Raw genomic sequence first — 56,209 nt, 5'->3', positions numbered from 1 at the left:
AAAATGAGAATATTAGAAGAAGTAGACATCGGATAAATACTTAAAGCTAGGCTGCAAACTTATTATAAGGGGTGTAAATTATGCGTGCAAAATTTGTAAGAGGTATGACCGCTGGAGCAGTTCTTGGTGTGACTGCAGGTATGTTATTGGTACCTCAGATGAATAGAGGTACAAGGAAGAGATTAAGAAGAAATGGAAGAAATATGATTCATACAGTTGAAGGAATGTACGACACTATTATGGATTGGGCAAGATAGTACAAAAAGAAATTCAAGATTGTTGAATATCTTGAATTTCTTTCTTTTTTTAAAATTATTATGGAAAATATGGCGATTTTTTTGCAGAATATAACTGTATTATGATATAATAAAATAAGATTTACTAAATTATTAAATGGTATTAAATAGTATTAACTAGTATTAACTAGATTCAGGCAAAGGAAGATGTATTTATGGAAATATTGTCTTTAGGAGAAAAAATTAAGAGAAGAAGAAAAGAATTAAATATGACATTGAAGGATCTAGCTGGTGATAGAATAACTCCGGGACAAATAAGTCTTGTTGAATCAGGTAAGTCTAATCCTAGTATGGATCTATTAGAATATTTGGCAAATGCCCTTAATATTTCTGTAGAATATTTAATGGAATCAGAGGAAACTCAAGCTGAGAAGATAGCCATTTATTTTGAAAATATCGCTCAGTCTCATATTTTAAATGATGAGTTAAATTTGGGAGAACAGTATATAGAAAGTGCTTTATACTATGCAGAAAAATATAATTTAGAACATAGAAAAGCTAAGATACTGTATTTAAGGGGAGATATGTGTTCATTAAGGGGAAATATTGGACTCGCTCAGCAGTACTATTTGTCAGCCAATGTAATATTTATAAAAAAGAATAAATTTGAGGATATAATTAATACCTTTTTAAAACTTGGAATTATAACACTAGATACTCAGGCTTATCATGCTGCGTGTAGTTATTTTCAACAAGCAGAAAAAGTATATATTGATAATGATTTGCAAAATGAATTACTAATAGGGCAAATTTACTATTATATAGCAAATACTTATTTTAAATTGGATGATATTGAAAAAGCTATAAGTTATTCATATTTAGCTAATGAAACCTTCAAAAAAATTGATAATAAAGAAGAATATGCAAAGTCCCTTTTATTACTTTCAGAACAGTATAGCAAAAAAGGTGATGTTGATAATGCAATAAAATATTCAAATAAGACATTAGAGTTGTACAAGCAAATAAATGATTCTAAATATATTGCTCAAATTGAGAATAATTTAGGAAAATTATTTTATGAATTCGATAATTTAGAAGAATCTTTTGTACATTACAATAAAGCTAAAAAAATGAGGGAAAAATATAAGGATTCAAAGTATGTTGAAACATTAATAAATATCTGTGAAAATTATATTAAGTTGAAAGATATACAGAATTCTAGAAAAATTTTGTCAGACATAATGGACAATATTGAATGTGGAGGAAGACAAGCACTTTTAAATTATTATTTATTGAAACATAGGATAGACATAATCGAAGGAAATTTAATAGAAGCTGAGAATACTTTAGTTCTTGCCCTAGAATATGCTAAAACTATGGAACTTACAGATGAATATGCAGAAATTGCAGTATTAATTGGTAAATTTTACATAGATAATGGAAAAGATAAAGAAGCGGCAAAATATTTAAGTGAAGGTGTGGAAGCCTTTAAAAAATTAGGAGTTTTGAAATAGGGTAATGATGGATAGGTGATTGGAATGGAAGTATTATCTGTTGGTGAAAAGATAAAAAGAGCAAGAATATATAAGGGGTATACACTCAAAGATGTCTGCGGAGAAGAAATTTCTGTATCTAAGCTAAGCTGTATCGAAAACGGAAAAGTAGAAGCAGAGTGTTGGATTTTGGAATATATAGCACAAAAGCTGGAAATGGATTTTGAGTATTTAAAGCAGAGTGTAGACGAACAAATAAATATTAATATAAAAAAAATATTGGAAAGTATGAACAAAGGAAGCTATAATGACGATCTTCAATATAATTTAGACTTAGCCGAAAGATATGGTTATTATGATATCGGGTTAGAAATTATGCATATGATATTTGAGCATAATTTGGAAAAGCATAAGTTAAAAGAGGCACAAAGACTTATAGGAAGATATTATGATTTGAGTAATAAAGCTTCTTTTAAGTATAGAAAAAATATGTATTATATGGATGTAGGAAAGTACTTTTATAAAAATAAAGAATATTATCAATCTATTAATTATTTCAAGAACGTTACAAAAAATGTAACGTGTAATAAAAGTGAAGATCATAACTTTATACTGGATGCTATGTATTTTGAAGCATCAGCTTATTTAAAGATAGGTAAGTATGAAGAGGCTTATCAAATTTCATTAAAATTAAATGAATTGCTTAATCATATAGACGAAAGCTTAAAAAAAGCAAATGTTTATCATATGATGGCTATTATATACTTAAAATTAGATAAAAGCCAATTTAAAAAGTATGAAACTAAGGCATATGAAATGTATGGAGATGATATAGAAAATAAAGCTATGGCTATGTATAGTTTTGCATCAGTTATGTTTGAAGCGGATTTAAGAGACATGGCTCAAGAATATATAAAAAAAGCTATAGATCTATATCCAAGAGAAAACGATGAGAAGCTAGTAGATTTTATACTTAAATGTACCGAAGAATTAGTGAATAACAAAGATATGGACTTTGTTTCTGAACTTAGTGATGAAGCTTTAAATCTTTCTATTAAAATAGATAATGTGAGATTTGTTGAAAAAGCTTATTATTTAAAAGCAAAGGTGTTAATAGAGCAAAATAGTTTAATAACAGCAGAAATGTATATGAGTCTTTCTCTTGATGCGCTCAATAAATTTGGAACCAAAAAACAAATTTGTGAAAGATATATGGAAATGGGAAAAATGTATTATGATATGAAGTATACTAGTGATTCAATAAGATATTTTTCACTAGCTATGGCAATGCAAAAGAAACTTTAATAGGGACGGTTCTCGAAAATCCAATTTTAAGGATTTTTGGGGACGGTTCTATTTTTGTGACTAAAAAATAAAAATTAATCAAATTAGTTATGAATTAAAGAAATTTCATAAAAAATAATAGGAGCGGTTGTTAAATTTAAAAACTAAATATGATTTATATTTAATAAAATGGGGGATAGTTCTATAAATTACATCCCAGATATTTATTATTATATAATGGAAGGTTATAATAATGTTAATAATATTAATAGATAACATTACAGTATAAAGAAAGGGTGATAGCTGTGAATATAGAAAAAATGACTACGAAAGTTCAACAAGCGTTGAATGATTCTCAATTAATAGCTGTCAAATATAATCATCAACAAATAGACGTTATACATTTATTTATGGCATTAATATCTCAAGAGGATGGATTGATTCCTAATATATTTGGCAAAATGGGAGTTGATATAAAGAAACTTAAAGATTCAGTTCATACTGAGCTAGATAAAATGCCAAAGGTATTAGGTGAGGGGGCACAAAGTGCTGGGATATATGCAGTAAGAAGGCTTGAAGAAGTTTTTTTACAAGGAGAAAAGTATGCTGAAAAATTTAAAGATTTATATATAAGTGTTGAACATATTATGCTTTCAATTATGGATGTGGAGTCCAAGGGTGTTGTAGGAAAGATATTAAGAACATTTAACATAGATAAGAATAGTTTTTTATCTGTTCTTTCTCAAGTAAGGGGTAATCAAAGAGTTGAGACCCAAGATCCGGAAGGAACTTATGATGCTTTAAAAAGATATGGACGAAATTTAGTCGAGGAAGCTCAAAGGCATAAGTTAGATCCAGTAATAGGAAGAGATGAAGAGATAAGAAGAGTTGTTAGAATACTTTCAAGAAGAACTAAAAATAATCCTGTGTTAATAGGAGAACCTGGTGTTGGTAAAACTGCTATTGTAGAGGGACTTGCTGAGAGAATAGTTAGAGGAGATGTACCAGATGGTATTAAGGATAAAGTGATTTTTTCTTTAGATATGGGATCTTTAATTGCAGGAGCTAAATATAGAGGGGAATTTGAAGAAAGGTTAAAGGCAGTATTAAAAGAAGTAGAAAAAAGTGAGGGGAAGATTGTATTATTCATTGATGAAATACACACTATTGTGGGAGCAGGAAAGACAGAGGGAGCTATGGATGCAGGTAATATAATAAAGCCTATGCTAGCAAGAGGAGAACTTCATTGCATAGGTGCCACGACTTTTGATGAATATAGAAAGTATATTGAAAAAGATAAGGCACTTGAAAGACGATTTCAACCTGTTATTGTAAATGAGCCTACAGTAGAAGATAGCATCTCTATATTAAGGGGATTAAAGGAAAGGTTTGAAATACATCATGGTGTTAGAATTCACGATTCAGCTATAGTGGCTGCTGCTAAACTATCAGATAGATATATAACTGATAGATTTCTTCCTGATAAGGCTATAGACCTAATTGATGAGGCTGGCTCAATGATAAGAACGGAGATAGATAGCTTACCATTTGAATTAGATGAAGTTAAAAGAAGAGTTTTTCAATTAGAGATAGAGAAAGAGGCATTGTCAAAGGAAAAGGACAAGGCTTCTAAAGAAAGATTACTTAACTTAGAAAAGGAGTTAGGAAATTTAAAAGAGAATGAAAAAGAAATGACAGCTAAATATGAGCGGGAAAAGTCAGAGATTACTGGAGTGAGAGATTTAAAAGAAAGGCTTGATAATGCAAGAGGAAAATTAGAAAAGGCAGAAAGAGAATATGATTTAAATAAGGTTGCAGAATTAAAGTATGGAATTATTCCCGAAATAGAGAAAAAAATTAAGGAGAATGAAAATAAGCTAAGGGAAAATGGAGATGGAGCTTTATTAAAAGAAGAAGTTACAGAAGATGAAATATCTGAAATAGTTTCAAAATGGACAGGAATACCAGTTTCAAGGCTTGTAGAAGCTGAGAGAGAAAAACTTTTAAGACTTGAAGATGAGTTACACAAAAGAGTAATTGGTCAAGAAGAAGCTGTTACAGCTACTGCAGATGCAGTTATAAGGGCAAGAGCGGGTTTGAAAGCTATTAATAGGCCTATTGGTTCATTTATATTCTTAGGACCAACAGGGGTGGGTAAAACAGAACTGGCAAAAACTCTTGCTAGAGTTTTATTTGATAGCGAAGAAAATATAATAAGAATTGATATGTCAGAGTATATGGAGAAATATTCCGTATCTAGATTGATAGGCGCTCCTCCAGGATATATAGGATATGATGAAGGGGGACAATTAACTGAAGCTGTTAGAAGAAATCCGTATAGTGTTATTTTATTTGATGAAATAGAAAAAGCTCATGATGATGTGTTTAATATTTTTCTTCAAATTTTAGATGATGGAAGATTAACAGATAATAAAGGAAAGACTGTAGATTTTAAAAATTGTATAATAATCATGACTTCTAATATAGGAAGTAGTTATCTTTTGGATAATAATAAGTCTTCATATATAGATGAAAGTATTAGAAAAAAGGTTATGGAATCATTAAAAAGAAGGTTTAAACCAGAATTTTTGAATAGACTAGATGATATTATAATGTTTAAACCACTTACAGAGGATGAGATAGAAAAAATAATAGATATATTTGTAGAAGAAATTAGAGAAAGATTAAGTGATAAGAATATAGGATTAAAAATTAGTAAAGAAGCTAAAGAAGTTTTGGCTAAGGAAGGATATGATCCAATCTATGGAGCAAGACCTTTAAAAAGGTATATAGCTAGAACGTTAGAAACAAAGATAGCTAAGTGTATAATTAAAGGTGAGGTTCATGATGGGTCAATGGTTGATGTGATTTTAGAGGATGGAGACTTAAAATTAGAAGTAAAATAGAATGGGAACGGTTCTAGATTTTAAAATTTAGAACCGTTCCTATAAATTTGACCTAAACTATATGAAACCAACTTATTCTAAAATGTAATGAAAAACAACCAAGTAATTAGAATAAGAAAAATAACTCTAATTACGGTGTATTATACTATTGTACCATTTCCCTTTTAATTATGAATTGTTTTGCTTTTAATTCATAGGTATCATCTAAATTCGGAAGTATAAAGTCACCATATTTATTTTCAAGTGCGGATAAAAGTAATCTATCTGCTAATTCGGGATTTTTGGATAATAAGGAACCATGAAAATATGTACAATATGTATTTTTATAAATACATCCTTCATATCCATCCTCTCCATTGTTTCCGTAACCTGTTAAAACAGTGCCTAAAGGATTTAAATCCCCTATATATGTTTTACCTGAATGGTTTTCAAAACCTACATAGATTTCATTATAATCTTTATTAAAAATTACAGTATTTCCGATAAACCTTTTATTGCCAGGCTCTGTATATATATTTAGAGCACTTAGTCCCTCGAGCTCTTCTCCAGAAGGAGTTACGTAGTATTTCCCAAGAAGCTGATATCCTCCACAAATTGATAAAAATACTTTGTTGCTTTCAATATATTTTATTATCTCATTTTTCTTATTTTGTTTTAAATCCTTTGATACAATAGATTGTTCATAATCTTGACCACCACCAAAGAATACAATATCATATTTTGAAGAATCAAAAGTATCATCTATAGACACATTAAATACATTAGTTTTAATACCACGTTGTTCAGCCCTATATTTTAATATTAAAATATTGCCTATATCTCCATAAACATTCAAAAGATCAGGATACATGTGACATATATTAAGCTCCATAGTATCACCCCTATATTAATAATAGTTAATATAAATTGTAGTATGAGTTACCACAATTTTTTTATATAGCCCTTATTGTTTAAAAATTTTCTAAAGCCTGTCATGGCTGTATATGTGGCCAGAAGGTATATCATAGAGTCATGAGAATTCTCTATTTGTCTTAAAAGAGTTTCATAATTTTCACACAGTGAAAATAGATTTTCATTTATCCCAGCTACTTTTAGACGTATTCCCATATCATAAAGACGAATCCCTGATACAATAATGCTATCTATTTGCATTTGGTTTAGAGTTTCAAAGTTTACGTCCCATATCCAAGAGACATCTTTTCCATCTGCATAGTTATCATTTAATAGTAATGCTATACTTTTATTTTTATCATCTAAATTTATAGAATTTAAAGCTTCATCAAACCCAGCAGGATTTTTCACTAAAATTATTTTTAAATTTTTATCTCTTATTTTTACTACTTCTTGACGTCCAAAGCTACAGTTAATATTTTTTAGACAATCATATACTATAGATTCACAAATATTTAAAGTCATTGCTGTGCTGTATGCACATAAAGCATTATATATATTATAAGTACCAGCTTGATTTATGTTGTAGACTTTATTGTTTATTTCTACAACAGAATAATTAGAATTTAGATTAATTATTTTATTTATAAAAAATTTAAGCTTAGGTCTTTTATATCCACAATTTTTACAATAGTAATCACCAAGATGATTATATGTTATAAAATTATAATCATAGGGATGTTTACATAATTTGCAAAATTTTGCATCTGCATTTGTAGAAAGTTTAGTATTTTCATTAATAGGAACGCTAAAACCATAATAAATTATATTGTTTTTTAGATTGAGATTTCCCAATAGAGATTCGTCTCCATTTAAAATTAAAGTAGAATCAGGTGATTTTTCGATACCTTCTAAAATTTTATCAAGTGTAGAGTAAACTTCACCAAATCTGTCTAATTGATCTCTAAATAAGTTAGTTATTATAATTATCTTAGGTTTTATATATTCTGTAACATATTTTACATTAGCTTCGTCAACTTCAATTACTGCATATTTCTTTGGGTGTTTTAATTTAAACTTATAGTATTTAACAAAACATGATACTACACCTGTAAACATATTAGCACCAGTTTCATTAGTTATTACATCATTACCATTGTTATTTAGTATACTATATATCATATTAGTAGTTGTTGTTTTACCATTTGTTCCAGTAACTAATATAACATCATAATTTTTAGCTATCTTATTTAAAATATTTTTATCAAATTTTAAAGCTACTTTTCCAGGGAAATTTGTTCCACCTTTAAATGTTATTTTTGATATATAAATTATAAGTTTTGAGATAAATATGCCTAATAAGGATTTTATATTAATCTTTAAGCACCTCCATCCTATAAAGTAATTATGTACTAATTTTACGAAATTTATACTAATGGCATAATATGATTTTATCATGCATCCACTTAAATGGAAATATTTTACTATAAATTAATATTGTACATTTTTACTTATTTTTTATCATTATTTATTTAAAAAAAACAAAAAAGCCATAGATTCTTTAAAAAGTTCCTTAAACAATGATTAGAATCTTGACTTTTTATATATTTATTTGACGTTAAGTTTTTTGAATAAAATAAATTAATATGAATATAATAATTTATTTTATTTAATTACTCGAGATTTTTAAATTGATGTAATAGTTGCTTATAACAAATTATAAGCAACTATTACATTTTAAAATTTATGTTTTGAAATTCACCATCTATTTTGAAATCTAAGTTATAAGATATTTTATTAAGTTTTCTTAGTAAAGAATTTTTTTTGTCACCTCTTAAGGGAGTTGGACAGTAATCATTAGTGTAATCTACAGAAGAAATGCTGCAAGGTATTATTTTAAAATCATAAGATAATAGTTGAGCGTTAGAAAAATTAAATTTAGTTTGTACTATCATAGTATTTTTGTCAGAGGGATTTTTATTTCCACCAAATGAAAAATTGCCTAAACTGTAGCAAATAATTTTATTTTTATATTTCTCAATACCTTGAACAACATGAGGATGATGTCCTATAATCAAATCTGCACCATTATCAATTGCATGATGAGCTATCTTTTTTTGAGACTCTACTGGATAGTATGAGCCTTCTTGACCCCAATGAAAATTGATAATTATAGTATAGTTATCTTTTTTTAAATTCTTTATGTCTTCAGAGACTTTATTTAAAAAAGCAGCATTACTATAGAATCCTCTGTATCCCAAAAAGGCTAACTTGATACCTTTCTTTTCTGTTTTCCATACAGTACCTTCTCCAAAGAAAGGTATATTAGCATCGTTTAAAGCTTTTTTAGTATCTTCAAAACCTTTTTCAAGGTAATCGTATATGTGATTATTTGATATATTTACACCTTCAATGCTTCCTTTAGTCAATATATTAGTATATTCTTTAGGGGCTTTAAAAGTAAATGACTTAGTAGCTTTTTGATTTGAATTTGTAAAAGTACCCTCTAAGTTAGCAGTAGTTATGTCATCATTTTTAAATATATTATATACGTTTTTAAAGAAATAAGAATAATCATTATTATTTTTCTTTAGTATATGTGGAAGAGAACCTTCGTAAGAGTATTTATCATCTCTACCTAAAGTACAGTCACCAACGGAAGTTAATAAAATAGAAGTATTGGTGCTTTGTGCAGACTTATTTTCTAGTTTTTCTGAACTTGCTTTAGAAGAAGGTGGAGTGTTAGAAATAGGGGACTTTACATTTTCAGACTTAGTTATCTTTGTGCTAGAAGGATATTCTTTATTTTTGAAGTTGAAATTGTTTATACCTAATAAACATATAATTACTATTAAAATTAAAGAAAGTATAGAGATAAAGCGATGTTTGTCTTTGATTTTTATTTTTTTCTTTTTATGTTTACTACTCAAATTTTCCTCACCCTTTTTAGTTTTCTATATAATTAATTTTGACAATGATAAGCCATTGAAAATTTATTTATAAAATAGTGGATAAATATCCTAAGTTAAGATGAATATCCTATTTATTAAATTATAATATATGTAATATAAAAAATGTTAACAAGAAGGTTAAATTTATAAGCTAGTAGCGTTAATATGAAAAATTTGGTAAAATAGTAAATAAAACTTATTTAAAGGTGGAGTGAATAAGTATGAAAATTGATAATAAAGTTATGGGGACGGTTTTAATTTTTCTTTGTGGAGTTGTTATTTTTTTGTTCCTTTTAAATAGTAAAAAAATTATTTTAAATAAGAATTTAAAAATAGATGCTAAGGGACAATCTTATCTTTATTTAGGCGAATATGATAAAGCAATAGAGGAGTATAAAAAAATAAGAACAAGCAATTTGAGAGATGATAATAAAGCATTAGCACTTAAAAATTTAAAGTTAGCAGAAAGTTATTCTTTAAAAGGGGATGTTGAAAATTCACAAAAATATATAGAGTATGCCAAGGATACTAAAAATAGAGATATAGAAGTTTTAAATGCTATAATATTTAATCAATTTATGAATGGAAAATTCGAAGAAGCATTAACTTTTGGGGAGACAGCTTTAAAAGATAGTAAATATAATAAAGAATTAATAAAAAATATGATAATTATTTATATGGCTAATAACAAGAAAGATGAAGCTATAAAAATTATAGGGCTATATAAAGTAGATAAATCATCTTCATATGATATGGCTCAATATGCGGGTATGCTTATAACTATAGGAAAAATAGATGAAGCTATGTCGTATCTTGGGGAAGCATGGGATTTAGATAAAGATGAATATAAAATTTATGATGTTTTGGCTCAAGCTTCAATATATGATAATGAAGTTATTATAAATAGTATAAAAAAATTTCAAAAAAACAATCTCACTAATATAGCACCTATGATGTGGATGGCTAAAATATATTCTTTAAATGAAGAAAGTTGTAAAAAAGCTGAAGAATTAATTAGGAAATTAAAAAATGAAGATGTTGGTAACATACAATTGAATTTAATACAAGCCATGACTCTCCAAAAGCTAAATAATCAAAATGAAGCTGAATATATTATTAATGAAATGGTAAGAAATAATGAGAATGATTATAGAGTTTTACACACTGCAGGATGGTTTTATTTATACAAAAATCAATTAGATGAAGCTGAAAGATATTGTATAAGTTCTATAAATAAAAATAAAAAATATGTTGATAACTACGCATTTCTAATGCCTGAAATTTTAAAGAAAAAAGATAAAACTATTGGATTACCTGCATATTATAGAAAAGCTCTTTCGAAAGAATCATATAATATTAGTATTATAAACAACATGTCAAATTATTATTTGAATATTGCTTCAAAGCCTAAAGATGCTTTGAAATTTTTAAAGATATCATCCATAATTAAACCTTTAGATTCTGAAATAAAATATAATATGGCATTAATTTATTTTAATTCAGAAAAAAGTAAGGAAGCAGAAAATATACTAAAAGAATGTATTGAATTAGATGGTAATTCAGTTAAGTATCATAGAACATTAGGAGCTGTTTATTTATCGTCGGGGAAACAAAATGAAGCTATAATTGAAATGGGAAAAGCTTCTAAATTAGATAAAGATGATATTTTAAATTTAAATAATACTGCTTGTTATTATATTATGTACACGAATGATTTTAATAAGGGATACTATGATTTAAAACAAGCACTAGCAGGTGTTAATTCAAATACTAGTGAATATACAAAAAAGGTAATTAAAGATAATTTAGAAAACATTAAATCCATAATTAAAAAAATTGAAGAAGGTAAAGTCAATGAATCTATAAAAATTTCTGGCTTTAAACTTTTATATTAGGTATATTAGAAACGGTTATAATGGCAGTATTTCCGACAGCTGTAGGACCTGATGGTTAAAAAACACTATAATTAAACACTATATAAAAAAATCCACTTAATAGTGTTTAATTATAGTGGACTTTATACATTCTTGTAATAACTTACTTATTATCCTATGAAATATTTATAAAAACCATTAATTTGAGTATATTTAACGCTTTTGTAAGAGTTAGCAAAGCATATGATTAAAGTTAGTATTTAGCACATCTTAAGTTTAAAATATTGTTGTATGTACTATTTTTATATATAAGAGCATATCACTTTTTACTTTCTTATGTAAATGTAAATTCCCAAACTAGAGTAATTGTAGTTTTTATTGTAGATATTTGTCCTATCTATATTATTTTAAATTAATTGCCAGTGAAGATATAAAATTAAAAAATGGAGAAAAATATAAAAATATAAGGTATAGTTCTATAAAATTTGATATAATAGCAAATCATTGATAAAGAATGTTACCAAATTGATACATTTCTTTTTTGAATTAATAATAAAATATAAATTGTATATTTATAGGAGGAACTGTTTATGAAATTGTTTAAGAATAAAAGTTTACAAATGCTAGGAGTATTATGTGTTATATATTATATTTCTTTAATTTTATATGGTGGACAAGTTAGTTTTTCTAAGTTTTGGTTGCTTATTGGAGGAAGTTTAATTTTTTATGGCTTAGTTAAGTCTAAATATAATTATAAAATGCCAAAATTAAACAATTTAATGAAAGGTATTTTATATGTAATTGCTTTTATGTGGTTGATATCTTTTATGGTTATAGAAGGATTAATTATAAAACATGGAATTAATCAGGAAATGAGGGAAACTAAATATCTACTAGTTTTAGGAGCTGGTGTAAAAGGGGAAAGAATGTCTCAAACCTTGAGAGATAGAATGTATAAAAGTTTAGAATATATAAGAAAATATCCAAATGTAAAAATTATAGTTTCTGGAGGAAAAGGGAATGGGGAAAGTATTAGCGAAGCTGAGGCTATGAAAAGATTTTTAGTAGTTAATGGTGTTGATGAAAAAAATATTATAAAAGAAGATAAATCTACAAATACATATGAGAACTTAAAATATACCAAAGAAATGTTTAATAAGTTTAGTGATCAATCTAATTTAAATATATCTATGGTTACCACGAATTTTCATATGTATAGAGCTCAATTTTTAGCTAAAAAGGCAGGAATTGAAAGTTATGCAGTTCCAGCAAAAATGAATTTTATTTTAATTCCAAATTATTATGTAAGAGAATATTTTGCAGTAATTAATTCCTGTATTTTAAATCAATTGCTATAAAATCAATAGGGATGGTACTAAAGCATAAACCCAAAACCATCCCTAGTTTTGTTTTTATATCGAAAAAGATTTTTGTTTAAAATTGCCTTGAATATCATTAACAGAAGATACGGCAACAAACGCAGTTGGATCAATATCATTAATTATATTTTTTAAAGTAGTTAATTGAAATTTTTGAATTACTACATATATAAATTTTTTATTAGTGTGAGAATAACAGCCTTCTGCATTTAATAAAGTTACGCCTCTGCCAAGTTGTAGTTTTATAGCGTTAATTATAAGATCAGGATTTTGACATATTATTATACATTGCCTTGAAGATGCAAATCCTTCTTGAACAGCATCTATGGTTTTAGATCTAATGAAACTCATAATAAGAGCATACATAACCGAACGAGGACCTAAAGTTAAAGATAAAAAAAGGTAGACAACAAAATCTTGAACAAGTAAAATTTTGGAGAGTGATAAATTAGGATTTTTATTTTTGATGATTTTTCCTGATATGTCTAGACCGCCAGTTGATGCTCCAGCCATAAACAATAAAGCCATAGCTATACCAGAAAGTACTCCACAAAATATAGTAGCCGTTAATACATCGCCTAAAGGAGTAAAAGAGAGATGTGAATTTAAAAAATCTATAATAAAAGATGATATAATGACTATTAAACCACTTTTAAATGCAAATTTTTTTCCTAGAAGATTATATCCAAAAATAAAAAGAGGTATATTTAATATTATGGTAGAAAAACCTACTGGGATTTTAAACAAATAGTTTAAGCCTAATGCAATTCCTGTTAAGCCTCCCGTGCCAATATTATTCGGAATTAAGAACATACAAATATAAAGAGAAAAAAGTAAACAACCTATCGATAAAAATAAAATTTCTTTAATTGATTTTTTCATGATATTCTCCTCATTGAAACATATTAGAATACTAAATTTAAAATATACTGAATTTGCCTTTATAGTATCATAAATAATATGAACACTCAAAGTTGGATTTTCTATGTTTAGTTAAGTTTTAAGGCGGTAGTAGTCAACAGATAAGGTTAGTGTTAAATAAGGATATATTCATTTGAAATGCTCGTTAATTATGCATGCTTGAAATGTAATGTAAGAATAAATTCATTTTAAAGACAATTCGGAAATAAAAAGCCTTGATATAAGCTACAACTAATAAAAAATTAAAGTGTTTGTGAACAATCCTAAGAACCGTCCCTTAAAATAAATTAATTTAATGATTAAATTATAGCTAAAGTCTAAATGCAATAAATTATATTTTTAATACTTAACCAATTATATACTAGGACTATCCCCTATATGTTTTGTATATATGCGATAATTCTGATAAATTTTAAAATTGTGTTAATTTATGATTTCATAAAGGAATATGTTATTATACAATAGGTGAAATGTTTTAATACAATTTAAAGAATATGCTATTGAACAAAAACATACAATATAGGTATATTTATTGATATGATGTAGTACAATAAATAAAGACTTTATAGAAAAATAATAGCGATATATGTAAAATAATTTAAAAAAATGTTCAAAAATATCATTTAATCGCTAAATAATTACACACAAATGTAACTTCTTGTGATATTATAGTATTGATATTTAATATAAACTTTCAATTGTATGGTATTGTAATTGTATACAAAAGTATTATAATGATAAGGTAGAGGGAATGTATCATTTAAGTGTATCAAACAGAGGAAATATTTTACATTTTTATATTAAAACATGTAACTTTACACAATATAAATCTTGCATATTATATATTTTACTATAAAATTTATAATGTACAATTTCCTACGCATTTTATTTTCTGTGCGTAATTATAGTTGCGCGCATATTTAACATTTAAGGATAGGAGGATAAACATGGAAACTTTAACATTTAAAAGAGGCGTACATCCACCTCATGGCAAATACCTTACTGAAAAGAAGCCAATAGAGGATTTACAGCCAAAAGATCTTTTAGTATTTCCTATGTCCCAACATATAGGAGCCCCTGCTGAGTGTCTTGTAAAAAAAGGCGACAGGGTATTAGTTGGACAAAAAATAGGTCAAGCTAGTGGGTTCATTTCTGCAAATATCCACAGTAGTGTTTCAGGTACTGTTAAAGATGTTAAACCAGTATTAACAGCCGGTGGAACAAAGTCATTAGCAGTAATAGTTGAAAATGATGGGCAATATGAAGAAATTGAATTTACTAAGCCAAAAAATTACAATGAAATGTCAAAAGAAGAAATTGCAGAAATTATCAAAGAGGCTGGAGTAGTTGGTATGGGGGGAGCATGTTTCCCAACTAATGTAAAACTTATTCCACCACCAGATAAGAACATTGATTCTATTGTTATTAATGGTGCAGAGTGTGAACCTTATTTAACATGTGACCACAGATTAATGCTAGAAGAAACTGAAAAGATCGTTGAAGGTCTTAAAATTATACTTCACATGCACCCACAAGCAAAAGGATATATAGGAATAGAAGATAACAAACCAGATGCTATACAAGCAATGGAAAAGGCAGTTAAAGATATTCCTAATATATCAGTTAAAGCTCTTAAAACTAAATATCCACAAGGAGCTGAAAAACAATTAATTTATGCTATAACTAACAGAGAAGTTCCATCAGGAAAACTTCCAGCAGATGCAGGATGTATAGTTCAAAACATTACAACTCTTCATGAAATTTATCAGGCAGTGGTACTTGGAAGACCATCTATGACAAGAGTTGTTACAATTACTGGTGAAGCTGTTAATGATCCAAAGAATTTAAGGGTTAGAAATGGTATGTCATTTAAAGAATTAGTAGAAGCTTGTGGAGGATTTAAAGAAGATCCTATTAAAGTAATTTCAGGAGGCCCAATGATGGGTATGGCTATATCTTCTTTAGATGTACCAGTTATGAAAGGATCGTCAGGAATTCTTTGCTTAACTTCAAAACAAGCTGTATTACCACAAGAGTCAAGTTGTATTAGATGTGGAAGATGTGTTCAAGCATGTCCAATGTTCTTAATACCTTCAGCACTTGATTCAGTAGGAAGAAGAAAAGACTACGAAGCTTTTGAAGAAGGCAATGGATTAGATTGTATAGAATGTGGTTCTTGTACATTCGTATGTCCAGCAAAACGTCACTTAATTCAATCAATCCGTACTTCAAAAAGAACAGTATTAGCAAATAAGAGAAAAAAATAGGTAAGGAGGAATCATAATGGCTGAGACAATGTTTACAGTGTCTTCATCTCCTCATATTCGTGATAATAGTTCAGTGCAATCTATTATGAGAGATGTTATTATTGCATTACTTCCAGCTACAATAGCAGGAATATACTTTTTTAAATTAAAAGCAGTATTAGTAATATTAGCAGCAGTTATATCATGTGTTCTTTCAGAAATGGTATGGTGTAAGCTTACAAAACAACAAGATACATCAAAAGATTTAAGTGCGGTTGTAACAGGTCTGTTACTTGCATTTAACGTTCCACCATCACTTCCAATATGGATGGTTGTTATTGGTTCAATATTTACTGTTATAATTGTTAAATGTTTATTTGGTGGAATTGGACAAAATATAGTTAACCCAGCACTTGCAGGACGTGCATTTTTACTTGCTTCTTATCCAGTTGCTATGACAACCTGGACAAACCCTGTAGATGGAGCAACAGGTGCAACTCCACTTGCAATTTTAAAAGGAGTGGAAGCTGGTGGCGGACAATTACCTAGCTTGGCTCAAGCTTTCATAGGACAAGTTGGAGGATGTATAGGAGAAACTTCAGCTCTTGCGTTGCTTATAGGGTTTGCTTATCTTCTATACAGAAGAGTAATAACATGGCATATTCCAGTATTTTATCTTGGAACAATAGCAGTACTTGGTACAATTTTCGGAAGAGGAAATTTAGGAGCGAGTGCTGGTATTTATGAAATCATGGTTGGTGGTGTAATGCTAGGTGGTATTTTTATGGCTACTGATTATACTACATCTCCAATGACTAAAAAGGGACAAATTATTTATGCAGTTTTAGCAGGATTTTTAGCTATGATTATTCGTAGATTTGGTGGATATCCAGAAGGATGTTCTTATTCAATTCTTATAATGAACTTATTTGTACCTCTTATAGATAAATACGTGAAACCAAGAGTATTTGGAACTGGGGAGGTGAAGTAAAATGGATAAAAGTACAAAAGAGATAATAAGCTTAGGTATAATATTATTCATAATTACAGCCGTTGCAGGACTTATATTAGGTGGAGCACATAAAATTACTGCAGAACCTATCGCTATACAACAAAAGAAAGAAAATGATGCAGCTATGAAGGAAGTTTTACCAAAGGCTGAGTCTTTTGAAAAGCAGGATGTTAAACTTGAGGAAACAAATCCTGTTAAAGAAGTTAATTCAGGAAAAACAGGTAGTGATGTATCAGGATATGCTATAAAAGTTGCACCAAAAGGTTATGGTGGATTAATTGAAATGATGGTTGGTATTTCAAATGAAGGTAAAGTTGAAGGAATAAAGATACTTACTCATGCTGAAACACCAGGCCTTGGAGCTAAAGCACCAGAGCCAGAATTTTCAGGCCAATACAAAGGAAAACCAACTGATAAACCACTTGATGTAGTTAAAGCTGAACCATCAAAGGATAATGAAATAAAAGCTATAACAGGAGCTACTATTACATCAAAAGCTGTAACTACAGGAGTTAATGCAGCAATAGATTTTTATAATAAGGAATTGAAAGGAGGACAAAAATAATGGGTGTTGCTTGGGAAAGAATAAAAAATGGTATATTTAACGAAAATGTAACATTCGTACAAGTTTTAGCAATGTGTCCTACTTTGGCAGTAACTTCAAGTGCCCAAAATGGTTTTGGTATGGGACTCTCCACTACAGTAGTTCTTATAGGTGCTAACTTTGTAGTATCTTTATTAAGAAATTTTATACCAGACAAAGTTCGTATTCCAGCGTTTATAGTTGTTATTGCATCAATGGTTACATTGCTTCAATTTTTATTGGCAGCATATGTACCAGCATTAAATAAATCATTAGGTATATTTATACCACTTATAGTTGTTAACTGTTTAATCCTTGGACGTGCAGAATCATATGCTTCAAAAAATGGTCCAATAAGTTCTATTTTTGATGCTATAGGACAAGGATTAGGATTTACATTATCATTGTCAGTTATAGGAATGATAAGAGAAGTGTTAGGAACTGGTAAATTTATACAATGGCAAGTATTACCTAAAGAGTTCCCAGCTCTAATATTTATACTTGCACCAGGAGCATTTATAACTCTTGGTATATTAATGGGTATAATCAATAATAGAAAATTAAAGAAAGCAAGAAATGCAAACTAACAATACCTATAAGGAAGGTTGGGTGAATGATGAAGATATTTGTTTTGATAATTTCTGCATTGTTAGTTAATAACATGATACTATCTAGATTTTTAGGTATCTGTCCTTTCCTTGGAGTTTCAAAGAAAATAGAGACTGCAAAAGGAATGGGTGCAGCAGTTACTTTCGTTATGGGACTAGCAGCAGTTATTTCATATATGGTTTATCAATTTATACTTGTACCATTAGGAATAGAGTATTTATATACAATAGCATTCATACTAGTTATTGCATCATTAGTTCAATTTGTTGAAACAGTTATGAAGAAGACTATGCCAGAGCTATATAAAGCATTGGGTATATATTTACCACTTATTACAACTAACTGTGCAATTCTTGGTGCAGTTATAATAAACATGAACGAAAAATTTAATTTATTAGAAACATTAATATTTAGTGTTGCTTCAGGTCTTGGATTTATGTTAAGTATAATGTTACTTGCAGGTTTGAGAGAAAGAATGGAAGCATGCGATAAAATGCCAGAAGCATTGCAAGGAACTCCAATTGCCTTAATCACAGCTGGATTAATGGCTATAGCATTCCTTGGATTCACTGGTTTAGTGTAAGGGAGGGGAAAGCATGAATGAATTATTATTTCCTGTACTTGCCTTAGGTGGATTAGCATTATTATTTGGATTAGTTTTAGGATATTCATCTAAGAAATTTGCTGTAGAAGTTGATCCAAAGATACCACAAGTTAGAGAATGTCTTCCAGGAGCAAATTGTGGTGGATGTGGATTTGCAGGATGTGACGCTTATGCAGAAGCAGTTGTTACTTCTGGTGCTGCTCCAAATGCTTGTCCTATTGGAGGAGCCGCAGCATCTCAAAAAATAGCAGGAATAATGGGATTAGAAGCAGGAGATTCCGAACCACAAATAGCTTATGTAAAATGTCAAGGTACTTGTGGTGTGGCTAAAGAAAAGTATCAATATTATGGATTAAAAGATTGTCAAGAAGCTGTAAATGTTCCAGGAGCTGGATCTAAAGCTTGTGACTTTGGATGTTTAGGATTAGGAAGCTGTGTAAAGGCATGTGCGTTTGATGCTTTATCTATAGAAGATGGAGTAGCAAAAGTAAACAAGGATAATTGTGTAGCTTGTGGAGCATGTGTAAAAGCTTGTCCTAAAGATATAATAGAATTAGTACCACAAAAACAATTAGTTTTTGTTTCATGTAATTCAAAAGACAGAGGATTAGACGTTAAAAATGCTTGCTCTGTTGGATGTATCGGATGCGGACTTTGTGCAAAAGCATGTCCTAAAGATGCTATCACAATGGTAAACAATTTATCAGTAATTGACTATAGTAAATGTGTGAATTGTGGACTTTGTGCTCAAAAATGTCCAACTAAAGCTATATTAAATTTCCGTAAAAAACCAGAACCAAAAGCATAAAGCATAAGGGACGGTTCTCCAATTTTTATTTTATAAAAATTGGAGAACCGTCCCTAAATTTTTTGAGATTAATAGTATATATACCTTTAAGATTTAGAAAAGCTATGTTTATTTAAAATATAGCTTCTTCTGTCTCTTTGTTAAATATGTGTATTTTATCTGTTTTAAAACCAATATTTATACTTTTGCCTATTTCAGTTTCAATATTAGGATCAACTCTAGCTATTAAATTTTTATCATACATTTCTAAATATAAATATGTTTCTGAGCCAAGCATTTCTTTCACTTGAACCATTGTTTCAATAACATTTTCTTTACTTTCAGGAATTTCAGGCTGGACAAATATATTTTCAGGTCTTATACCTAATATAACCTCTTCATTAATATATTCCAGATCTCTTAGAATTTTTGAATGTTTGTCCGAAAATTTTACTAAATTTCCTTTGAATTCAGCATATAAATCATTCTCATTTTCTTTTATAGTACATTCAATAAAATTCATTTGAGGGGAACCTATAAAGGAAGCAACGAATATGTTATTAGGATGCTTATATATACTTTGAGGATCTGATACTTGTTGGATAATGCCATCTTTCATTACTACAATTCTTGTACCCATTGTCATAGCTTCTGTTTGATCATGAGTGACATAAATAAAAGTTGTTTTTAGTTGCTGATGTAGTTTACTTATCTCAGCTCTCATTTGAACTCTTAGTTTGGCATCTAAGTTTGATAAAGGTTCGTCCATTAAAAATACTTTAGGATTTCTTACAATAGAACGTCCAAGAGCAACTCTTTGTCTTTGCCCTCCTGAAAGCTGCTTTGGTTTTCTATTAAGCAAGTCTTCTATACCAAGTATTTTAGCAGCTTCAGTAACCTTTTTTTTAATTTCTTCTTTTGGAAGCTTTCTAAGTTTTAGACCAAAAGCCATATTATCGTATACAGTCATATGAGGATATAAAGCATAGTTTTGAAATACCATAGCTATATCTCTATCTTTAGGTGCTACGTCATTTACAAGATTTTCTCCTATATATAATTCACCAGAAGATATTTCTTCAAGTCCAGCTATCATTCTTAAAGTAGTAGACTTCCCACATCCAGAAGGACCAACAAATACTATAAATTCTTTATCTTCAATAGTAAGGGTGAAATCATGAACAGCATGGAAGCCATTTGGATATACTTTTTCGATATTTTTTAAAATCAATCCAGCCATTAAATACACTCCTTATAAAATATTATTTAATAATATTATGACACTAGTATAATATAGATTATATTCAAAAAACATACAATAAATTATTAGTTAGAGATAAACAAAAATGTATTTATAGATACATGAACTTTTATTGACAATATCAGAAAAAGGAGATATACTTAAATAAACATATGAACAAATATTCATATATAACATATATTAATTAGGGGAGGGATGTTTATGAGTAAAAAAATGATAAACAAGTTTAAAATAAATAACTTTAAAAGGGATGGACACAATCATATTCATGTGAACAGTGATAATCATTGTAGTTGCGGTTGTCATGATCATCACGAAAAAAACACTATATGTACTTGTCAAGAAGACAAGCAATTTGATAACAATAATAATTATGTTGAAAACACAGAATGTAATTGTCATGAACATGAGGAAGGTAATTGCCAAGGCCATAAAGAATGCGGGGAAGATAATGATGACGAAGTAGAGCATACCCATCTTCATAAACATGATGCAGAATGCTGTTGTTGTGTTGATGAGGAAGAAAAATATACAAAAGATGAAGAGCATGTACAAGAAATTAGAAACAGGTATGAAAAAGATGATGATACTGTTAAGGAATATTTTCTGAAAGGGCTTGGATGTGCAGGGTGTGCAGCAAAGATAGAAGATAGAGTAAGAAAACTATCTGAAGTAGAAAATGCTGATCTTGCTTTTGCAACAAGCACTTTAAAGGTGAAACCTTTATCTGGTAATATAGAAGATGAGTTGTTTGAGAAGATAAATTATATAGTAACAGCTTTAGAACCTGATGTTAGAGTTATAGATAAAGATACAATGGAAGATTGCGATGAAGTAATAGAAAGTAATCATGTAAGTCATGGGAATCATAATCACGGTTCTGAAAAAATAGATGTGAAAAAAGTATTTAAAATGGGAATTGGAGTTCTTTTATTTATTGTAGCATTTATATGCAAATCATCGTTAAAAGGACAAGTTTACAGCACCCCATTATTTATAGCAAGTTATATAGTTATAGGTACAGATATAATTTTAAAATCTATAAGAAATATATTGAGAAGAGAAATTTTTGATGAGAATTTTTTGATGACACTAGCAACTGTGGCAGCATTGTTAGTGGGGGAGTATCCTGAAGCTGTTATGGTAGTTCTTTTATACGAAATAGGAGAATATTTTCAAGGGAAAGCTGTAGAAGCTTCTAGAAAATCTATTTCTGATTTAATGGATATTAGACCTGATTATGCAAATATAAAAGATGGAAAAGATATAAAAAGAGTATCACCAAAGCAAATTAAAGTTGGAGATGTAATTGTAGTAAAACCAGGAGAAAAAGTGCCTTTAGATGGAGTAGTAATTGAGGGGAATTCTTCTGTTGATACTTCTGCTCTTACTGGAGAATCTGTACCACGAGATGTAGGAGAAGGGCAAGATATAACAAGTGGTTTTATTAATATAACTGGATTATTAACAATTAGGGTTTCTAAGTCATTTAAAGACTCTGCAGTTTCAAAAATTCTTGATTTAGTTCAAAATGCTAGTTCAAAAAAGGCAAAGGCAGAGATGAGAATAACTAAATTCGCTAGATACTATACGCCAACAGTAGTTTTATTAGCATTATTGACTGCTCTGCTGCCTCCTATATTTATGGAAAATCAAAGTTTTCATACTTGGATATATAGAGCAGCTTCATTTTTAGTTATTTCTTGCCCATGTGCTTTAGTAATATCAGTTCCAATGGCATATTTTGCAGGGCTTGGAGCTTCATCAAGAAATGGTATATTAATTAAGGGGGGAAATTATCTAGAAGCTTTAACTAATATAGACAAGGTTGTTTTTGATAAAACAGGAACACTCACAAAAGGTGAATTTAAAGTTGATTTAATAGAAGCAGAAAATGGGATAAGCAAAGAGGAACTTTTAAAATATGCAGCTTATGTAGAAAGTTTTTCTAATCATCCGATAGCACTGTCAATAGTAAATGAATATAGCTTTGAAGTTAATAAGGCGGATATAAAGGAATTTAGAGAGATAGCAGGTAAAGGTGCTGAGGCATTGATTGATGAAAAAAATATATGTGTTGGAAATAAAAATATTATGGAAGACAAAAGTATAAAATTTAGAACTGTACCTTATGCTGGCACTGTGGTTTATGTTGCTATAAATAATAAATATGCTGGATGTATTGTAATAAAAGACCAGATAAAACAAGATTCTAAAGAAGCTATTAAAAAGTTAAAAGGGTTTGGTATAAGTGAAGTAGTTATGCTTACAGGAGATAGAAAAATTACAGCAGAATCTGTAGGAAAGGAATTAAATATAGATAATGTTTATTCAGAGTTACTTCCTCATGAAAAAGTAGAAAAAGTTGAAGAAATGTATAATAATAAAGATAATGGCAAAGGTTTAGTATTTGTTGGAGATGGTATAAATGATGCACCTGTACTTGCAAGAGCAGATGTAGGAGTAGCTATGGGGGGGGTAGGTTCAGATGCTGCAATAGAAGCGGCAGATGTAGTTATAATGAATGATGAACCATCCAAGCTAGCTCATGCTATAAAAATAGCTAAAGCAACTAAAAAAATAGTAGATTTAAATATAATATTTGCTTTAGGAACTAAATTCATTATATTAATTCTTGCTGTTTTAGGTATAGCTTCAATGTGGTTAGCTGTATTTGCAGATGTTGGAGTTGCTTTGCTTGCAGTTATGAATTCTATGAGAGTATTGAGAGTAAAGTAGTAAGATTAAGTTAAGAGCAAGGACTGAATCCAATAAAAACTTTAAGTAAAGTTAGAACTGTTCCTAAAAGTTACCCCTTAATTTATAACTAATTTGACAAAGTGAAAAAAAAGTTATATATTAGTTACTGAAAAATACAACGTAATAAAAACAATATAGTGTAGTATTGGTTGAAATTTTGTATACTAATGTTTCTATATTAATGGGTGATAACACGAAGCCAAATTCGTCCCTTAGATAAAAATTAAATTTATCTAAGGGATTTTTATATTTAGATGGATTTTTTGTAAAAGCTTTAGAACATGTTGAATCTAGTAAGGCAAGTATAGTATGTAGTGTAGAGCCAATAGTTGCAGCATTTTTAGGCTACATTATTTATAAAGAGTCTTTAGAGGTTCCACAGCTTATAGGTATGTTAGTTGTATTAATTTCAGTAGCCGTAATTCAAATTAAGGATAAAGATAGTTCACAAGAAGGAGTTAATAAAAAAATAGCTTAATTTATAAGTGATTACTTAAATGAGTAAATAAAAATTATAAAAAATAGGACGGTACATAATATTTCTCTAAAATTTTATAGTTTCAATTATAGAAATTCATACTTTTAAAACTTTAATAATATAATGTATTAATATTATTATAAAAAAGAGGGTATTATGAATACAGATATTAATTCTTACATTCAATTAGATAGAAAAGTTGAAAAACTTCTTTGGAAATCTGAACTTTTAGGAAGTGGTCATAATGGAGTGGTATATTTACTTCCTAACAATAAAGCAATTAAAATTTTTAAAGATAAAAATGTGTGTGAAAAAGAATATAATATTTTAAAGAGAACAAATAAAAGTAGATATTTCCCTAGAACATATAATAGAGGAGAATATTATATTATTAGGGATTATGTAAGAGGAGAACGACTAGATGAATATATAAAAAATAAAAAATTGAATAAGGCAATATGTCATAATCTTATCAAACTTATCAAAGAATTTAAAAAACTCCGCTTTAAAAAATTAGATATAAGATGTAAAGATATCTATGTTGGGAAGAAGAATTCTTTAATGGTAATAGATCCTAAAAATAACTATTCTAAAGAAGTTTTATATCCTAGACATTTAATGAAAGGATTAAATAAACTAGGAGTATTGGAGCAATTTTTGGCTGTAGTAAAAGAAGAGTCTCCTGAGAACTATAAATTGTGGAATTTTAGGATTAAACAGTATTTAGAAAAAGGAATTAAGTAATGAAGATTAATATTTATTTTAAGCACAATCAAAATAAAAAGTACCTATCATTTTTGATGGTACTTTAATTTATATTATAAAACTGTCATGGTGGCTTAACACTAAAATATAGCATAATTTTACAATATCCTCATAGTAGCTAAAACAATTAAAATTACTCCTGAGAGCCAAGACAAATTAAGTTTTGATTTTTCAACGAATTTTTTACCTATCAGCATTCCACCATATATGGCAACCATATTCATAACTAAAGATAATAATATTATTTGTATATAATTTATATTACCTAAACTACTTCCAAAGCCTACTGCCAAAGAGTCCAAAGAAAGAGCAATTGCAAGATACAGAGCTTCTTTGGGATTAAGATTTTTCGAATGATCGATATCTGCTTTGGTTTCATCAATATATATGTCTATTATAAAATTCAAATCACAAAATTTAAGTTTTACTTTCTTTGAATTAGAATGTTTGCTTACGTAAGTTTTAATAATACTTTCAGCTAAGTAGTATATCCCAAATAAAAGTAATACTATAAAGCTTATTATTGAAGTAATATTAAGAGGAACCACTTTTTTAATTACAGAACCTAAAGCAAGAGATAGGGCAAGAAAAGATGAAGAAATAATATTAATTATGGTTGCAGAAATAAAAGGAATTTTTATTTTGTTTGTCCCATAAGCAACACTAGCTACAAATGCATCCAAGGACAATACTGATACTAATAATAAGGATTCTAACATTATACCACTCCTTACCTAGGTAATATCTAATATAGAAATGTAATACACTTATTTATAATTGTTTGTAGCATATGAGGTGTGAAATTTCACCTGTATTATTTAAACTAGATTTAGAATTGTTTTTAAAAATATAGTGTACAAACAATTTTTTAAAACATCGTCATATATAAATTTAACTATTAATATGTTATTCTTTTAATTATAAATGGTTACAAAATATACTTTATTGTTAGTTGGTAATCATAAATAAAATAAATATCACATGATTCTAAGTCTAAGAAGGAATTAAAATCCAATTAGGGCTTAGAATTTTTTATTTAATAATACTTATAGGAAATTTATAGTTTAGGATTATTAAGTTATTAAATTAAGTAATTTAAAATGCAATAAATAATTAGAAAGGTTTTTATAAATTTATATATTTTAGTAATAAAAATACAAAAAAGTAAAATTAATATGGAGAAAATATTGAATATTAATACAAATCAAGCTATAATTGTATATAATTACTATTTGAATAATGTAATAGGAGGTGTTTTATAGAGAATAAGACATAAATAGTGATTAATTTAATGGAAAAGAGGTGATTAATACAAAAAATATTTAATACCAAAGAGGTAGCTCACTAAAATGTAAACGTTTTTCTCAATGACAAACATCAATAGTTATTAAGAAATAGATATATTTTTGTTGAATATTTAATTACATAATGTAAGGGGGATAAATATGAACAAGTCTTTAAAGAAAATAGTAAGTTCTGTAGCACTAGCTGTTTTTATATCTTTAGCAAGTTTTCCAACAAGCGTTAAAGCAATTGACCGAGGAACACAAACACCTAAAACTGTAGAGACAGGAAAAATTAATAGTAAAATATACTTAGGTGAGAATGAAATTACAGAAGAGGATAATGTTAACGAAAAAGTTGACTTAAAATTTCCACAACTTAATACTAGGAGTATAATAAAAAATAATGATTATCCAATTGTCCTAGTGCATGGCTTTATGGGATTTGGAAGAGATGAGTTATTAGGATATAAATATTGGGGTGGTTTAGTAGATGTTCAAGAAACATTAAATAAATTAGGGTATAAAACGTATACAGCAACAGTAGGACCAGTATCTAGTAATTGGGACAGAGCGTGTGAACTTTATGCTTATATAGTAGGTGGAACAGTAGATTATGGTGAAGCTCATGCTAAAAAGTTTGGACATAATAGATATGGTAGAACATATCCAGGATTATACAAAAAGGTAAGTGATAAAAATAAAATACATTTAATAGGTCACAGTATGGGTGGACAAACTATACGTACACTTACACAATTGTTAAGTGAAGGTAGTGAAGATGAAAAAAATTGTAAACAAAAAAATTTATCACCATTATTTGAAGGTGGAAAGCACTGGATACATAGTGTGACTACAATATCAACACCTAATAATGGTACAACTTTATCAGACTCTATTCCAGCAGGAGAATTTTTGAGTTCAGCATTTGGATTAGTAGGAAAAATAACAGGTCAAAGTGGACTTTTAAGTTCATTTTATGATTTTAAATTAGATCAATGGGGACTTAAAAAGGAAAAAGGAGAATCTCAATTCCAATATAATAAAAGAGTTTTACAAAGTAATATTTGGAATAGAACAAAAGACATATCAAGTTATGACTTGTCAACACAAGGTGCCAAGGAACTCAATCAATGGGTAAAAGCTCAACCGGATGTTTATTATTTTTCTTGGATAACTCAAGCAACTAGGGAATCCTTAATTAGTGATCATTCTTTACCACAAATTGGTCCAATGAATCCTTTATTCTATGGAACAGCAAGGAAAATGGGTAAATATACACGTAATGATAAAAACCTTCCTATTATTGATAAAAAATGGTTCCCAAATGATGGCGTTGTAAATTCTTATAGTCAAAATGGACCTAAATTAGGTTCAAATGATATTATAGAACAATACAATGGACAAGCTAAGATTGGACAATGGAATGTGATGCCTATAATAATCAATACAGATCATATGGATGTAATAGGTACATTTGGCAATGTTAAAGATTGGTATATTGATTATGGAAAATTCTTAAGTAATTTACAAAAATAAAGTATAAATTTTAAGAAGATGATATGTAAATGATAAATCTAGATTAATCCCTTTATTATCAAAAATATCTAATTAATAATGTGTTATATGATAATTACATTATATTATATGTTGAATCAATATAAGGTATAGGGGGATTAATCATTCAAAAAATATATTATTTATTCAAGGTTATTTTTGAATTTTTACAATTTATATACTAGCTTAAATTTTGTATAAGTATAGGTAATTATTTGTACTCATGAGGGGCTTTTTTATTATACTTAATTAAAAATTAATTGTCCAAATATTTTAGGAGTTAAGAAAATTAGGCTATTTCTTTCATGGCTTTAGATTGAATTTTTCTTACTATATTTGCTAATAAACTTCTTGGAATTATTTTAGACATAAATACTAAGAATTTATTTAAAGTTCCAGGTATAATGATTCTTTTATTCTTCATAAGACCTTCATAAGCTATTTCTGCAACTTTTTTAGCACTCATAGCATTTTTTAAGGTTCCTTTACCAGCATTTTGTGAGAACTCAGTACTTGTAGTTCCAGGACAAAGTACTGATACAGTTATATTATGTGGCTTAAGCTCATTATAAAGTGCTTCAGAAAAAGAAACTACATATGCTTTTGTTGCATAATACACTGAAATTAAAGGGCCTGGCTGATAAGCTCCTGTAGAAGCTACATTTAATATTTTACCATTTCTTTTTTTAAACATATTATTTACTACATATTTTGTACATTTAGTTAATGTGCTTATGTTGAGTTCTATTGTATCTAGATCTTTTTTTAAATCAGTTTCATTAAAAAAACCACAAGTTCCAACACCTGCATTATTGACTAAAATGTCTATATTAATATTCCAATTTTTAATTTGCTCAAATACTTCTTCTACTGCATTAGGTTTTGTTAAATCTAACCCTATTATATTTACCTTTATAGCATGTTTTTTGCATAAAATTTCTTTTAACTTTTCTAATCTACTTAGTCTCCTAGCTACAAGTATTAGATTATAGTTGTTTTTAGCAAATACTTTAGCAAGTTCATATCCTATTCCAGAAGATGCTCCTGTTATTAATACATTTTTTCCTTTATTATGAATCAAATTATCACATCCATACTTTTATAGTATAATAAATATTTATAGGCCTATTTTAATATAATGATTAAAATTTTGTTTACATATAGTATAATCCATAAGGGTATACTTTAAATATGGTTCTTTCAATAACTTTTCCTAAAAATGAATTTACAAACAATATATTAATAGCCTATATTTAAAATACAATATATAAAATATTGATATAAGTTTTTAATATATCCATGATATTCCAAAACTTTTTTCGCCAGTATGTACACTTATTACAGGAGATAGTTCTTCAATGTTGATTATATGTTCAGGATAAACTTCTAATACCCTTTCTTTTAATTTTAAAGCATAATCGTAAGCATTTGCATGCGCTATAATGATTTTGGAATCTTTAGATAGCTTTTCATTTGTAATCAGTTCAACTAAATTATTATATATTTTATTCATAGTTCTTACTTTATTTTTGGCTAATATTTTACCTTTTTCAAAAGATAAAATTGGTTTTATATTCATTAAATTTCCAAAAGATGAGGCACATAAGGATATTCTTCCTGTACGGTGTAGGTGCTTTAAATCATCTACAACTAAATATATTTTTGAATTTGATCTTATATATTCAAGATTTTTAATAATATTTTCAATAGAACTTCCAATTTTTATTAATTCCAAACTTTTAATTGCCATCTGTTTTTGAATAGTAGATGTAAAAGTGGAATCAAACACAATTATTCTATCTTTTGAAAGTTCATTTCTAACTAACATTCCTGTTTGAAATGTACCACTTAATCCAGAGCTGATTGTAATATATATAATGTAATCATATTGCTTTAATAGTTCTTCAAAAAGTTTAAGAACATCTCCAACAGGTGGTTGAGAAGTAGTTGGAAGATGCAAAGATTCATTCATTTTAAAACAAAATTCACTTGGAGTTATATCTAATCCATCTCTAAAAGATTTTCCATCGATTATTAGATGTAGTGGTAGAGAATATAAATTGGTATTATTTTCAAATGATTTGGTGTCAATTACAGCAGTACTATCAACAACAACAGCTATTTTATCCATCTAGTTCACCTCGTAAAATGTAATTTGTCCAATGTCTAACCCTTCTAATATTCCCATCTTTTTTGGTGGAAATAAAGAATGGTACAACCTTGGATAACGGTCTCTAACTTTTAGATGGAATAAAAACTCCACCTGAAACAAAGAACCTTGTTTATGTTATAAATGATACACTTGTAACATTTATATGTTTATCATATAATACTGTAAAGTATGAAGTCAATGAAATAAAATAAATGATACAAATAAGGAGAAAAGTTACAAATGAGTCAAAGCGAAAAAAAAGTTAATCCCATAACTTTAAGGTCGAAAAGTTGGATTGCAAAATCATTAATTCAATTAATGGATAAAAAACCTTATAGTAAGATTACATTAAAAGAAATTTCAGAAAATGCAGATTTAACTAGGCAGACGCTCTATAGAAATTTTTCTACAAAGGAAGCCATTTTAGAATATTATGTAGATGGATTTTACAATGATTTTATAAAAATAATTTCAGCTAAAAGTAATATAACATTATATGATTTGCTTATTACATATTTTGAATATTGGTACAAAAATAGAGAATTTGTGAAAAAATTGATAGATAATAATGTATATTTAACATTACTCGACTTACATTTAAAATATATAAATTCTATGGCAACAAATAAAAAATTTGAAAAATTAACTTTTATATCAAATAATAAGTATTTTAATAATTTTTCAGCTGGGGGACTATGGTTTGCATTAAAGAGGTGGATCGAAGATGGTACGGAAAAAACTCCAGAAGAAATGACAAATATAATTTTGAATTTTTACCAAACGAAAGCTTTAAATTTAAGAAATATAATGAGTGAATTTAAAAACATATAAATATCTTGTTTTATTATATTTATGTATAAGGTTAGGCGTTAAAGTAAAACCTAATTTTATCAAAATACGAAAGATGGTGATTTTATGCACGAGAGTGATATAGCTAATAAAAAAACTAATAAACTTATAAATGAAAAATCTCCATATTTACTTCAACATGCACATAATCCGGTAGATTGGTATCCTTGGGGTGAAGAAGCATTTCAAAAAGCAGGATCTGAAAATAAACCTATATTTTTAAGTATAGGTTATTCTACATGCCATTGGTGTCATGTTATGGAAAGAGAGTCTTTTGAAGATGAAGAAATAGCAAATATATTAAATAATAATTTTATTGCCATAAAGGTAGACAGGGAGGAAAGACCAGATGTAGACAGTGTTTATATGAATGTATGCCAGGCATTAACGGGCTCAGGAGGGTGGCCTCTTACTATATTTATGACTGGAGATAAAAAGCCATTTTTTGCTGGAACTTACTTTCCTAAAGAAAGCAATTATGGAATTAGCGGGTTTAAAGATATACTAAATCATATAATTAGAGTTTGGAAAGACAATAGAGATGAGATTGACAAACATAGTGAGGAAATAATAAATCATATAAAAAGTATGAATGTAAATAGTCCTGAAATTGTAGATAGGAGAAGTGTAGATAGAGCCTTTAAAGAATTAAGTTATAGCTATGAATCATATTATGGAGGTTTTAGTGAAAGGCCTAAATTTCCTTCACCATCTAATTTATTTTTTCTTTTAAGATATTATAAACTTGCAAATTCACAAAATGCATTAACTATGGTAACTAAAACTTTGGATTCTATGTATAAGGGTGGAATTTTTGATCATATTGGATATGGATTTTCAAGATATTCCACAGATAATAAATGGCTTGTACCTCACTTTGAAAAAATGCTTTATGATAATGCACTTTTAGCTATTGCTTATTCAGAGGCTTATTTAGTTACAGGTAAAAAACTGTATAAGGAAGTTACAGAAAAAATATTTGCATACATACTTAGAGATATGATGCATAATGAAGGTGGATTTTATAGTGCAGAGGATGCGGATTCAGAAGGAGAAGAGGGAAAATTTTATGTATGGAACTATGATGAAATAGTAGATATACTAGGAGAAAAGGATAGTGAGTTATTTTGTAAATATTATGGGATAACTAAAAATGGAAACTTTGAGGGTAATAATATTCCTAATTTAATTGAAACCAATATAGAAAATTTATACGAAGATAAAGAAATAAAAGATAGAATAAAAGAAATGACTGAAAAACTTTTTGTGGTAAGAGAAAAAAGAGTTCATCCACATAAAGATGATAAAGTACTTACTTCATGGAATGGACTTATGATAGCAGCACTTTCTTATTGTGGAAGAATACTTGAAAATAATGATTATATAGAAAATGCTAAAAAATCAGTACAGTTTATTTATAATAAACTGTTTAATAGTGATGGAAGGCTTATGGCTAGATATAGAAAAGGAGAAGTTAAACATCTAGCATACCTGGATGACTATGCTTTTTTATGCTGGGGACTTATTGAATTATATGAAGCTACTTTTGATGTGGAATATCTGAAAAAAGCTATAGATTTAACTAAAGATATGAAAAAATATTTTTGGGATGAAGAAGAAGGTGGGCTTTTCTTATACGGAAAAGATGGAGAAGAGCTTATATGGAGACCTAAAGAAATTTATGATGGAGCAATTCCATCAGGAAACTCTGTGGCAACTTTAAACACTTTAAGGCTAGCAAAGTTAACTAGGGATATGGAATTAGAAAAAATGGCAAGTAGGATATTTACGGCCTTTGGAGGAAAGGTTCAAAATATGCCTGCTGCTTATGCTCATTTTATGATTTCTGTAATGTATGGAGGTGCTGGAGGAAAAGAAGTAATAATTTGTGCCTCTAAAGAAGATTCTGAAGTTAAAAACTTAATAAAAGAAAGAAATTCTCAGTTTATGCCTTTTTCAACATTAGTTTTAAATAACGAGGAAAAAGATTTATTAGAGATAATGCCATATCTTAAAGATAACAAAAAAGTAAATGAAAAAAATACAGTATATATTTGTAAGAATTTCTCATGTAAGGAACCAATTACAGATATGAGTAAAGCTTTAGATGCAATTAAGGAAAAAGAGCCTGTACTAACTTAAAAATATTCTCCTGAGTGTTGACAAATGAAAAATGTAGAATATATAATTAAATGTATATGATTTAAAATAGATATTCTATGAAGAGGAGAGTATTCTTATAAAAACTTTAAGCGAGCAGAGGAAGGTGGAAGCTCTGTAAGATTTTATTAGAAGAAGAGAACCTTAGAGAAGCTACTAAAATTATATTTGCTTCGCATATATAATTAGGTAAGCCGTTAACTGCGTTAAAGTTTTGAGGGGACTTGTTTAAGTCAACAAGAGTGGTACCGCGGATATTTCCGTCTCTGTTATTTCAGAGACGGTTTTTTTATTATAATAAATTAAATAATTTGAATATAGCATTAGAGACACTAAATGAAATTTAAAAAAGTGTTTAAAAATCGATATTTTTTTAAAACAAATCATTATGATTAAAATTTTTTAAATAGAATATAATTTAAATTAACATATAAAGGTAATAAAAATTACTAAGGGAGGAATTAACTTTGGATTACAAAAAAATTATTGCAGAAAGATTAAAAGAACATATAGAACTAGAATTAGAAGTTATAGAAAAATTTATAGAAAATCCACCTAAACCAGAAATGGGGGACTATGCATTCCCTTGTTTCCAATTAGCTAAAACTTTTAGAAAAGCTCCAAATATGATTGCAGAGGAACTAGTGACCAAACTAAATAAAGAAGGTTTTGAAAAAATTGAAACTGCAGGACCATATGTAAATTTCTTTATGGATAAAGGTGTATTTGCTCAAAATACTATAGAAAAAATATTAAATGAAAAAGATAAATATGGTTCTTCAGAAGTAGGGAAAGGAAAGAGTGTAACTATAGATTTTTCATCACCTAATATAGCAAAGCCTTTCCATGTAGGACATTTATTTAGTACATCTATAGGCAATTCATTATACAAAATGTTAAGCTTTGAAGGATATAATTGTATAGGTATAAATCATCTTGGAGATTGGGGAACACAATTTGGTAAATTAATATCTGCTTATAAGAGATGGGTAGATGAAGATGCTCTTGAAAAAGAACCAATAAAAGAACTTTTAAGAATATATGTTAAATTTCATGATGAAGCTGAAAAAGATCCTTCTTTAGAAGACGAAGGAAGGATGTACTTTAAAAAATTAGAAGATGGATGCCAAGAAGAAGTAGAACTTTGGAAGAGATTTAAGGATTTAAGCTTAAAAGAATTTGAAAAAGTTTATGAGGTTTTGGGAGTTAAATTTGATTCTTATGCTGGAGAAAGTTTCTATAATGATAAGATGGATGCTGTAATTGAAGAAATTAAAAGTAAAAATTTACTTGTAGAAAGCAATGGTGCACAAGTTGTAATGATGGAAGAAGAAAATATGCCTCCATGCATAATAAAAAAAGCAGATGGAGCAACTATCTATGCAACTCGTGATTTAGCAGCAGCTTTTTATAGAAAAAATAATTATGACTTCTATAAGAGTATATATGTAGTTGGTTCAGATCAATCACTTCACTTTAAGCAAGTTTTTAAAGTTATAGAAAAAATGGGATATGATTGGGCTAATGACTGCAAACATGTTGCATTTGGACTTGTAAGATTTGCAGATAGAAAATTATCAACAAGGAAAGGTCAAGTTATTTTCCTTGAGGAATTATTAAATGAAGCAGTAGCTAAAACTAAAGAAGTAATAGAAGAAAAAAATCCTCAACTTGAAAATAAAGAAGAAGTTGCTCAAAAAGTAGGTATAGGAGCAGTTATATTTACTTATTTAAAAAATAGAAGAGAGAAAGACATAGTATTTAAATGGGATGAAATGTTAAACTTTGAAGGGGAAACAGGGCCATATGTTCAATATACTTATGCAAGAGGTAAGAGTATATTAAGACGTGCAGGAGAATCAACTGGAGAAGCTGATTTCAGCAAACTATCTTCTACAGAAGAATTTGAACTTATAAAGGTTCTTGGAAACTTTAATGAAGAAATTTTAGATGGTATAGATAAGCTAGAACCTTCAATAGTTACAAGATATGTAATAGATGTAGCTAAAGCATTTAATAAATTCTACAATGCTCACAATATAATGGCTACAGAAGAACAATCAGTTAAAAATGCAAGATTAAAAATGGTAGAAGCAACTTGCCAAGTAATAAAAAATGCTCTATCCCTATTATCAATAGAAGTAGTAGAAAAAATGTAAACATTAAACCTACTGTCCTCCATAAAGGAGGGCGACTTAGGTTCATGAGTTGAGAATAGCCAACGGCGACGGCACTCGCTCAGCCTAAACCTACTGCCCTCCGAGAAGGAGGGCGACTTAGGTTCATGAGTTGAGAATAGCCAACGGCGACGGCACTGGCTCAGCCTAAACCTACTGCCCTCCGTAAAGGAGGGCGACTTAGGTTCATAAGTTGAGAATAGCCAACGGCGACGGCACTCGCTCAGCCTAAACCTACTGCCCTCCGAGAAGGAGGGCGACTTAGGTTCATAAGTTGAGAATAGCTAACGGCGATGGCACTCGCTTAGCTTAAACCTACTGCCCTCCGAGAAGGAGGGCGACTTAGGTTCATAAGTTGAGAATAGCTAACGGCGATGGCACTCGCTCAGCTTAAACCTACTGCCCTCCGTAAAGGAGGGCGACTTAGGTTCATGAGTTGAGAATAGCCGAATGGCGACGGCACTGGCTTAGACTAAATCTACTATCTTCCAAAGTTCTCTTAAACTAAAGAAAAATATAAAAATATAGTTTCTTGATATAATTAAAAACGCTAGTAAAAACGGAAATTTTTACTAGCGTTTTTATTTTTTATGTTTTTTATTTTATTATTAAGTTTTAATAGAAGGAATTTATCGGCCTTTTAAATTCTAATGTAAACTTATTAAATAAAATATATGATTAAATAAAAATAAACCCACAAGAAAAATGTGGGTTTATTAGCTATTTATAAAGTTATTAAATTTGTTAATCTAATGATTTTGTATTAAAATATACTTTAGGTAATAATTTTTTATCTAATAACTATAACTATCCACTCTAGTACCCATATATTCTTCAAAGTGTGAATAAAGAGCGGCTATGTTCCTGGATAACGATTTTACTAAAGAATAACGACTTCTAAGGAGTAAAATTCCTAAGAATTTGTTAATAAGATAAGAAATCTGTTTATAACTATGATTTTGTTTTGGAGGTAAAGATGTTATTAAAACAGCATTTAATAGATATAGAAGTTCCCGAAAAAATATTTAGACATTATGCATTAGATAAAATACTTTTTTTTGATATAGAAACAACAGGATTTGATAAGATAAAGAATAATGTTATTTTGATTTCTTGTGGTCATTTTAGTGAAAAAAACAAATTTATAATAAGACAATATTTTGGAGAAAATCTAGGTGAAGAGAAAAAAATATTGTGTAATTTTGGAAAAGCATTAACTGATTATAAAGTTTGGTGTTCTTATAATGGCATTGCTTTTGATGAGCCTTTTATTAAAAGAAGAATGGAGATAAATAACGTTGATTTTACATTGCCTTCTAAACATATAGATCTATATAGAATAATAAGGCCTTATCATAAACAATTAGGTATGGAAAGATGTAGCTTAAAGGGCGTAGAGAAGTTTCTTGGTATTGGAAGAGAAGATACTATAGATGGAGGAATAAGCGTAGAACTTTATAATGAATTTCTTCAAAGTGAAGACTATGATCTTACAGAGGCTATAATGTTACATAATTATGAAGATGTATTAAATTTACCTAAAATTTTTAGAGTTGTTTATAACATAGATCATAATGAAGAATTAAGAAGAGAAGATTGTATAACTGAGAAACAGTTAAAATATTTAAAGAGTTTGCTGAGAAAGAATCAGATAAACATAGAAGGAGATTTAGATAGAATATCTAAGAAAGCAGCTTCTAGGATTATATATTCTATACTTAAAGGAGAAATAAATGAATCAAAGTTTCAACATATAATTAAAAATAGCTATTAGTTAAAAAATAAAAAGTATTAAGAAGTCAATGTCTTAATACTTTTTTTATTTTTGTTAACAATTTATACTATAATATACAATCAAATAAGCTGAGGTTTTAATACTATGAAATAATATTTATAGTTACTTACTGTTTTTCTGGTTTTCTTTATTTTTATTATTCATAGGACAATTAGAAGAACAACTTCCACAATTACATTTTCCTTGTGCACTATTTTTTAAGTTTTTTATTATTATGAATAAAGCTGCTATTCCAAGTAGACTAGCTATAATAAATTCTTTTACCAATAAAATCACCTCTAATTTAAGTAATTTAGCTTTTGTAACATAAGCTGGTTAAAACTTATTGTTAATAAGCATCGTATAAGATTTATCTTATCAATAATATACCCACATTATACACAATAAGTGAAAAAGTCCATGCTAGTAGTATTTGATATATTATTGAGAAAATCATAAGTTTAGTTCCATATTCTTTTTTCATTACTATAACAGTTGATATACAAGGAGTATATAAAAGCACGAAAACTAAAAAACTAAAAGCTGATAATGGGGTGAAATATTGTGGAAGTACAGCTGATAGGTTTCCACCAAATATAACTCCTAAAGTGCCAACGATAACTTCTTTTGCCATAAGTCCAGTAAGAAGAGCTACTGATGGTTTCCAAGAACCAAAGCCTAAAGGCTTAAACAAAGGGGCAAGAAATTTTCCTATATATGCAAGAAAACTATTATTTATATCTGTCATTCCAGAAAAGTTAAACTTAGTTAAGAACCATGTAACTATAGATATAGCAAAAATTATAGTTCCTGCTTTTTTCAAGAAGCCTTTACCTTTATCCCAAGTGTGAATTAATAAATTTTTAGGTTCAGGTAATTTATATTGAGGAAGCTCAATTATAAAAGGTTCTTCTTCATTTTTAAATATAGTATTTTTAAAAAATAGTCCCATAATAAAAGCTACCAGTATTCCAATTAAATAAAGTGAGAAAACAATTAAAGATTTATTCTTTTCAAAGAATATAGATGCAAATAAAGCATATACAGGAAGTCTAGCATTACAAGACATAAGTGGTACAAGTAAAGCTGTAAGCTTTCTGTCTTTTTCGCTTTCAAGGGTTCTAGCAGACATTATCCCAGGAACAGAACAGCCAAAACCAACTATTAAAGGTATAAAAGCTTTACCAGAAAGCCCCATCTTCCTCATGAGTTTGTCCATGATAAATGCAGCTCTTGCCATATATCCACTATCCTCAAGAAAAGATATTCCTAAAAATAGAGTAAGGATGACAGGTAAGAAAACAATAACTGAGCCAACCCCTCCTATTATTCCTTCAATCATCATGGACTGGAACCAGGCACTGCTTCCAGACATTGAGCTTTCTACATAAGGTATAAAATTATTGTTCAGTAGATATTCTAAAAAATCAGCTAAAGGTTGTCCTACCCAACTAAAAGTAAATTGAAAAATCAAAAATAATATTCCTAAAAATATAGGGTAAGCTGCTAATTTATTTAAGAGTATCTTGTCTATTTTTTCAGTAATACTTATTCCCTTTTGTTCACTGTAAAATACACATTTGTTTAACATGTTTTCAATGTATGTGTAAGTTTCTTTTTCATTTTTAAAATTTAAAGCTAAATTAACAAAGTCATTAGAAAAAGTTTCTTGTAAAATTACAGTTTTGATTTCGTCAAGTCCTTTTCCTTTTGAAGCTATGATAGGAATAACTGTAACTCCTAGTTCTTTTGAAAGTTTATGAAAATTAATTTTCATACCTTTAGCTTCTGCTACGTCAATCATATTTAATACAAGAATTATTGGCTTTTTAAATTGTTTAAGTTGTGTTGTTAGATATAAATTTCTATCTAAGTTTGAGGCATCTACAATATTTATTATTACATCTGTTTCCTCTTGTAATAAAAAATCTTTTGCTACTTTTTCTTCATTGGAGAAAGTATCCATGGCATATATCCCAGGAAGGTCAACGATTTTAATTTTTTCTGGTGTATAGCCTTCTTTTTTTTCAACAGTAACTCCAGCCCAGTTTCCAACATATTGATTTGAGCCTGTAAGATAATTAAACAGAGTAGTCTTTCCCACATTGGGGTTTCCCACCAGTGCTGCTGTTAACATACATTAAGCCTCCTTGATGTGGATGTTTTTAGCGTCTTTTTTTCTTATGGCTAAATCAAATCCTCTTATATTTATAATAACAGGGTCACCTAGAGGAGCTGAGGCTTTAAATGTAACTTTAGTTCCCTCTATGCATCCTAATGCTAATAGTCGTTTAGAAAGTTTATCATCACATTTTATATTGTATATATATCCATTTTCACCAGGTGTTAAATCTACTATACTCATATGTGCAATCCTCCTTTGTAAGTGTGAAAATCATTCTCAATTAAAATATATCATTAAAAGAGCAAAAAGTCAATTGTGTTTATGGTTCACAAATAGAATAAAATATGAGATAATAAAAATAACGATTGTATTTATCTAGAAAAGAGTGATAAGGTGATTAAAAGAGAAAACAGAATAAAGGTAAAAGAGCTTTGTGAGGATTTTGCCTTAGACATTAATGGAAAGAAAGACCTATTTAAGGAAGCACTATTTTTTGATTTAGAGCATTATTTATATAAAAAGCCTATTTGTATAGGAGTTTTTGGATGTTGTTATTATGATAGTAATTCTGAAGAGTTAATAGTAACTCAGTACATGATAGAAGGAAAGAAGGATGCAATTCCAATTTTGAATTTAGCTAAAGAATATTTTATTGAAATGCATGAAAAATATAATAAAAAATATATTGTTACTTTTTCTGGCAATAATGATTATGGTGTAATAGATTATTTATTTGATAAAAATAAGATAGGATTTAACATAGATGATTGCTATGAAAAGATAGATTTGCAAAGAGAATATGAAAAATTAATAGGAGAAAATATAGGGCTTAAAAACCTTGAAAAGAAATTTGACATACAAAGGGAAAGTGAACTTATAAGTGGTTCTAACTTATCTAAGACTTTCTGCAAGGTTATGAAGGATTTTGATTATATGAATAGAATGCCTGAGGAGAAAAAACAAAGGATACTTTTATATAATGAACAAGATGTAGCAAGTTTATTTCAAATATATGTAAATTGGAGTAAATTTTTAAATAAAGATGAAGAAGTAGTAAATATAGATAAATAACAAGAAAGATTTTGCACAATTTTACAATTAATTTCAAATTAAGCTTTAATATGAAATTAAAATCTTGTATAATTAAAGAGTAAATAATAATACGTTATTTAGAGATGTAGTCGTCCTTAATTTCCAAATTAAAAATTGGGGTTTTAGGATGGGAAGACGATAAACTATATGCTTTATTTGGACGTTTGCATATAGAACCTAGTAGTCCAACCCACCATTTCCGAGAAGTGGTCGGTTTTTTTTTACATTTCAATAGAAAAAAATTCAAATAATGAAATATATTGGAGTAGGTGTTTTCTAATACTAAGCTTTTAAGGAGAAAACATAATGATAAATAATAATAAAAAAAGATTAGGGGATCTGCTGGTACAAGCAGGTAAAATCACAAAAGAACAGCTAAAAAACGAATTGGCGAAACAGAGAAGTACAGGTATAAAATTGGGAGAACTAATAGTTCAAGATAAAATATTAACTGAGGATGATATACTAGATGTGCTTGAAATGCAGTTGGGAATAGAAAGAGTATATCTTGATATGATGGAATTAGATAAGAATGCAGTAAGATCTATACCTGAAAGTCTAGCTTTAAAATATATACTTATAGCTGTTGAATATGAGGATAATAAAATCAAAGTTGCTATGGCAGATCCTTTAAATGTATTTGCAGTAGATGATGTTAGCATAGCAACAGGAAAAGAAGTAATACCTGTAATGTCTGCTAAAAAAAATATCGAACAAGCTATAGATAAGTACTATTCTTCAGAATATGTTGAAAAGGCAGCAGAAGAACTTTCAAAATCTCAAATTCCTCAAATTAAGGAAAAAGAAATTGAGGATTTATATGATATTAAAAATGCTCCAGTAGTAAAGCTAATAGATTCTATTATAAATAATGCTGTAAAAGCAAAAGCAAGTGATATACATATAGAGCCTTTTGAGAGGTATGTAAAGATAAGATATAGAATAGATGGAATGCTCAGGGAAGTTTTAAGAATATCTAAAGAGAATTTAAGTTCGCTTGTAACAAGAATAAAAATACTTTCTAATTTAGATATATCCGAAAAAAGGCTTCCTCAGGATGGAAGAATTATAACTAATGTGGATAATAAAGTGGTGGATATGAGAGTATCTATTATGCCTACAATACATGGGGAAAAAGTAGTTATAAGACTTCTTCATAGAGATAATTTCTTGCTTAGCAAGGAACAACTAGGAATGACTAAGGAAGATATTGAAAAATCTTCAAAAATAATAAAAAGTCCTTACGGAATTGTTCTTGTTACAGGGCCAACAGGAAGTGGTAAATCTACTACATTATATACTCTTTTAAAAGAGCTTAACAATACAAGTACAAACATAATTACTATAGAAGATCCTGTTGAGTATATGATGGAAGGAGTTAATCAGATAAATATAAATCCTAAAGCAGGACTTACTTTTGCTTCAGGACTAAGGGCTATATTAAGGCAAGATCCTGACATAATAATGGTAGGAGAGATAAGAGATAATGAAACGGCAGAAATAGCTGTAAGTGCAGCTATAACAGGACATTTAGTTTTAAGTACTATACATACAAATGATGCTGCTTCTGCGGTTATGAGGTTAGAAGATATGGGAATAGAACCTTATCTTATAGCTACGTCATTATCTGGTATTATTGCTCAAAGATTAGTTAAAAAAATATGCCCTAAATGTAAAGAAGAATATATTCCTTTAAATTATGAAAGAATTGCTTTAGGGGTAAAAGATGAAGAAAACATAAAATTATATAAAGGTAAAGGATGTGTTTATTGCAATAATACAGGATATTTAGGGAGAATTGGAGTATATGAAATAATGGAGATTACAAGAAAACATAGAGAATTAATTCAAAACAAAAAAAGTGGAGATGAAATTAGAGAAATTAACCAGGAGTTAGGTATTAAAAATTTAAAAGATGCTTGTGTAAGGCTAGTACTTGCAGGGGAAACAACTATGGAGGAATTGGCAAAAGTAGCGTTTTTGAAAGAGTAATTCTTATTTGATGGATTGTTTAATTAGCTAATATTTTGTTAACTACAAAGAGGTGATAAAATGCCTTTATTTAAATATGAAGCAATGAATAAAAAAGGGGAAAAAATACATGGAGAGTTTATAGCTAATAATAAAAGTGAAGTTTTGGCAATGATAAGAGAAAACAATTATTATCCTATTTTAGTTCAAGAAAAAAGTTCTAAAAAAGAAATCGAATTTTCTCTTAAATTAAAAAAAGTAAAAGCAAAAGATCTAGCTATATTTTGTAGGCAGCTTTGTACACTTTTACAAGCAGGAATGGATATATTAAATTCTATAAATGTACTAAAGAAACAAACAGAAAACAGTAAAATGAGAAAAAGTCTTCAAGTTGTATATGAAGAGATTCAAAAAGGGGTTTCATTATCCCAGTCATTAAAGAAGTTTGAAGATGTATATCCACCTCTTCTTATTAATATGATAGAGGCGGGAGAGGAAACAGGAAGACTAGATGTTATTATAGAAAGAATGTCCAAGCACTATGAAAGAGAAAATAAGATAAATAATAAGCTAAAAATAGCATTAGTTTATCCAATAATATTAATAATTGCTAGCATAACTGTAGTTACTTTTTTATTAACCTATGTAATGCCAACCTTTATAAGTATGTTTGAGGGAAACAATGTAGAACTTCCTGGCCCTACAAAAGTAATAATAGCTATGAGTAATGGAATAAAATTATATTGGTATCTAATATTATTATTTATAATAATTATTATTTTAATCATTAGATCTTTATTAAAAAGAGAGAATGGAAAGATTAAGTTTGATAGTATAAAGTTAAAAATGCCTCTTATAGGAAATACATTTATTAAAATTATTTCAGCTAGGTTTACAAGAGGACTTGCTACTGTTTTAAGTAGTGGTATTACAATGATAAGTGCTATTGAAATAGTCTCTAAAATATTAGGGAATTCTTTAGTTGAGAAACAGCTTATGAATTCTAGGGAAAAGGTGGTTAAAGGCATAACTTTAGGAGAGGCTATAGGAAATATAGAAAGTTTGCCACCAATGGTAAATGCTATGATAAAAATAGGAGAAGAATCTGGTGCTTTAGATGAGGTTTTAGATAAAACAGCTGATTTTTATGAAGAAGAAGTTGAGCAAGCTCTAACCAAAATGACAGCCATAATAGAGCCAATTTTAATTTTAATCATGGGATTAATAATAGGTTTCATAGTAATAGCAATGGTTATGCCTATGTTTGATATGTATAATGCTATATAGTTAAGGAATTTACATAACAGTTACATGCAAATTTCATTATTATACAATTTATTTAAGTAAATGGGTTTGTTGACATATTAATATATAAAGTACAAGTAGTTGAGGAAAAGTGGAATAATTAACATGTAATTAAACAAGTGAGCCATTTAATAAAATTAAATGTTAGAAAATTTTAAAAATTGATTTAAAATAAAATGTTAAAATAAAGTTTTAACTTTTGTTTAAATATTATTTATCAAAAGGGAGGATCAATTTTATGAGAGAATCAAGAAGAATTTCTAAAAAGAAAAAAGGGTTTACTCTTATTGAGCTTATTATTGTAATAGCTATTTTGGGGATATTGGCATTTATTGTAGTCCCTAATTTTAAGGGACATAAGGATGATGCTAAAGATTCTGCGGATCAAACAAATGGTAAGATAATAGCAGATGCCGCTGCAATGGCAATTACAAAAGATACAATTGAATTTAAAGACAAAAAGTATGTTGGAACTAAGGGAGAAAACATACAGTATACCCCAGAAGAAAAAAACGGACCAGGACCAAAAGTAGCTGAGGCTACTGAAATAACAGAACAACTGGATTCAGTGCCTAAAGCTAATACAAGTGATGGAGATTTTTATATAAAAATAGATGAAAATGGTAAAATAATTGTATCTGTAAATGAAAAAAAAGGGAGCTTAGAGTATAAGCAAGTATATCCCAAACAGGAGACCAACCCCTAAATTTCTAATAATAAAATTTAACATGAGTTTTTTATTTACTATTTGTATATAAATAAGTATGGCTGCTTTAAATTTATATGAAAGTACAAGATGGAAATAAGGGCAGTATAAAATAAAGTATCCTATATAAGCACAGTAGTGATTTTTATATTACTACTGTGTAAGATTTACTTATAGAAAAACGAGGTGCACAATATGTTTGATAATAAGTTTGTGTCTTTTGATATTGGTACTAAAAATATAAAAATAATTGAAGCAAGATTAATGGGGAAGAGTAAGAAGATTATAGTTGATAAAGCTGTGCTTATTGATACTCCTGAAAATTCTTTTAAAGATGGAAAAATAAGTGATATTGATACTATAAAAGAGGTTATTGATTCTACTTTGAGAAAAGATGATATTAAAGCTAAAAAGGCATTTTGTGTTTCTAAGAGTACAGCTGTTATTAATAGAATTATTACGCTTCCCCTAGCAAAGGATAAAGAGTTAGAAGAATTAGCAAAATATGAAATAGAACAATATCTTCCTATAAATTTAGATGAATATATTGTTAAATATAAAAAAATAGAAGATTTTGAAGCATTAGATGAAAAAATGTGTAGTATTAGCGTTACAGTATACCCGAAGAATACTGCAAAAGGGTATTGGAATCTTATGAAGGAATTAAAATTAGATCCTATGGCCTTAGATGTTAGTTTTAACTGTATTGCAAAGCTTTTAACATATAGTCCAGATACAGTAATAAATAAGAAGAATTATAGATTAGAAGAAACTGCTGCAGTTATAGATTTAGGACATGATTTTATTGAATTAAGCATAATTTCAGGAGGCAAACTTCTCTTTACAAAAATTCTCCAGGGAGGGGGAGGCTATCTTGATGCTAATATAGCAAGTCAACTTTTTATAGAAGAAAATGATGCCGAAGAAAAAAAAATACAATTATGTGATTTAAATGAGGAGAGTAACTTAAATTATCCAGAGGCTGAAATGATAAGATACTGTGCCAAGATAGTAGTAGAAAGATGGGTAAGAGATATAGAAAGGATGCTAGATTATTTTAAAAATAAAAATAAAGATAAGACTATAAGTAAAATATATATTTATGGAGGGAGTAGCAATATAAAAGGAATAGATAGATTTTTAGAGAATATTTTACATATACCTGTAGAAGTCATAAATCAAATAAACAGTATTGCCATGGATAATGATGATATAGATATAAAAATGATTTTAAATGCTATTGGAACTATTATTAGATTATAGTAGGTGAGAATATGAATGATTTTAATTTTTTTGAGCCTTTTTTTGAAGAAAAAAAGAAGTTAAACCTTAAATTTACTTATGTGATTATTTCTATATCATTTATTGTATTATTAATATCAGCAGCTTATTTATACACTGTCTTTAAGATAAATTCTTTAGATAATAACCTTGCAAGACAAAAAGATGTGTTAGCTTCTAAGGAACTTAAAGAAGCTTCACAAAAATTAAGTATTAAACAGAAAAGACTGAATTTATTGAATAATTATTATAATGTAGTTGAAAAAGTGGACAAGTCTGTCCAAAAAGAGGATAAAATAGATACTAATTTTATAAAAAATATATCTAATGAAGTTCCACAGAAAGTTACTTTTCAAGTTATGAATATAAGCGATACTGTTAATATACAAGGGTCATCTCAGGATAGAGATTCTATTGGTGAATTTGAGTTTAATCTTAAAAAGACTGACATGTTTAAAGAAGTACATATAGCTAACATAATAGCTAAAGAAGAAGGAGCGGGTTATACTTTTAACATAATATGTTCCTTTAAGGAGGAGAACAATAATGAAACTAAGTAATAGAGAAAAGATTTTAATCATAATTTTTCTTGTTGTTATACTGCTTCTTGGAATTTATAAATTTTTATTAAGTCCTAGATACCATAAAATAAGTGAATTAAAGAAAAGTGTAAATAAGAATTATGAGGAAATAGAAAAATTAAAAAGTAATGCAGTGAATGAAAAGAAAATTAATAAAGATATAGCAATTATAAATGCTAAGATATATGGAAGTGTTGTAGAGTTATTTCCTTCAATAAAAGAAGAAAAAATTATAGTTATATTGAATGATATGATAGAAAAAGCTGGTATAGAGTGTAATTCTATTACAATGGCTAAACCAGAAGTTGTAAAATTGAAACAAGAATCTAAGAAGAATAATAGTACTAAATTTATATTAAAAGATATTGTAGATGAATATTCTAAGATAGATACAAATAAAGAAAGTAAAGATACCCCTTTAAATAATAAAAAAGATAGTAAAGTCAATGAAAAAGACAAAAATGATAAAACTAAAAAGATAGATATACAAGCTGAAAAAATGGTTATTAATATTAATTACAAAGGCACATTTACAAATGTCATGGATTTTATTGACAATATAACAGAATACGATAAAAGAATAATAATAAAAAACGTAGGTATTGCTGCTGATGGAGATAAGCTTGCTGGAAATTTAACTCTTCAATTCTATTCTGTACCTAAATTTTCTGTAGAAGGTGACGGTGAATATTTAAATTGGGATTTTAAAAATCAATATGGAAAAACAAATCCTTTCTTTGATAATGGTATTTTAAAAACAAAAAATAATACAGATAGCAATGAGAAAACGTCAAAACAAAGTTTATCTAAAAAAGAGTACGATTTTGGAGTTAATGTAGTACCTATAAGTTCTGATTTACCTACAACAATTATGGGGAAAATGGGGGACGGTTCTAAAAAATCTTATATAATTTCAGATTCACCAGGTATTGAAAATATAGAGATTTATTTTACTAAAAAAGATGAAAAATATTATTATAAATATAAAAATAGCAGAGAATATTACCCAGGAAATTTTAATGGAACAGGGGAAGAATTTGTCACAATAGGAGATACAATAAATATATCTGTTCTTTCATGTAATAGAAACTCTACTGAAGATAATACAGGAGCTAATTTAAAAATATACAATGAAACAGATAAAGAGGTTGTAGTAGACATAAAGTATGATGATAATAAAAAAAATAGAATAAGTGTTTTTAAGGAAAGTGGAAAAGTTACAGTAAACAGGAAGTAGTAAATGGAGGAGAAAATGAAAAAGAAAAAAGGTTTTACTCTTCTTGAAATTGTTATAACTCTTGCTATATTAGGAATAATAATTGCTCCCATATCAAATTTAGTTTTTACTTCAGTTAAAACTGCAAAAGCTTCAGAAGATAAACAAAAAGCTACTAATTTGGCACAAAAGTATATAGAGCAAATAAAAGGCGGAGATGTAACAGTAATAAAAGATGAAGAAGCTAAGTATGATGAAGGAAGGTTTTGGGTTAATTGTTCTGTAAAACCTGTAAAAGGGTACGAATTTAAACAATCATTAATTAATGGATCAAATGGAAGTGACAGTATAATTTGTGATTATGAATTTACATTTCCGAAGAACAGTCTAATTATCAATTCACTTAATAGATTAGATAATAGGATAATATTTTCACCACAGAATATTACCAAACCATATATAGGTATTAATATCCAAAATAGTAACGTAGAAAAGTATAATATAGATTTTACATTAAAAGATGGAGATGAAGAAAAACAAAGTGTAACAGTAAGTAAAAATATTGATGAAAAAGAAAACAAAATAAAGATAAGGTTTAATATTTATAGAGAGCTTAAAGAAAAAGTTATAATTGATACGAGTAATGAAACTGGAAGCATATTAGAATTGTACTTTGTTAAGTTTAGTACTATAGAAAAAGATCCAGAAGTTAAAGTTATAAGTCATAGTGGAGTAACAAGGCAGTATAAGGAGATTTTAAAAGTTGAAGATGATTCAAGTAGTGAAAACGCTACAAATAATAGAATTTATAAAATTACCGTAGAAGTACAAAACAAAAAAACAGGTGAATCTTTAATTGTATATAAAGGTTATAAAACGTTTTTGAAATAAGGAAGGATAATATGAAAAATAAATTTAAAGTTAAAAAAGGTTTTTCACTTGTTATGGTACTAGGAGTTTTAAGCATATTAAGTATTTTAGGATGTGCAATTCTTTCTTTAACAATGTCTAGCTATAAGATGAGAACAATGAATGGAAATCTAAATACTAATCTTTATGCTTCAGAAGCGGGGGTAGATAAAGCTTATGGAATTATGGGAAAAGTGGTAGATGAAGCTATAAATACTGGTAATGAAGAAGTGAAAAAAGCTCAAGAAAAGCTTCAAAAAATTATAGAAAAGGAGAGACTAAAACGTATCTCTGATAAGAACTATGAGAGCCCTTATTTTAATAGGGATGGTTCTATAAATGAAGAAGAAATAAAGAGGTTTGAAAACAATATTTTTGGAACTTCTTATAAAAAGTATATAGAAGATAATATTTGTAAAGAACTTACCAATAATGACAACTATGAATTTGATGAAAATGGTGATAAAGAAAAATTTAATAGTGAAGGAACAAAACCAAAAATAAGTTTTTCTACAGAGGATAATGATGATATAGGGTGGAAATTTTCACAGGATAATAAATTGAAGGTTGGAATTACATCTACATTTTTACATAAAAAATTAGAAAGAAAGGTAGCATGTCAGTATCAGATAAGTGTTCCAGATTACAAATCTGTTTATTACATAGAAAATAAAGTTATGAAACTTCCAGAAAACCTAATTTTCCTAAAAGGGTTAGCTGTGGATGGTGACATGATAGCGGATTCTACTGATGTTAAAGTAAAAGGTGATGTATTCGTAAAAGGAAAAAATGTAGGAGAAGATGGACAAGTTATTGATAAAAAAAATACTGAAAGTGGAATTATAGTAAAAGGAAATAATTCAAAAGTATCTATTTTAGGTAACGTATCTTCAGCTCAGAATATACTTTTGAGCGGAGAAAACAATAAATTTAATATTAATGGAGATGCTTATGTTAAAAATGCAATTATAGATTCACAATCAGAACAATGTCAAATGAATGTGAATAAAGAAAGTAATTTTACAGGAAGCCTTTATACTATGGATGACTTAGAACTAAATGGAGAAAAATCTCATATAAATATAGAAGGTGGTTTTTACGGTGTTAGTGATGGAAAAGATTCAAAGGAAAGTAATCAATCTAGTTCTATAGTAATTAATTCTGAAGATATAGGAAAGGGCTCGGCAATAAACATACAATCTAAAGGGAAAAAGGATGAGGTTTTAATTGCTGGTTCTTCATATATAAAGCTTTATAATGAAGAATATCAAACAGGAGAATCGGTTTCTATTAAAGGAAATTATAAAGCGTATACTATGCCACTTATAAGTGGTAAACCTGTAACTCATAAGGGTGGGAAAAGTTTAATAGAAGATAATGTAGAGTTTGAATATAAGGCCCCGCTTACCCTAGTTACTAAGTTTGCTGATGGGGTAGATATGAATGTTTTTGATAAAAGTGACTATTTCAAAGCTTACTTTGAAGACGAGGCATATAATAATGATGAAGACTATAAATTAAGTCTTGGAGGTGAAGGGGTAAAAATAAATAAAATAAATTTTAATATAGGTGATGTGCTATCAAATAGTTTAGGAAACAAAGTAGAAGGTAGTAATTATAGCTTAGGAAAATATAGTGAGCTTTTAGATAAAGCTAATGATTTAAAAAGAAATATATTTTATATGGGAGATTTACCTATAGAGAAAGAATATGTTAATAACACTACTAGAGTTGTAAAGATGGTAAGTGACAAAGTAGATTTTAATAAAATGACTAATACAATTAAAGGAAGAAATGCAGATGGTAGTGTGGATTGTAATTCTAATTTTATATTATTAAATAATAATCCTAATAAATCTTATGTTTTTTATTGTGAAGGAGATAAGGATATTCCTATAGGTGGGGACAAAGAATTAATAAAAATTAATAAAAACAAAGGTAATGGAGAATTTGGAGGAATTATTTTAACTAATGGAGATGTTTGTTTTTGTGGAAATTTAAAGTTTAAAGGCAGCATAATTTGTGGAGGAGATATAAAATTTCTAGGAAACAGTTTTAAAGAAATAAATTATGATGAGGATTATGTGAAAAGATTAATAGCATATAATTACTCAGATTTTCAGAAAGTGTTTAATGATAATATAAGAGATAAGTTTTTTGAAGTAGAAACAGATATTACTGTAAACTTAGATGAAAATACAAAAACAGATGTTGTAAGGGAAAAATTAATAAAAAGGAAGTCATGGAAAATATTAAAATAAAAAATAAAATTAGAAAAGGTGTTCAAAAAATGAAGGACACAAAAAAAGGAATTACACTAATAGAATTAATTATAGTAATAGCTTTAATAGGTATTATTTTAATACCTATTTCTAACTTTTTTTTAACGAGCTATAGTAACTTACATAAAGTTGATAAAGAAATAGAGTTACAATCTCAAGGAGAAAAAGCTCTTGAGAAATTTGTGAAAATAAGTATGATGTCATCAGGAATTCAATCTATAAAAAGAAACAATGAAGAATTGAATTTACAAAAAAAATGTACTAGTATTGATAGAATTGTATTAAAAAATAGCAGTGCATCTTCTGAAGAGGAAGATTATGATGTTTTTCAACTTATAGATAATAAACTTTGGTATGTAAGAGGGGAAAAAGATTTAGATGCTACTAAAATGGGAAAGGTCATAGGAGAGAATATATCTTCTATAAATGTAGAGGAAACTAAAAATTTAAAAGAAGCAGAGGGGATTTATTTAGTAATAAATCTTAGTTACAAAGATGTAAAATCTGTTGTGGAGAGCAAGGTTTATTTTAGAAATAAATAAGATTTTTGACTTTGGATATGGTTTTTGATACATCTGAAAGTATTAGGATGGTTAGACATGGGATAAAGAGTAAAAGGTCTAAAGTTTTACTGTAATAGCTTTAATTTATGTAAAATTACAAAGAAAGGTTTGAAATCTGAGGGGATTGTTATGAGGAAAAAAAGACTATTAGTGTTTTTTATTATGGCTATTTTTATTATAGCTGAAATTGGAACAACTAAAGTATTTGCATTAAATAATAAGGTAACAATTAAAAATTTATATAAATCACAAGAAAATTTGATAGAAGTTAAAAGAAATTTGAGTGGAGATAGATTTGATTCAGGAGAAAAATTCAATGTGAATTATAAAATAAGTCCTAAGCCTATTATTGATGAAAATCATGAAAACAAAGATAAAGAAATAGTTTTAGTCTTAGATACTTCTGGTAGTATGAATAATAAAATTTCTCAAAATTCTAATGAAACCAGATTAGATAAAATGAAAAGTACGCTAAAACAATTTATCTCAAAATTTAATAAAGAAGATATAGAAAGTGGTAAGGTAAAGATAAAACTTATAGGATATAGTAGTTATGTAAATTTCCAGTGTGATGTTAAGGAATTGAACAAATATTTAACTATTAATGAGAAAAATATAAAAGAAGCTTGTAATTTATTAAATATTGATAGAAATGAAATATACAGTAGTTATTATTATGAAAATGAATTTTTTTTATGGGATAGGTATAGGCATGCTTATAAAAATATGTCTACAGGTAAGATATATGATGTACAATTATGTGGAGAAAGTGAATACTATAGAAATAAAGATAAAAAACAGTTTTACATAAGAGATAAAAATTTAAGAGAGTATTTTAATTATTCTGAAGGGCATTGGTATGGATATAGACCAGTAAAAACTATATATGATTTGATTCTTTCAGAAGGAGGAACCAATATAGGAGATGGACTTAGAAAAGCTTATTATTCATTGAGTAAAGCAGATAAAGATAAATATATAATTTTAATGACAGATGGAAATCCTACTGCTTTTACAGCACAAAAAGAATCGGTGAGTTTTACTGAAGGGAATAATGGCTATGTATTATATGGAAAACAAAACGAACCTATAATTAATTGGCGTAAAATAGGGTTTAGAAATATACTTAGATGTAGGTATGAAGAGGATAATAATGGTGAGGTGACTTATGTAATAAACTATGGAGAAAATGATAGAAGTGGATTAAGTCTTGGTTATGCAAATTTGATAGGGAGAGTTATTAATAAAGATAAGAATATTCAAAGTTTTATTGTTGGGCTAAGTCAAGAAGTGAATCCTTATAATCTTACGGAGATAGCAAGAAATACAGGTGCTTCTAGGTATTATGCTAAAAATATGAATACAGTAGAAGAAATTTATAAGCATATTGGAAATATAGTACAATCAGATATTACTGGAGAAGTATATTTTGAGGAGTCTATTCCAGAAGGTGTGGAAGTTGTATTAGATGACCTTCCTCAGTGGATAAACTACGATAAAAATTCTAGAAAACTAAGTGGAGTTTTAAAAGTAAGCTATACTAAAAATGAAAAAGGAGAGTATATAGCCTCACCAATTGATTTTTCTATAAGTTTATTTGGAGTTAAACCTAAGCAATATGAGTTAAAAGAAGGAACTGTTAAATATAAAGTTAATGATAAGATTCAAACAGTTAAAATTGACTCAAATAAATTTACAATAGATAGCTTAGCTCCTATTATAACAAAAATAGGTGTGTTTATTCCTAATAATGATGTTTCAAAGTGTATAAAGGAAGGAAAAAAAATTATAGGATCAGATAATATTACCTATAATGATATTGATGCTGTAGAGAACATGAGACAAACTATAGGGGTATTGATTAATGCCAATAGAAGTAGATCAAAGATGGCTATTGATATAAGTTCAGAATACAAAAAACAGACCACTAGATTGATAATATATAAAGTATTAAAGGATGGCATAATAGATAAGAAAAATACATTTAGTTTGAATTGTACCTTAGAAGAAATAAATGATAATATACAAAATTTTATTGATGATAAGGAAGAAAATTTTATAATAACATATACAATTCTTCCTAAAAATAAAGATACAATTATAAATAATTCTATGAAAATAGATAATAAAGTTGTAGAAATATTAAGAATAAATGTGAAGGCAATGCCGAAATTAGATTGAATTTTTAATTCCGATTCACAATAAATAGGATTTTATGTTATAAAAAAAGTAGTAAATTAAATCATAAGGAGAATTTTGAAAATATATCAAAGTTCTCCTAACTTTTAATATAATAAAGGGAGTAGTTATAATGGACTATATTTTTATATTTATACTAGGGATTGTTATAGGAAGTTTTTTAAATGTATGTATATATAGAATACCGAGAGAAGAATCTATAGCATATCCACCATCTCATTGTACAAGCTGTGGCAATAGATTAAAATTTTATCATTTGATTCCTGTAATAAGTTATATATTTTTAAAAGGAAAGTGCGGTTATTGTGGGGAGAAAATAAGCATTAGATATCCAATAATGGAGATTTTTACGGGATTTATTTTTGTAATATTATATAGTTTTTATGGATTTACATTAGAATTTGTGAAGTTTTTACTATTTTCATGTTTTTTAATAGTAGTAGCTATAATAGACATGGATACTACAGACATATATTTTAAAACAACAATAAGTGGAATAATAGTAGGAATAATTTTTATTTTAATAAATTATATTAGAGGATATTATGTAAGTACATATATTATAGGTGGATTAATTGGAGGAGGATTTATAGCTCTAATTATACTTATAACTAAAGGTATGGGGTGGGGAGACGCTGAAATATGCCTACTATGTGGTTTGTATTTAGGATGGCAAAAGACAATTTTGATGATATTTTTAGCTGTAGTATTAGGAGCTATAATTGGTATTTTACTTATAATTACTAAGAAAAAAAGCAGAAAAGATTATATTCCATTTGGTCCATATATAGCTATAGGGGCATTTATATCAATGATTTATGGCCAGAAAATAATTATGTGGTACTTGATATAGGAACTAGATGTTAGGGTTTAGGTGATGTGGAAAAAAGTTTGGTTAAGTTTTTAACAGAATTGTTTAAAATAAAAGAGCAATTTAAAAATATAGAAAAAAATTTTATGGTATAATACCTTAGTAAACGGTTACAACAAAGGAAAGTAGTATATTACATAGTTAAGGTAATTTTGTTAATTAATAAACAATTGTAGAAATAGTCTTAAAATTATGATAATATGTATGCAAGAAAAGAAATTGGTCGTACCACCAGGCCATAATACCAATCTTGAAATATTTTCGAAGAGTTTGGGGAGGGAAGATGATGAACATGTATGCACTTTTCTTTATTGCACTTATTCCTATCGTGTGGCTTATAGTATCTCTTGGGGTTTTAAAAATGCCAGCACATAAGACTTGTTCAGCAACTTTGGTATTGACAATAATATTAGCAATTATGGTATGGAAAATGCCAGTACTTCATGCAGTGTCAGCAGCATTAGAGGGAGTTGCTTTAGCACTGTGGCCAATAATGATAGTAATCATTGCAGCAGTTTTTACTTATAATTTATCACTACACACCAAGAGCATGGACATAATAAAAAAGATGTTATCAAATATAACTACAGATAAAAGAATTTTGGTATTAATAATAGCTTGGGGTTTTGGAGGATTCTTAGAGGCGGTTGCCGGGTATGGTACAGCAGTGGCAATACCAGCAAGTATATTAGCAGCTATGGGATTTGAACCATTATTTGCAGCAATTATTTGTTTGATTGCAAATACAGTTCCAACAGCCTTTGGAGCTATAGGAATACCAATATCTACTATGGCAAAGCTTACTGGATTAGATGTAAACGTATTGAGCTATTATGCAGGAGTACAGTTGTTCCCTTTTATAATACTTATAACATTTATATTAGTAGTTTTAACAACTAGAAGTGTAAAAGGAATAAAAGGGGTATTTGGAGTAACTTTAATATCAGGTGTTGCTTTCGCTGTACCAGAATTGCTATCAGCAAAATACATGGGAGCAGAACTTCCATCTTTAATTGGTAGTGTCTGTAGTATGGCTGCAACAATAATAGTAACTAAGATTTTTTATAAAGATACAGCGGGAAAATCAGAAGGTATAGTTAGTTCAAGCCAAGCTTTTAAAGCATGGCTACCATATATATTAATATTTATATTTATGATTTTTAGTAGTAAATTGTTCCCTAGTATAAATCATGCACTTTCAACAATAAAAACAAGTTTTAAAATATATACTGGTGAAGGTGCAGAACCTTATGTGTTTAAATGGATAGCAACACCGGGTACGCTTATAATTATTGCAGCATTTATAGGGGGAATGGTTCAAGGGGCTAAATTTGGTGAAATTGTAAATATTCTTTTCAAGACTATAAAGCAAATGACTAAATCAGCAATAACAGTTATATCAATAGTGGCTTTAGCAAAAGTTATGGGGTACAGTGGAATGATAAATTCTATAGCTACAGTATTAGCAATTGTTACAGGTTCTTTCTACCCATTCATAGCGCCAATAATAGGAGCACTTGGAACATTTGTAACTGGAAGTGATACATCATCTAATGTACTTTTCGGAAAGTTACAAGTGGATGTAGCTAATTCAATAGGAGTAAATGCTACATGGCTTGCTGCAGGAAGTGCAACAGGAGCTACAGCTGGAAAAATGATATCACCTCAAAGTATTGCAGTAGCTACAGCTGCTACAGGACTTGCAGGAGCAGAAGGAAAGATACTAAATAAAACAATAAAATTCTGTATAGGATATGTTGTTCTCTTAGGAGTTGTAGTTTATATAGGAAGTTTAATTATTAAAATGTAAAGAGAACACTAGAAAAAATTAAAAATTTGTGAATTAACGTAATAATTAGTAGAATTAAGATTTGCTAAAATGTTACAATGACTTTAAGAAGGACGAAAGTCCTTCTCAAAAAATAGATTACTGGTATGACCACTGTAAAAATTAGAAAAGTAAAATGTAAAATTAGGAGGATGAATTATTATGGAAATGATAGTATGTATTAAACAAGTGCCAGGAAGTTCAAATGTGCAGGTAGATCCTGTTACAGGAGTTTTAATAAGAGATGGTGTAGAGTCAAAGATGAATCCATATGATTTATTTGCTCTT

At 28.3% G+C, this 56,209-nt stretch carries 43 protein-coding genes, 2 pseudogenes and 1 other annotated feature; of the genes and pseudogenes, 34 read left to right on the top strand and 11 right to left on the bottom strand.

Annotated elements, in window-relative coordinates:
- Positions 1–80: 80 nt before the first annotated feature.
- From OW729_RS12015 to clpB, 4 genes are all read left to right on the top strand, one after another.
- Positions 81–257 (top strand): YtxH domain-containing protein, encoded by a 177-nt coding sequence (locus OW729_RS12015; protein WP_268061762.1) that lies wholly within the window; start codon positions 81–83, stop codon positions 255–257.
- Positions 258–451: 194 nt separating this feature from the next.
- Positions 452–1,750: a helix-turn-helix domain-containing protein gene (locus OW729_RS12010; RefSeq protein ID WP_268061761.1), complete on the top strand. Its 1,299-nt coding sequence runs from the start codon at positions 452–454 to the stop codon at positions 1,748–1,750.
- A gap of 24 nt (positions 1,751–1,774) precedes the next feature.
- Positions 1,775–3,034, top strand: coding sequence for a helix-turn-helix domain-containing protein (locus OW729_RS12005; RefSeq protein WP_268061759.1), 1,260 nt, complete (start codon positions 1,775–1,777; stop codon positions 3,032–3,034).
- 284 nt (positions 3,035–3,318) lie between these two features.
- Positions 3,319–5,919: an ATP-dependent chaperone ClpB gene (clpB, locus tag OW729_RS12000; RefSeq protein WP_268061758.1), complete on the top strand. Its 2,601-nt coding sequence runs from the start codon at positions 3,319–3,321 to the stop codon at positions 5,917–5,919.
- Positions 5,920–6,064: 145 nt separating this feature from the next.
- Here clpB and OW729_RS11995 read toward each other — a convergent pair whose 3' ends face one another.
- From OW729_RS11995 to OW729_RS11985, 3 genes are all read right to left on the bottom strand, one after another.
- The gene (locus OW729_RS11995; protein ID WP_268061757.1) at positions 6,065–6,790 is read right to left on the bottom strand and encodes a type 1 glutamine amidotransferase; all 726 of its coding nucleotides are present in this window, start codon (positions 6,788–6,790) and stop codon (positions 6,065–6,067) included.
- A gap of 47 nt (positions 6,791–6,837) precedes the next feature.
- Positions 6,838–8,268, bottom strand: coding sequence for a Mur ligase family protein (locus OW729_RS11990; protein ID WP_268061756.1), 1,431 nt, complete (start codon positions 8,266–8,268; stop codon positions 6,838–6,840).
- A 272-nt stretch (positions 8,269–8,540) separates the two neighbouring features.
- Positions 8,541–9,740, bottom strand: a complete 1,200-nt coding sequence (locus OW729_RS11985; RefSeq protein ID WP_268061755.1) for a CapA family protein — start codon at positions 9,738–9,740, stop codon at positions 8,541–8,543.
- Positions 9,741–9,982: 242 nt separating this feature from the next.
- Between OW729_RS11985 and OW729_RS11980 the strand changes: the two genes are divergently transcribed.
- Together OW729_RS11980 and OW729_RS11975 are read left to right on the top strand one after the other, a co-directional pair.
- Positions 9,983–11,656, top strand: a complete 1,674-nt coding sequence (locus OW729_RS11980) for a tetratricopeptide repeat protein (RefSeq protein WP_268061754.1) — start codon at positions 9,983–9,985, stop codon at positions 11,654–11,656.
- 569 nt (positions 11,657–12,225) lie between these two features.
- On the top strand, positions 12,226–12,993 hold the full coding sequence (locus tag OW729_RS11975) for a YdcF family protein (protein ID WP_268061753.1): 768 nt from the start codon (positions 12,226–12,228) through the stop codon (positions 12,991–12,993).
- A 54-nt stretch (positions 12,994–13,047) separates the two neighbouring features.
- Here OW729_RS11975 and OW729_RS11970 read toward each other — a convergent pair whose 3' ends face one another.
- Complete coding sequence (locus tag OW729_RS11970; RefSeq protein ID WP_268061752.1) at positions 13,048–13,896, bottom strand: YitT family protein; 849 nt, start codon at positions 13,894–13,896, stop codon at positions 13,048–13,050.
- A gap of 986 nt (positions 13,897–14,882) precedes the next feature.
- On the opposite strand from OW729_RS11970, the gene rsxC reads away from it, so the two are divergent.
- The 6 genes from rsxC to rnfB are packed head-to-tail and all read left to right on the top strand — an operon-like array spanning position 14,883 to position 19,797.
- Positions 14,883–16,202: an electron transport complex subunit RsxC gene (gene rsxC, locus OW729_RS11965; RefSeq protein ID WP_268061751.1), complete on the top strand. Its 1,320-nt coding sequence runs from the start codon at positions 14,883–14,885 to the stop codon at positions 16,200–16,202.
- 16 nt (positions 16,203–16,218) lie between these two features.
- Positions 16,219–17,172 carry an RnfABCDGE type electron transport complex subunit D gene (locus tag OW729_RS11960; protein ID WP_268061750.1) on the top strand — a complete coding sequence of 318 codons (954 nt, stop codon included), beginning with the start codon at positions 16,219–16,221 and terminating at the stop codon, positions 17,170–17,172.
- A gap of 1 nt (position 17,173) precedes the next feature.
- Complete coding sequence (locus OW729_RS11955; protein ID WP_268061749.1) at positions 17,174–17,758, top strand: RnfABCDGE type electron transport complex subunit G; 585 nt, start codon at positions 17,174–17,176, stop codon at positions 17,756–17,758.
- The gene (locus OW729_RS11950) at positions 17,758–18,363 is read left to right on the top strand and encodes an RnfABCDGE type electron transport complex subunit E (protein ID WP_268061748.1); all 606 of its coding nucleotides are present in this window, start codon (positions 17,758–17,760) and stop codon (positions 18,361–18,363) included. The genes OW729_RS11955 and OW729_RS11950 overlap by 1 nt, the downstream gene beginning before the upstream one ends.
- Positions 18,364–18,392: 29 nt before the next feature.
- On the top strand, positions 18,393–18,968 hold the full coding sequence (rsxA, locus tag OW729_RS11945) for an electron transport complex subunit RsxA (protein WP_268061825.1): 576 nt from the start codon (positions 18,393–18,395) through the stop codon (positions 18,966–18,968).
- A 13-nt stretch (positions 18,969–18,981) separates the two neighbouring features.
- Positions 18,982–19,797, top strand: a complete 816-nt coding sequence (rnfB, locus tag OW729_RS11940) for an RnfABCDGE type electron transport complex subunit B (protein ID WP_268061747.1) — start codon at positions 18,982–18,984, stop codon at positions 19,795–19,797.
- Between the two features lie 112 nt (positions 19,798–19,909).
- Here the strand turns inward: rnfB and OW729_RS11935 are convergent, their stop codons facing one another.
- On the bottom strand, positions 19,910–21,016 hold the full coding sequence (locus tag OW729_RS11935; RefSeq protein ID WP_268061746.1) for an ABC transporter ATP-binding protein: 1,107 nt from the start codon (positions 21,014–21,016) through the stop codon (positions 19,910–19,912).
- A gap of 222 nt (positions 21,017–21,238) precedes the next feature.
- Between OW729_RS11935 and OW729_RS11930 the strand changes: the two genes are divergently transcribed.
- From OW729_RS11930 to OW729_RS11925, 3 genes and pseudogenes are all read left to right on the top strand, one after another.
- Complete coding sequence (locus OW729_RS11930) at positions 21,239–23,776, top strand: heavy metal translocating P-type ATPase (RefSeq protein WP_268061745.1); 2,538 nt, start codon at positions 21,239–21,241, stop codon at positions 23,774–23,776.
- A 277-nt stretch (positions 23,777–24,053) separates the two neighbouring features.
- Positions 24,054–24,275: pseudogene (locus OW729_RS19490) on the top strand (EamA family transporter); the annotation flags it as partial.
- Positions 24,276–24,431: 156 nt separating this feature from the next.
- The gene (locus OW729_RS11925) at positions 24,432–25,019 is read left to right on the top strand and encodes a protein kinase family protein (protein WP_268061744.1); all 588 of its coding nucleotides are present in this window, start codon (positions 24,432–24,434) and stop codon (positions 25,017–25,019) included.
- A 119-nt stretch (positions 25,020–25,138) separates the two neighbouring features.
- Here OW729_RS11925 and ytaF read toward each other — a convergent pair whose 3' ends face one another.
- The gene (ytaF, locus tag OW729_RS11920; RefSeq protein WP_268061743.1) at positions 25,139–25,759 is read right to left on the bottom strand and encodes a sporulation membrane protein YtaF; all 621 of its coding nucleotides are present in this window, start codon (positions 25,757–25,759) and stop codon (positions 25,139–25,141) included.
- Positions 25,760–26,485: 726 nt separating this feature from the next.
- Here ytaF and OW729_RS11915 point away from each other — a divergent pair.
- Positions 26,486–27,862 carry an esterase/lipase family protein gene (locus OW729_RS11915; protein ID WP_268061742.1) on the top strand — a complete coding sequence of 459 codons (1,377 nt, stop codon included), beginning with the start codon at positions 26,486–26,488 and terminating at the stop codon, positions 27,860–27,862.
- Between the two features lie 307 nt (positions 27,863–28,169).
- Here OW729_RS11915 and OW729_RS11910 read toward each other — a convergent pair whose 3' ends face one another.
- Positions 28,170–28,961, bottom strand: coding sequence for an SDR family NAD(P)-dependent oxidoreductase (locus OW729_RS11910; RefSeq protein ID WP_268061741.1), 792 nt, complete (start codon positions 28,959–28,961; stop codon positions 28,170–28,172).
- 207 nt (positions 28,962–29,168) lie between these two features.
- Positions 29,169–30,011, bottom strand: coding sequence for a DegV family protein (locus OW729_RS11905; RefSeq protein WP_268061740.1), 843 nt, complete (start codon positions 30,009–30,011; stop codon positions 29,169–29,171).
- Positions 30,012–30,272: 261 nt separating this feature from the next.
- Between OW729_RS11905 and OW729_RS11900 the strand changes: the two genes are divergently transcribed.
- The 4 genes from OW729_RS11900 (at position 30,273) to OW729_RS11885 (ending at position 36,992) form a co-directional block, all read left to right on the top strand.
- Entirely contained in the window at positions 30,273–30,863 is a 591-nt protein-coding gene (locus OW729_RS11900) for a TetR/AcrR family transcriptional regulator (protein ID WP_268061739.1), read from the top strand.
- Positions 30,864–30,947: 84 nt separating this feature from the next.
- The gene (locus OW729_RS11895; protein ID WP_268061738.1) at positions 30,948–33,023 is read left to right on the top strand and encodes a thioredoxin domain-containing protein; all 2,076 of its coding nucleotides are present in this window, start codon (positions 30,948–30,950) and stop codon (positions 33,021–33,023) included.
- 68 nt (positions 33,024–33,091) lie between these two features.
- Positions 33,092–33,312 (top strand) — a binding site (T-box leader).
- Between the two features lie 196 nt (positions 33,313–33,508).
- On the top strand, positions 33,509–35,200 hold the full coding sequence (argS, locus tag OW729_RS11890; protein WP_268061737.1) for an arginine--tRNA ligase: 1,692 nt from the start codon (positions 33,509–33,511) through the stop codon (positions 35,198–35,200).
- 994 nt (positions 35,201–36,194) lie between these two features.
- Complete coding sequence (locus OW729_RS11885; RefSeq protein ID WP_268061736.1) at positions 36,195–36,992, top strand: ribonuclease H-like domain-containing protein; 798 nt, start codon at positions 36,195–36,197, stop codon at positions 36,990–36,992.
- A 123-nt stretch (positions 36,993–37,115) separates the two neighbouring features.
- Here OW729_RS11885 and OW729_RS11880 read toward each other — a convergent pair whose 3' ends face one another.
- From OW729_RS11880 to OW729_RS11870, 3 genes are all read right to left on the bottom strand, one after another.
- On the bottom strand, positions 37,116–37,280 hold the full coding sequence (locus OW729_RS11880; RefSeq protein ID WP_268061735.1) for a FeoB-associated Cys-rich membrane protein: 165 nt from the start codon (positions 37,278–37,280) through the stop codon (positions 37,116–37,118).
- Between the two features lie 82 nt (positions 37,281–37,362).
- On the bottom strand, positions 37,363–39,129 hold the full coding sequence (feoB, locus tag OW729_RS11875; RefSeq protein ID WP_268061734.1) for a ferrous iron transport protein B: 1,767 nt from the start codon (positions 39,127–39,129) through the stop codon (positions 37,363–37,365).
- Positions 39,130–39,132: 3 nt separating this feature from the next.
- A complete protein-coding gene (locus OW729_RS11870) occupies positions 39,133–39,357 on the bottom strand; it encodes a FeoA family protein (protein WP_268061733.1) in 225 nt (74 codons plus the stop codon).
- Between the two features lie 153 nt (positions 39,358–39,510).
- On the opposite strand from OW729_RS11870, the gene OW729_RS11865 reads away from it, so the two are divergent.
- The 14 genes and pseudogenes from OW729_RS11865 to OW729_RS11800 all read left to right on the top strand — a co-directional run.
- Positions 39,511–40,188, top strand: coding sequence for a ribonuclease H-like domain-containing protein (locus tag OW729_RS11865; RefSeq protein ID WP_268061732.1), 678 nt, complete (start codon positions 39,511–39,513; stop codon positions 40,186–40,188).
- A gap of 327 nt (positions 40,189–40,515) precedes the next feature.
- On the top strand, positions 40,516–42,201 hold the full coding sequence (locus OW729_RS11860; RefSeq protein ID WP_268061731.1) for a GspE/PulE family protein: 1,686 nt from the start codon (positions 40,516–40,518) through the stop codon (positions 42,199–42,201).
- 60 nt (positions 42,202–42,261) lie between these two features.
- Positions 42,262–43,467 (top strand): type II secretion system F family protein, encoded by a 1,206-nt coding sequence (locus OW729_RS11855; protein WP_268061730.1) that lies wholly within the window; start codon positions 42,262–42,264, stop codon positions 43,465–43,467.
- Positions 43,468–43,723: 256 nt separating this feature from the next.
- Entirely contained in the window at positions 43,724–44,191 is a 468-nt protein-coding gene (locus OW729_RS11850) for a type II secretion system protein (RefSeq protein ID WP_268061729.1), read from the top strand.
- 195 nt (positions 44,192–44,386) lie between these two features.
- Positions 44,387–45,454 carry a pilus assembly protein PilM gene (gene pilM / locus OW729_RS11845; RefSeq protein ID WP_268061728.1) on the top strand — a complete coding sequence of 356 codons (1,068 nt, stop codon included), beginning with the start codon at positions 44,387–44,389 and terminating at the stop codon, positions 45,452–45,454.
- An 11-nt stretch (positions 45,455–45,465) separates the two neighbouring features.
- The gene (locus OW729_RS11840) at positions 45,466–46,032 is read left to right on the top strand and encodes a PilN domain-containing protein (protein WP_268061727.1); all 567 of its coding nucleotides are present in this window, start codon (positions 45,466–45,468) and stop codon (positions 46,030–46,032) included.
- A complete protein-coding gene (locus tag OW729_RS11835) occupies positions 46,019–47,290 on the top strand; it encodes a hypothetical protein (protein ID WP_268061726.1) in 1,272 nt (423 codons plus the stop codon). Before OW729_RS11840 ends, OW729_RS11835 begins: the two co-directional genes overlap by 14 nt.
- A gap of 15 nt (positions 47,291–47,305) precedes the next feature.
- Positions 47,306–48,160 carry a type IV pilus modification PilV family protein gene (locus OW729_RS11830; RefSeq protein ID WP_268061725.1) on the top strand — a complete coding sequence of 285 codons (855 nt, stop codon included), beginning with the start codon at positions 47,306–47,308 and terminating at the stop codon, positions 48,158–48,160.
- 11 nt (positions 48,161–48,171) lie between these two features.
- The gene (locus OW729_RS11825) at positions 48,172–50,439 is read left to right on the top strand and encodes a hypothetical protein (RefSeq protein WP_268061723.1); all 2,268 of its coding nucleotides are present in this window, start codon (positions 48,172–48,174) and stop codon (positions 50,437–50,439) included.
- 29 nt (positions 50,440–50,468) lie between these two features.
- Complete coding sequence (locus tag OW729_RS11820) at positions 50,469–51,002, top strand: prepilin-type N-terminal cleavage/methylation domain-containing protein (protein ID WP_268061722.1); 534 nt, start codon at positions 50,469–50,471, stop codon at positions 51,000–51,002.
- Between the two features lie 150 nt (positions 51,003–51,152).
- Positions 51,153–53,204 carry a VWA domain-containing protein gene (locus OW729_RS11815; protein WP_268061721.1) on the top strand — a complete coding sequence of 684 codons (2,052 nt, stop codon included), beginning with the start codon at positions 51,153–51,155 and terminating at the stop codon, positions 53,202–53,204.
- Positions 53,205–53,334: 130 nt separating this feature from the next.
- The gene (locus OW729_RS11810) at positions 53,335–54,075 is read left to right on the top strand and encodes a prepilin peptidase (RefSeq protein WP_268061720.1); all 741 of its coding nucleotides are present in this window, start codon (positions 53,335–53,337) and stop codon (positions 54,073–54,075) included.
- 304 nt (positions 54,076–54,379) lie between these two features.
- Positions 54,380–55,903: an L-lactate permease gene (locus tag OW729_RS11805; RefSeq protein ID WP_268061719.1), complete on the top strand. Its 1,524-nt coding sequence runs from the start codon at positions 54,380–54,382 to the stop codon at positions 55,901–55,903.
- A gap of 180 nt (positions 55,904–56,083) precedes the next feature.
- Positions 56,084–56,209 (top strand): annotated as a pseudogene (locus OW729_RS11800) (electron transfer flavoprotein subunit beta); the annotation flags it as partial.

It is taken from the genome of Clostridium brassicae, assembly GCF_026738875.1.
Classification (GTDB): domain Bacteria; phylum Bacillota; class Clostridia; order Clostridiales; family Clostridiaceae; genus Clostridium_H; species Clostridium_H brassicae.
Note: the sequence above shows the minus strand (reverse complement) of the source record. Positions and strands in the feature narration are given on the sequence as shown.

What these genes read in the sequence shown, in the direction of transcription:
- OW729_RS12015 (WP_268061762.1), top strand. Translation starts at nt 81, where the DNA reads ATGCGTGCAAAATTTGTAAGAGGTATGACCGCTGGAGCAGTTCTTGGT.
- OW729_RS12010 (WP_268061761.1), top strand. Translation starts at nt 452, where the DNA reads ATGGAAATATTGTCTTTAGGAGAAAAAATTAAGAGAAGAAGAAAAGAA.
- OW729_RS12005 (WP_268061759.1), top strand. Translation starts at nt 1,775, where the DNA reads ATGGAAGTATTATCTGTTGGTGAAAAGATAAAAAGAGCAAGAATATAT.
- OW729_RS11995 (WP_268061757.1), bottom strand. Translation starts at nt 6,790, where the DNA reads ATGGAGCTTAATATATGTCACATGTATCCTGATCTTTTGAATGTTTAT.
- OW729_RS11990 (WP_268061756.1), bottom strand. Translation starts at nt 8,268, where the DNA reads ATGATAAAATCATATTATGCCATTAGTATAAATTTCGTAAAATTAGTA.
- OW729_RS11980 (WP_268061754.1), top strand. Translation starts at nt 9,983, where the DNA reads ATGAAAATTGATAATAAAGTTATGGGGACGGTTTTAATTTTTCTTTGT.
- OW729_RS11975 (WP_268061753.1), top strand. Translation starts at nt 12,226, where the DNA reads ATGAAATTGTTTAAGAATAAAAGTTTACAAATGCTAGGAGTATTATGT.
- OW729_RS11970 (WP_268061752.1), bottom strand. Translation starts at nt 13,896, where the DNA reads ATGAAAAAATCAATTAAAGAAATTTTATTTTTATCGATAGGTTGTTTA.
- rsxC (WP_268061751.1), top strand. Translation starts at nt 14,883, where the DNA reads ATGGAAACTTTAACATTTAAAAGAGGCGTACATCCACCTCATGGCAAA.
- OW729_RS11960 (WP_268061750.1), top strand. Translation starts at nt 16,219, where the DNA reads ATGGCTGAGACAATGTTTACAGTGTCTTCATCTCCTCATATTCGTGAT.
- OW729_RS11955 (WP_268061749.1), top strand. Translation starts at nt 17,174, where the DNA reads ATGGATAAAAGTACAAAAGAGATAATAAGCTTAGGTATAATATTATTC.
- OW729_RS11950 (WP_268061748.1), top strand. Translation starts at nt 17,758, where the DNA reads ATGGGTGTTGCTTGGGAAAGAATAAAAAATGGTATATTTAACGAAAAT.
- rsxA (WP_268061825.1), top strand. Translation starts at nt 18,393, where the DNA reads ATGAAGATATTTGTTTTGATAATTTCTGCATTGTTAGTTAATAACATG.
- rnfB (WP_268061747.1), top strand. Translation starts at nt 18,982, where the DNA reads ATGAATGAATTATTATTTCCTGTACTTGCCTTAGGTGGATTAGCATTA.
- OW729_RS11935 (WP_268061746.1), bottom strand. Translation starts at nt 21,016, where the DNA reads ATGGCTGGATTGATTTTAAAAAATATCGAAAAAGTATATCCAAATGGC.
- OW729_RS11930 (WP_268061745.1), top strand. Translation starts at nt 21,239, where the DNA reads ATGAGTAAAAAAATGATAAACAAGTTTAAAATAAATAACTTTAAAAGG.
- OW729_RS11925 (WP_268061744.1), top strand. Translation starts at nt 24,432, where the DNA reads ATGAATACAGATATTAATTCTTACATTCAATTAGATAGAAAAGTTGAA.
- ytaF (WP_268061743.1), bottom strand. Translation starts at nt 25,759, where the DNA reads ATGTTAGAATCCTTATTATTAGTATCAGTATTGTCCTTGGATGCATTT.
- OW729_RS11915 (WP_268061742.1), top strand. Translation starts at nt 26,486, where the DNA reads ATGAACAAGTCTTTAAAGAAAATAGTAAGTTCTGTAGCACTAGCTGTT.
- OW729_RS11905 (WP_268061740.1), bottom strand. Translation starts at nt 30,011, where the DNA reads ATGGATAAAATAGCTGTTGTTGTTGATAGTACTGCTGTAATTGACACC.
- OW729_RS11900 (WP_268061739.1), top strand. Translation starts at nt 30,273, where the DNA reads ATGAGTCAAAGCGAAAAAAAAGTTAATCCCATAACTTTAAGGTCGAAA.
- OW729_RS11895 (WP_268061738.1), top strand. Translation starts at nt 30,948, where the DNA reads ATGCACGAGAGTGATATAGCTAATAAAAAAACTAATAAACTTATAAAT.
- OW729_RS11885 (WP_268061736.1), top strand. Translation starts at nt 36,195, where the DNA reads ATGTTATTAAAACAGCATTTAATAGATATAGAAGTTCCCGAAAAAATA.
- feoB (WP_268061734.1), bottom strand. Translation starts at nt 39,129, where the DNA reads ATGTTAACAGCAGCACTGGTGGGAAACCCCAATGTGGGAAAGACTACT.
- OW729_RS11870 (WP_268061733.1), bottom strand. Translation starts at nt 39,357, where the DNA reads ATGAGTATAGTAGATTTAACACCTGGTGAAAATGGATATATATACAAT.
- OW729_RS11860 (WP_268061731.1), top strand. Translation starts at nt 40,516, where the DNA reads ATGATAAATAATAATAAAAAAAGATTAGGGGATCTGCTGGTACAAGCA.
- OW729_RS11855 (WP_268061730.1), top strand. Translation starts at nt 42,262, where the DNA reads ATGCCTTTATTTAAATATGAAGCAATGAATAAAAAAGGGGAAAAAATA.
- OW729_RS11850 (WP_268061729.1), top strand. Translation starts at nt 43,724, where the DNA reads ATGAGAGAATCAAGAAGAATTTCTAAAAAGAAAAAAGGGTTTACTCTT.
- pilM (WP_268061728.1), top strand. Translation starts at nt 44,387, where the DNA reads ATGTTTGATAATAAGTTTGTGTCTTTTGATATTGGTACTAAAAATATA.
- OW729_RS11840 (WP_268061727.1), top strand. Translation starts at nt 45,466, where the DNA reads ATGAATGATTTTAATTTTTTTGAGCCTTTTTTTGAAGAAAAAAAGAAG.
- OW729_RS11835 (WP_268061726.1), top strand. Translation starts at nt 46,019, where the DNA reads ATGAAACTAAGTAATAGAGAAAAGATTTTAATCATAATTTTTCTTGTT.
- OW729_RS11830 (WP_268061725.1), top strand. Translation starts at nt 47,306, where the DNA reads ATGAAAAAGAAAAAAGGTTTTACTCTTCTTGAAATTGTTATAACTCTT.
- OW729_RS11825 (WP_268061723.1), top strand. Translation starts at nt 48,172, where the DNA reads ATGAAAAATAAATTTAAAGTTAAAAAAGGTTTTTCACTTGTTATGGTA.
- OW729_RS11820 (WP_268061722.1), top strand. Translation starts at nt 50,469, where the DNA reads ATGAAGGACACAAAAAAAGGAATTACACTAATAGAATTAATTATAGTA.
- OW729_RS11815 (WP_268061721.1), top strand. Translation starts at nt 51,153, where the DNA reads ATGAGGAAAAAAAGACTATTAGTGTTTTTTATTATGGCTATTTTTATT.
- OW729_RS11810 (WP_268061720.1), top strand. Translation starts at nt 53,335, where the DNA reads ATGGACTATATTTTTATATTTATACTAGGGATTGTTATAGGAAGTTTT.
- OW729_RS11805 (WP_268061719.1), top strand. Translation starts at nt 54,380, where the DNA reads ATGAACATGTATGCACTTTTCTTTATTGCACTTATTCCTATCGTGTGG.